The sequence below is a fragment of the Streptomyces sp. NPDC058646 genome (assembly GCF_042716875.1).
GTDB lineage: Bacteria > Actinomycetota > Actinomycetes > Streptomycetales > Streptomycetaceae > Streptomyces.
The window spans coordinates 1-54239 of the sequence record NZ_JBHXRK010000033.1 but is presented as its reverse complement, the minus strand read 5'-3'; the positions used below and the strand labels follow the sequence as shown (position 1 = coordinate 54239).

Sequence of the window (54239 nt, the reverse complement as noted above, 5' to 3'; positions counted from 1 at the left end):
GTTGGCGACCGCGCCGTGGTTCGTGCCGCGGAAGTCGATCCCACCGGACGATACGGGCCGGGGAGCGTGAGGAGCGGCGAGCGCCCCTTGACGCGCAGTGTCGGGGGCCGGATCGTCCATGGCGGGGAGCGGACCGTGGAGCCAGGCAGTGAGGGGGCCGTTCTTGCTCAGCACCGTGATGCGGTGGAACTCCTCGGCGGGGATGCCGGTGTGCTGGTGGCGCACGATGCCCGAGTGGACCGATTCCGAGACGCAGAGGGCGTAGTCGTTGCCGCGCTCGCGCAGCGCGGCCCGCAGCGCCTCGGCGTCCAGCAGCCGGCAGGCCTGGTTGAGGTCCGTACCCACCCAGCCGTCGTATTCGTCGACGGCCACGTACCCGGCCGCGAGGACGGCTCGCAGGCGGATCTGAGCGGAGCTGGCCGCCATCCGATTCACCGAGCGCAGCTCGGCGGGGACATCGATGAGGAGTGTGCGGAGCAGAGTCGTGAGGGGGACCGCGGGGTCGATCAGCTCCATGACCGCGTCGCCACGGTCGGCGCGCAACCTCAGGGTCTGGTCGATGCCGGCGGCGAGCAGGACACGGTCGACGATGCCGAAGAGCATGCGGCGCAGGTAAGCCTGCTGCACGTCGTCACGATCGCTGAAACGTTCGGTGTCGATGAGCAGCATGGTCCGAGGCAGGGGCTGTGTCGGGGTCATGGAAGGAGCGTGCACCGGAGCGGGCGGTCGCCGTGAGGGCTGATGACGCACCCGGAGTGTGACGGGATGCACTGAAGACCGGCTCCGGAATCAGTCGGCCGGTGGCTGTGACCTGGCGATCCGGCGCAGCACGTCCGGGCGTACGATCACCAGCTCCCGTCGGCCCGTATTGACGACTCCGCGGTCGCGGAGGTCCTTCAGGTGACGTTGAACCATTTCCCGGGATGCACCCACGGCTCCGGCAAGTTCCTGCTTGGTCAGGGCCACGGAGACCTCCACTCCCTCCGCCGTGCGGCGGCCGTGCAGCTGGGCCAGCTCCAGCAGGAGCACGGCGAGCCGCTCGCGCACGCTCAGCGCGGCGAACTCCAGGCGGCGGCGGTCCCCGGTGCGCTGTCGGTCGGCGGTGAGGGCGAGCAGTTGGAGCGCGACAGAGGGGCAGCGGGTCAGGAAGGTACGGAAGGCCTCGTGCTCGATGACCACCGCACGGACCTGTTCCAGAGCGGTGACGGACGCGGATCGGGGCCGACGGGTGAGGGCGGCGGACTCGCCGATGATGTCGCCCGGGCCCCGTAAGGCCAGCAACGCCTGGTAGCCGTTGGGATAGGCGGCCGTGACCTTGGTCCAGCCGGTGAGGATCAGCAGGACGTGCGCGGTGGGCTCGTCCTGATGGAGCAGCGGGGTGCGGGGCGGGTAGGTCAGCTCGCGTCCGAGGGCTCGTAATGCGGCGCCGTCGACATCCTCCAGACGGGCGAGGAAGGGCACGCGGTCGTCTAGCCCGCCGTCGCCGCCCGCCGACTGGTTCAAGATCATCTGCAGTCGCCCCCACCCCTGGTGATCAAGGCGTTCAAATCTACTGAACGCGGGGGTCGGGTGGCTCGGGAATGCAGGAACTACCTGCCGGGGCGGCCCCGGCGCCGGCCCGCCACCGTGACCGAGGCCAGGGCGAGGAGGGCCAGGGCCGCGCCCGCGAGCCCCGGGGCGAGGCCCTTGGGGGTGAAGGCGCAGGACACCTCCTCTGCGCCCGCGGGCAGGTCCACCGCAACCAGCCCGTGGAAGCTCCTGACCGGGGCCGAGCACTGCCAGCCGGGCACGTCCGTCATGGCCAGGACGGCCGTGCCGCGGGCACCCCGGGGCAGGGTGGCCGCGATGGCGTGGCCGCCCGTCTCGACCGAGGTGGCCCCGGTGACGGTCAGCTTCCGCACGGCCGCGTCGAGCGCGGCGCGGTCCAGGCAGCCGAGCGGGTGGCTGCCGGCGCCGGCGCCCCGGGTACGGGTCTGCACGGTGACGGCCACCGCGCCCGAGGCGGGGACCGGGCCCAGCGGAACCACACCCGTCCGCACGTCCTCCAGCCGCTGCGACGCGGCGCCGTGGCGCAGGGTGCCGTACAGCGCGGGGGAGTACCAGTAGGCCGCGGAGCCGGGGGTGCACCGGGCGGTGTAGGTCTGCGCCGTGGGGCTGCCCCCGCGGGTGATCGGCGGGACCCGGTAGACGGTGGCGCCCAGGACGTTCTCCTGGCGGGCGTAGACGCTGCCGGGTGGATTGGGCGAGGTGTAGGGCGCGGAGCGGACCGTGACCAGCGGGGGCGCGGGGAACCGCGAGGCCGTCCAGGTGCCGGGGCCGGCGCCCGGGCGCACGCGCGCGCCGATCGAGAAGACCGCGTCGAGCACCGGGTTGTCGGCGCCGAAGAAGGTGCGGCCGCCGTTCTTGTAGCCGTAGCCGAGCGGTGCCAGCGCCTCGAACGTGGCCTTCGGGAGGTAGCTGCTGTAGTACTGCGGGCCCTCCGCGCGCAGGGCGAGCGCGTCGTTGTACGAGGACTGCGGCGCGCCCGGGTCGGTCCGGTAGGCGGGCCAGCCGTCCACGTCCTGGACGGTGGCGAAGTGCCGGTCGATCGACGGGCCGGAGGTGACGGCGGGCCTGGCCCAGCGCTCGCGGGAGCGGCGGGCGTCCGCATTGGCCGCGGCGGCGGCGGACTCGGCGAGGACGACGGCTGCCATCAGTGCGGCTGCGAGGGGGACCAGGTGGCGGCGCTTTTCGCCGAGTGCCAGTAGGACCAGCGCCAGCAGCGACAGGGCGCCCCCGCCGAGGACGGCCGGCCAGGTCCAGCCTCCGAAGTCGTCGGTGCGGCGCAGCGCGAAGGCGGCCGTGACCAGCAGGGCGGTGGACAGGACCAGGTGCAGGGGGCGCGGCCGGTGGGCCAGGGCCAGCCAGGCGAGCACCACCAGCATGCCGCTGAGGACGAAGGTCTCGCGGTACGGATTGCCGTTCGGGACCGCGAGGCCGTGCCACACGAGCTGGGTGGGCGGGAACTGGAACGAGGCCGCCACGAGCACGGTCGCGCCGCCCCACACCAGACGGGTCCGCCGCGCGACGGCGGTGTTCAGGAAGAAGCTCCCGGCCAGGATCAGCCCGAGCGAAGCCACGTACAGCCGGGGCCGGCCGCCCCACAGGTGGGTGGCCGGCAGCAGACCGGTGAGGAAGACGTCGATCCGCACGGGGTCGAATGCGGCGGCCCCGGTGGGCTGCGCGGAGCCGCTGGACAGGAACGACGGCAGCAGCAGCGGCAGCGTGAGCAGGACGCCGGTGACGGTGGCCGTCGCGGCACGCCACACCGCGCCCAGCCGCTGACCGGGGGTGGTGCCGCGGGTGGCGAGGCGGACGGCCAGCAGCACGCAGGCGGCCAGCGTGGCCATCATCGCCGTGTAGAAGTTGCCGTACCAGGCGAGCGCGACCAGCAGGGCGGCGCCCGGCCAGCGGCGCTGCTCCAGGCACCATTCGACGGCGATGCCGAGCATCGGTAGGGCGACCAGGCCCCAGAGCCACATGGGGATGTACGAGGCGTCGCTGAGGGCCCAGCCGCACAGGCCGTAGCAGGCGCCGAGGGTGCCGCGCTGCCACCAGGGGCCCGGGTGCAGCTTGCCGAGGTACACCGTCATCAGGGCGGCGGCGGTGCCCATGGTGACCGGGGTGACGGTGAAGACGGCCAGGTCGACGTGGGCGCGCGGGACGAGGACGGCCAGCCAGGAGAAGGGGTTCCCCAGGTAGGTGGCGTAGTCGGACAGGAACTGCTGGCCGAAGCCGCCGCGCCAGGTGAACAGCAGGTCGCCGGCGGCCCGGCCGTGCACCAGGTCCCACAAGCCCTGGTGGAACGGCACGTACTGGTTGGCCTGGTCGTTGACGGCCCGGCCCGTGCTGCCGAAGGGGTAGGTGCCCCGGGCCGCCCAGGCCGCGCAGAAGGCGCCCGAGGTGAGGAGGAAGGCCAGCAGGGGCCCGTACAGGGCGGCCGGGCGCGGGCGCCGGGGGCGCGGCAGGACGCCGCGGCGGCTCGCGCGGGGCGGACTGGCGGTCGTCGTCGGGTCCGAAGTGGCCGTCCCCAATGTCCCGCTCCCTCATGGTCGTACCGTTTGGGCTGAAGCGCTCGGCAGTGTAGGGCCCCGGGACCGCCCGGATGACCCGCGAGACGGAGCGCGCGGGGGTGTTCGACCGGCCCGTACGGGACCCCGCACGGGGGCATCGCCGCAGCTCCATAGCACGTCCGTGCAGCTTGCGCGCGTCGGAGGGGCCGCACCCCGGTGTCGCCCGTGCGGCGCACGGGCCGGAGGGATCTTCACGCCCCCGCGGCCGGGCTTTTGTTTTGACCGGAGTGGATGCGATAGGTACGCTCAGACCTTGTGCCTGGGGTGTGCCTGGGCTCCCGTGCGTGTCCATCAACCGCATGCGAGCCGAAGCAGCCACCGCGATCCATGCGTCTCCGTGCTTGCGCGGAGGTCCGCCGGATCCGACACACCCGACCGCGTGGGTCGGCAAATGTTCCAGGTTAGCTTCACTACACGGCACACAGAAACCGGAGAAGTAGTGCCTACGATCCAGCAGCTGGTCCGGAAGGGCCGGCAGGACAAGGTCGAGAAGACAAAGACCCCCGCGCTCGAGGCTTCGCCCCAGCGTCGTGGCGTCTGCACGCGAGTGTTCACGACCACCCCGAAGAAGCCGAACTCGGCGCTCCGTAAGGTCGCGCGTGTGCGTCTGACCTCCGGCATCGAGGTCACCGCTTACATTCCGGGTGAGGGACACAACCTGCAGGAGCACTCGATCGTGCTCGTGCGTGGTGGCCGTGTGAAGGACCTGCCGGGTGTTCGTTACAAGATCATCCGCGGTGCGCTTGACACCCAGGCTGTCAAGAACCGCAAGCAGGCCCGCAGCCGCTACGGCGCCAAGAAGGAGAAGTAAGAATGCCTCGTAAGGGCCCCGCCCCGAAGCGCCCGGTCATCATCGACCCGGTCTACGCATCTCCTCTGGTGACGTCGCTCATCAACAAGATCCTCCTGAACGGCAAGCGCTCCACCGCCGAGCGCATCGTTTACGGCGCCATGGAAGGCCTCCGCGAGAAGACCGGCAACGACCCGGTCATCACGCTGAAGCGCGCGCTCGAGAACGTCAAGCCGTCCCTCGAGGTCAAGTCCCGCCGTGTCGGTGGCGCGACCTACCAGGTTCCCGTCGAGGTCAAGCCGGGTCGCCAGTCGACCCTGGCCCTCCGCTGGCTCGTGGGTTACTCCCGCGCCCGTCGTGAGAAGACCATGACCGAGCGCCTGATGAACGAGCTGCTCGACGCCTCCAACGGTCTTGGCGCTGCCGTCAAGAAGCGCGAGGACACCCACAAGATGGCCGAGTCCAACAAGGCCTTCGCGCACTACCGCTGGTAGTTCAAACCCACATCGAGACCGAGAGAAGACTGAGCCGGTATGGCTACCACTTCGCTTGACCTGGCCAAGGTCCGCAACATCGGGATCATGGCCCACATCGACGCGGGCAAGACGACCACCACCGAGCGCATCCTGTTCTACACCGGTGTGTCTTACAAGATCGGTGAAGTCCACGACGGCGCTGCCACGATGGACTGGATGGAGCAGGAGCAGGAGCGCGGCATCACGATCACGTCCGCCGCGACGACCTGCCACTGGCCGCTCGAGGACGTCGACCACACCATCAACATCATCGACACCCCGGGTCACGTGGACTTCACCGTCGAGGTGGAGCGTTCGCTCCGCGTCCTCGACGGTGCCGTCACCGTGTTCGACGGTGTCGCCGGTGTGGAGCCGCAGTCCGAGACCGTTTGGCGTCAGGCGGACCGCTACGGCGTCCCGCGCATCTGCTTCGTCAACAAGCTGGACCGCACCGGCGCCGAGTTCCACCGCTGTGTCGACATGATCAAGGACCGCCTCGGTGCGGTTCCGATCGTCATGCAGCTCCCCATCGGTGCCGAGATGGACTTCCAGGGCGTTGTCGACCTGGTCACCATGAAGGCGTTCGTCTGGTCCGCCGAGGCGACCAAGGGCGAGATGTACGACATCGTCGACATCCCGGCCACGCACACCGAGGCTGCTGAAGAGTGGCGCGGCAAGCTGGTCGAGACCGTCGCCGAGAACGACGACGAGATCATGGAGCTCTTCCTGAACGGCGACGAGCCGTCCGTGGAGCAGCTGCACGCCGCCGTGCGTCGCATCATCCTGAACTCCGGCAAGGGCAAGGGCGAGCCCACGATCACCGCGGTGTTCTGTGGCACGGCGTTCAAGAACAAGGGCGTTCAGCCCCTGCTCGACGCCGTCGTCCGCTACCTGCCGTCGCCGCTGGACATCGAGGCCATCGAGGGCCACGACGTCCGCGACGCCGAGGTCGTCGTGAAGCGCAAGCCTTCCGACGAGGAGCCGCTCGCGGCTCTGGCGTTCAAGATCATGAGCGACCCGCACCTGGGCAAGCTCACCTTCGTCCGGGTTTACTCGGGCCGCCTGGAGGCCGGCACTGCGGTGCTGAACTCCGTCAAGGGCAAGAAGGAGCGCATCGGCAAGATCTACCGCATGCACGCGAACAAGCGTGAGGAGATCGCGTCGGTGGGCGCCGGTGACATCGTCGCCGTCATGGGCCTGAAGCAGACCACCACCGGTGAGACGCTGTGTGACGACAAGGCACCCGTGATCCTGGAGTCCATGGACTTCCCGGCTCCGGTCATCCAGGTCGCCATCGAGCCCAAGTCCAAGGGTGACCAGGAGAAGCTGGGTGTCGCCATCCAGCGTCTCGCGGAGGAGGACCCCTCCTTCCACGTTCACTCGGACGAGGAGACGGGCCAGACCATCCTCGGCGGTATGGGCGAGCTGCACCTCGAGGTGCTGGTCGACCGTATGAAGCGCGAGTTCAAGGTCGAGGCCAACGTCGGCAAGCCGCAGGTCGCGTACCGCGAGACGATCCGCAAGGCCGTCGAGCGTCACGACTACACCCACAAGAAGCAGACCGGTGGTACCGGTCAGTTCGCCAAGGTGCAGATCGCGATCGAGCCCATCACCGAGACCGACGGTCCGGCGTACGAGTTCGTGAACAAGGTCACCGGCGGCCGCGTCCCGAAGGAGTACATCCCTTCGGTCGACGCCGGTGCGCAGGAGGCCATGCAGTTCGGCATCCTGGCGGGCTACGAGATGACGGGCGTCCGCGTCACGCTTCTCGACGGTGGCTACCACGAGGTCGACTCCTCCGAGCTCGCGTTCAAGATCGCCGGCTCGCAGGCCTTCAAGGAGGCCGCGCGCAAGGCGTCCCCCGTGCTCCTCGAGCCGATGATGGCCGTAGAGGTCACCACGCCCGAGGACTACATGGGTGACGTCATCGGTGACATCAACTCCCGCCGTGGCCAGATCCAGGCCATGGAGGAGCGTCACGGTGCTCGCGTCGTGAAGGGCCTCGTGCCCCTTTCGGAGATGTTCGGCTACGTCGGAGACCTCCGCAGCAAGACCTCGGGTCGCGCCAGCTACTCGATGCAGTTCGACTCCTACGCCGAGGTTCCCCGGAACGTCGCTGAGGAGATCATCGCGAAGGCCAAGGGCGAGTAACTCTTCCGAGTACACGCTTTAGGCTTGTCACCGGAGCCTCTGGGGCAGCAGGAGCAACACTTCTGTTGCCCCGGGGAAACCGGCTTTCCAGCAAAGATCACCTGGCGCCGATGAGCAAGGCGTACAGAACCACTCTCCAGGAGGACCCCGTGGCGAAGGCGAAGTTCGAGCGGACTAAGCCGCACGTCAACATCGGCACCATCGGTCACATTGACCACGGTAAGACGACCCTCACGGCCGCCATTACCAAGGTGCTGCACGACGCGTACCCGGACCTGAACGAGGCCTCGGCCTTCGACCAGATCGACAAGGCTCCTGAGGAGCGCCAGCGCGGTATCACCATCTCGATCGCGCACGTCGAGTACCAGACCGAGGCGCGTCACTACGCCCACGTCGACTGCCCGGGTCACGCCGACTACATCAAGAACATGATCACCGGTGCCGCGCAGATGGACGGCGCCATCCTCGTGGTCGCCGCCACCGACGGCCCGATGCCGCAGACCAAGGAGCACGTGCTCCTGGCCCGCCAGGTCGGCGTCCCCTACATCGTCGTCGCCCTGAACAAGGCCGACATGGTGGACGACGAGGAGATCCTGGAGCTCGTCGAGCTCGAGGTCCGTGAGCTGCTCTCCGAGTACGAGTTCCCGGGCGACGACCTGCCGGTCGTCCGCGTCTCCGCGCTGAAGGCGCTCGAGGGCGACAAGGAGTGGGGCGAGAAGCTTCTCGGCCTCATGTCCGCCGTCGACGAGGCCATCCCGACCCCGCCGCGTGACACCGAGAAGCCGTTCCTCATGCCCGTCGAGGACGTCTTCACGATCACCGGTCGCGGTACGGTCGTCACCGGCCGTATCGAGCGTGGTGTCCTGAAGGTCAACGAGACCGTCGACATCATCGGTATCAAGGAAGAGAAGACCACCACCACGGTCACCGGTATCGAGATGTTCCGCAAGCTGCTCGACGAGGGCCAGGCGGGCGAGAACGTCGGTCTGCTCCTCCGTGGCATCAAGCGCGAGGACGTCGAGCGCGGCCAGGTCATCATCAAGCCCGGTTCGGTCACGCCGCACACCGAGTTCGAGGCCCAGGCCTACATCCTGTCGAAGGACGAGGGTGGCCGTCACACCCCGTTCTTCAACAACTACCGCCCGCAGTTCTACTTCCGTACCACGGACGTCACGGGTGTCGTCACCCTGCCGGCCGGCACGGAGATGGTCATGCCGGGCGACAACACCGAGATGACGGTCGCGCTGATCCAGCCGGTCGCCATGGAGGAGGGCCTGAAGTTCGCCATCCGTGAGGGTGGTCGTACCGTGGGCGCCGGCCAGGTCACCAAGATCTCGAAGTAGTTCGAGTTCTGACCTGGTAGCTCGTCAGCGAGCACCAAGTTGCACTGGAGGGCCCCGTCCCACCGCTCCGGCGGAGGGACGGGGCCCTTCGGCGTGCCGTGGCCTTGGTCACCACCACCGCCGGACGGCCCGGCCGGCGCCGCGGTCCGGGGGCGGATCCGAGTCGGCGGGACGGCCAACGGCCGGACTCCGCCGACCTGCTGGGATGCGTCCCCGGCGCCCGGGCCGGGCCGGGCCGGACGCCGGGGACGGCCACGTCACCGGGCGGTGCTCGGAGCCGTCCTCCACCGGCCTGACGCTGTCATCCGGTGCCATATGCTTGTCCCACAAAGACTTTGGCCCCTTCGCGCGAAAGGCGCCGCCCGCTGTGCGACTCTCCGTCCTGACCTCCATCTCCGGTCTTCTGGTGCTGGGGTACATCCTCGAACTGCTGCGCCGTCAGCAATTGCGGGAGAAGTACGCCGCGATATGGCTCGGCATCGGACTGCTGGTCGCGCCGATCGGGTTCGTGCCCGACCTCCTGGACCCGCTCGCCAAAACCCTCGGCGTCGCCTCCGGTGCGAGCCTGGTCCTGTTCAGCGGCTTCGTGCTGGTCCTGCTGGTCAGCCTGCACCTGAGCTGGGAGACCAGCCGCCTGGAGGCGGAGACCCGCACGCTCGCGGAGGACGTCGCGCTGATCCGCGCGCATCTCGTCCAGCAGGGCGGTTACCCCAGCACGTCGCCGCGCACGGAGGACTCCGGCGCCACCGAGGCACAGGTGAACTCGTGAACGACGGTCGTCGCGTTCTGATCATTCTTCCCGCCTGGAACGAGGAGGAGGGCCTGCCCTCCGTCCTGCGTGAGATCCAGGAGCAACTGCCCTACGTCGACACCCTCGTGGTCGACGACGGCTCGGCCGACAACACCGCCGAGGTCGCGCGCGCGGCCGGTTCGGCCGTCGCCCAGCTGCCGTTCAACCTCGGTGTCGGCGGCGCGATGCGGCTCGGCTACCGCTACGCACAGCAGCACGACTACGACGTCGCGATCCAGGTGGACGCCGACGGCCAGCACGACCCGGCGTACGTCCCGGCCCTCCTCGAGCGGCTCGCCGTCGGCGACGCCGACCTCGTCATAGGCGCCCGGTTCGCCGGAGACGGCGACTACCAGGTCGGCGGGCCCCGCAAGTGGGCCATGAAGCTGCTGTCCGTGGTGCTCTCGCGTATCACCCGCACCAAGCTCACCGACACCACCTCGGGCTTCCGGGCCTGCAACCGCCCGCTCATAGAGTTCTTCGCGCGCTGGTACCCCGTGGAGTACCTCGGCGACACCATCGAGTCCATGGTGGGCGCGGCCCGATCCGGCTACACCGTGCGCCAGATCCCCGTCGCGATGCGGGAACGGACCACCGGCCGCCCGTCCGCCTCGCCGTTCCGGGCGATGGTCTACCTCACCCGCGCCGGTCTGGTGCTGCTGCTCGCGATGATCCGCCGCATGCCCAAGGAGCTCAAGGCGTTCACGCCCGGCTCGCCGGCGTACGTCGCCCACCAGCGGCGCACCGCCGAGCTGCTCGGCCACGAGCTGACCAAGGCGTAGTCCCGGGCGGATGTCCCGCACCGGCGCTCCGCCGGGCGGGCCGCCGACCGCAGGCGTCCCCGCCGCGGGCACCCGTACCGCCGCCCGGTGCCCGACGGACATCTCACGGAAGTGTGATCTGCAGTGACGAGGACGCCCCCCACGTCCCCCGCGTTCCCCGCGTCCCCCGAGGACCCGGGGCCCGCCCGTACCGCCGGGGATCCCCCGGCGGCGGGGTGGTGGCACGCCAGGTGGGTCGTGCCGTCGGCGCTGGCCGTGGGCTACGTGCTCAACGTGCTGTTCCGGATCTCGCTGGTCACGAAGCAGGACCATCCGGCGGTCAGCCCGGACGAGCAGATGTACCTGGTGATGGCCCGGGTCATGGCCGGTCTGCCGACCACCGAGATACCCCGCAACCAGGTCATCCCCGGCGGCTACTCGCTGCTGGTCTCGCCCGCCCTGCGCATCACGCAGGACCCGGTGCACGCCTACCACCTGATCCTGGGCATCAACGCCCTGATCAGCTGCCTGGTGCTGCTGGTGGCGTACTGGGGGATGCGCCGGCTGGACGTCTCCCGGCCGGTCTCGTACGTCGTCGCCTGCGCCGTGGTGCTGGTGCCGCCGGTGGTCTTCTACTCCCAGTTCGCGATGGCGGACACCCCGCTGCCGGTCCTGGTGCTGTCCTGGCTGATCGGCCTGCACGGCCTGCTCTCCGAGGGCACCCGCAGGAGCCGCCTCCGGTTCGGCCTGCTGGCGGCCTTCGCCGCCGGGTACTGCCTGCTCACGCACGACCGCGGCGGTGTGATCGTCATGCTGACCGGGCTGGTGCTGCTCGCGGCCCTGGCCCTGCGGTGGGCGCCCCGGAGCGCCGCCCTGGCGGCGCTGGGCCTGCTCGCCGCGATGTTCGCCGTCAAGCAGCTGATGGCCGCCTGGCTGATCTCCCGGATCGACGGCGCCGAGCCGAGCGCGGTAGGCAACATCGTCCTGAAGACCCTCGTGGACACCGGCCTGATGCGCCGCACCCTGATGCGGACCGTCGGTCACCTCTGGTACTTCATGACCAGCACCTGGGGCCTGGGCGCCCTCGCCCTGGTGGTCTGCGTGTACGCGGTTCTGCGCCCGCGCTTCGCCCGGGCCGACCGCGTGGTGGCCTTCGTGATGGTCGCGCTGCTCGGCGGCATCGCCCTCGCGGCCGCCGCAGGCCTGCCCGCCGACCGGCGGATCGACACCCTCGTCTACGCCCGCTACCTGTCCCTGCTGGTCCCCGCGTACCTCCTGGTCGCCGCGGCGACCCTGTACCGCCTCCGCAGCCGGAAGAAGCTCCTCGCCCTCGGCGCTGCCGCCGCCGGCGTGACGCTGGCGCTCACGGCGGTACTGCTCCACATGGCCGGCAAGGAGTTCGGCAGGTCCTGGTTCATCCTGTGGGGCCTGCCCGACGCGACCTTCCTCTCCAGCCTCTGGGCGCAGGACTGGGGCAGCTTCCACCCGGCGCGCACCACGGCCGTGGCCCTGATCGTGCTCACCGCCCTGCTCCTGGTGCGGCTGCTCGGCGGTGTCCGCCGGACCGCGCTCGCCACGGGGGCCGCCGGGGTGGCGACGGCGCTGTTCGCGGTCTGGGGGACCGTGGCCATCACCGACAACGTCACGAAGCCCTTCACGCAGGAGCGCCGCGGCGATGCCACCGGCTTCATCGAGGAGGCGGGCATCCGCCCGGGCGACCGCCTGGTCATGGACGCGGACGTGAACTGGCAGAACCGGGCGGCGATGGCCTACCAGGTGCTCGACGGCCGGGTGTGGACCCGCTCCCTGACCGAGGACCAGAGCCCTCCGGCGGAGGCAGACGTCGCCCTCCTGGTCCTGTCCGACCCCGGGGCCGCCCCCACCGAGAGCTGGCGCAACGCTCCGGCCGGCTGGCACGTCGACCGGACCGTGCGGGAGCGGCAGTACGTGATCTGGCGCCGGGGCTGACCGGCCGGCCCGGTGGCGGGGTCCTGGAGGGCCCGTCTGCCGAGCGCGCGGGGTTTGACGTGATCGCTGCGACGGGTATTGTCTTGGGCCCGATTGGCGCAGTACGCGTCTTGTATGGCAGACTACTCAAGTTGCTCGGTTGAGTGCCGATGCTGCGCGCCTCCCGCCGGGAGGACCGGAAGCGAGTCCCACAGTACTCGTCGCCTTTATCTGCCCCTCGGGGCAGCAATGGGGCGGACGTACGGGAATCTTCCGGGAAGCGTCAGCGAGGTGCCGGCCAGGCGCTCGGTGGGTGTTTCTCCCCCGAACCGCGGTCCTGGGACCGCACCCCCTTGGCAGGGAATTTCCTTATGGAGATTTCTTTGGAGGGAGTGCGACACGCCCGACCGCGGGGGTCGGAGGAGGAGCCGCGGGTCACCCCGCAGCCGACCGAGAGTCAGAGCGTTTTCACACGAGACAAAGGACTACGAAGTAGCCATGGCGGGACAGAAGATCCGCATCCGGCTCAAGGCCTACGACCACGAGGTCATCGACTCCTCGGCGAAGAAGATCGTCGAGACGGTGACCCGCACTGGTGCGTCGGTCGCAGGCCCGGTGCCGCTGCCCACTGAGAAGAACGTGTACTGCGTCATCAAGTCGCCGCACAAGTACAAGGACTCGCGCGAGCACTTCGAGATGCGCACGCACAAGCGCCTGATCGACATCCTCGACCCGACGCCCAAGACCGTTGACTCGCTGATGCGCCTGGACCTTCCGGCCGGCGTTGACATCGAGATCAAGCTCTGAGAGGCGTCGAGAAGATGGCAAAGCAGATCAAGGGCGTCCTGGGCGAGAAGCTCGGCATGACCCAGGTCTGGGACGAGAACAACCGTGTCGTCCCGGTGACCGTCGTCAAGGCCGGGCCCTGTGTCGTTACCCAGGTCCGTACGAACGACATCGACGGCTACGAGTCGGTCCAGATCGCCTTCGGCGAGATCGACCCGCGCAAGGTGAACAAGCCCCTCAAGGGCCACTTCGCCAAGGCCGACGTGACCCCCCGCCGCCACCTGGTGGAGCTCCGCACCTCCGACGCCAGCGAGTACACGCTCGGCCAGGAGATCACTGCTGAGGTGTTCGAGTCCGGCGTCAAGGTTGACGTCACGGGCAACAGCAAGGGCAAGGGCTTCGCCGGTGTCATGAAGCGGCACAACTTCCGGGGCCTCGGCGCCGGTCACGGTGTGCAGCGCAAGCACCGCTCCCCCGGTTCGATCGGTGGCTGCGCCACCCCTGGGCGTGTCTTCAAGGGCATGCGCATGGCTGGTCGCATGGGCAACGAGCGCGTCACCACCCAGAACCTGACCATCCACGCGGTTGACGCGGAGAAGGGTCTGCTCCTCATCAAGGGCGCAGTCCCCGGTCCGAACGGCGGCCTCGTCCTGGTCCGTACCGCGGCCAAGGGGGCTTGAGGTAATGAGCACCATTGACATCCTTTCGCCGGCAGGCGACAAGGCCGGTACCGTCGATCTCCCCGCGGAGATCTTCGACGCGAAGACCAGCGTTCCGCTGATCCACCAGGTCGTTGTCGCCCAGCTGGCAGCTGCCCGTCAGGGCACGCACAAGACCAAGACCCGTGGCGAAGTCCGTGGTGGTGGCCGCAAGCCGTACCGCCAGAAGGGCACCGGCCGCGCCCGTCAGGGTTCGACCCGCGCTCCGCAGTTCGCAGGCGGTGGCGTCGTCCACGGCCCGCAGCCGCGTGACTACTCGCAGCGGACCCCCAAGAAGATGAAGGTCGCCGCCCTCCGCGGTGCCCTCTCGGACCGCGCGCGTCACTCCCGCATCCACGTCGTCACCGGCGTGGTCGAGGGTGCCGCCTCCACGAAGGCCGCCAAGACGCTGTTCGGCAAGATCTCGGAGCGCAAGAACCTGCTCCTGGTCGTCGAGCGTGCCGACGAGGCCGCGTGGCTGTCCGCCCGCAACCTGCCCCAGGTTCACATCCTGGAGCCGGGCCAGCTGAACACGTACGACGTGATCGTCTCTGACGACGTGGTCTTCACCCAGGCCGCGCTCGAGTCCTTCGTGTCTGGCCCCAAGGCCGACGAGACCGAAGGGAGCGACGCCTGATGTCTGAGGCGACCGTTACCAGCAAGACCTTCACTGACCCGCGCGACCTGCTGATCAAGCCGGTTGTCTCGGAGAAGAGCTACGCGCTGCTGGACGAGAACAAGTACACGTTCATCGTCGCGCCCGGCGCCAACAAGACCCAGATCAAGCAGGCCGTGGAAGCGGTCTTCTCGGTCAAGGTCACCGGGGTCAACACGATCAACCGTCAGGGTAAGCGCAAGCGCACCAAGACCGGTTTCGGCAAGCGCGCCAACACCAAGCGCGCCATCGTGACCCTTGCCGAGGGCAACCGTATCGACATCTTCGGCGGCCAGGCCTCCTAACGGAGGTCTAGTCGTCCGGAATCGGACGAGGACTGAGAAATGGGTATCCGCAAGTACAAGCCGACGACCCCGGGCCGTCGTGGCTCCAGCGTCGCCGACTTTGTCGAGATCACGCGGTCCACGCCGGAGAAGTCGCTGGTCCGCCCGCTGCACAGCAAGGGCGGCCGTAACAACACCGGTCGTGTGACCGTTCGCCACCAGGGTGGTGGCCACAAGCGCGCCTACCGCGTGATCGACTTCCGTCGTCACGACAAGGACGGCGTGCCGGCCAAGGTCGCGCACATCGAGTACGACCCCAACCGCACCGCGCGCATCGCGCTGCTGCACTACGCCGACGGCGAGAAGCGCTACATCATCGCGCCGCGCGGTCTGCAGCAGGGTGACCGGATTGAGAACGGCCCGACGGCCGACATCAAGCCCGGCAACAACCTCGCGCTCCGCAACATCCCGGTCGGTACCACGATCCACGCGATCGAGCTCCGTCCCGGTGGCGGCGCCAAGTTCGCGCGTTCGGCTGGTGCCTCCGTACAGCTGCTGGCGAAGGAGGGCGTCATGGCCCACCTGCGCATGCCGTCCGGTGAGATCCGTCTCGTCGACGCGCGCTGCCGCGCCACGGTCGGCGAGGTCGGCAACGCCGAGCAGTCGAACATCAACTGGGGCAAGGCCGGCCGCATGCGCTGGAAGGGCGTTCGCCCGTCCGTCCGCGGTGTCGCGATGAACCCGGTTGACCACCCGCACGGTGGTGGTGAGGGCAAGACCAGTGGTGGTCGCCACCCGGTCTCCCCGTGGGGTCAGAAGGAGGGTCGTACTCGCTCGCCGAAGAAGGCTTCGAGCAAGTACATCGTCCGCCGCCGCAAGACGAACAAGAAGCGCTAGGAGCGGGTTTAGATGCCGCGCAGTCTCAAGAAGGGGCCCTTCGTCGACGACCACCTCGTAAAGAAGGTGGACGTCCAGAACGAAGCCGGCACCAAGAACGTCATCAAGACCTGGTCCCGTCGCTCGATGATCATCCCCAGCATGCTGGGTCACACCATCGCGGTGCACAACGGCAAGACCCACGTCCCGGTGTTCGTCACCGAGTCGATGGTCGGCCACAAGCTCGGCGAGTTCTCGCCGACTCGCACCTTCCGCGGCCACGTCAAGGACGACCGGAAGTCGAAGCGCCGCTAAAGGCGGGGTGGTTACGACTATGACTTACACCGAAGGGACAACCATGGAAGCCAGGGCCCAGGCGCGGTACATCCGCGTCACGCCCATGAAGGCCCGCCGAGTGGTGGACCTTATCCGTGGCATGGATGCCACGGAGGCTCAGGCGGTCCTGCGTTTCGCCCCGCAGGCCGCGAGCGTGCCGGTCGGCAAGGTGCTGGACAGCGCCATTGCCAACGCCGCACACAACTACAACCACCCGGACGCTTCTTCGCTGTTCATCAGCGAGGCGTTCGTGGACGAGGGCCCGACCCTGAAGCGGTTCCGTCCGCGTGCGCAGGGCCGTGCCTACCGGATCCGCAAGCGGACCAGCCACATCACCGTGGTCGTCAGCAGCAAGGAAGGTTCCCGGTAATGGGCCAGAAGGTAAACCCGCACGGGTTCCGGCTCGGCATCACCACCGACTTCAAGTCGCGTTGGTACGCCGACAAGCTGTACAAGGACTACGTCAAGGAAGACGTCGCCATCCGTCGGATGATGACGTCCGGCATGGAGCGCGCCGGCATCTCGAAGGTTGAGATCGAGCGCACCCGTGACCGCGTGCGTGTGGACATCCACACCGCTCGTCCGGGCATCGTCATCGGCCGCCGTGGCGCCGAGGCCGACCGCATCCGCGGTGACCTCGAGAAGCTCACGGGCAAGCAGGTCCAGCTGAACATCCTCGAGGTCAAGAACCCCGAGCTCGACGCTCAGCTGGTTGCCCAGGCCGTTGCCGAGCAGCTCTCCTCCCGCGTCTCCTTCCGTCGCGCCATGCGTAAGAGCATGCAGGGCACGATGAAGGCCGGCGCCAAGGGCATCAAGATCCAGTGCGGCGGCCGCCTCGGCGGCGCCGAGATGTCCCGCTCCGAGTTCTACCGCGAGGGTCGTGTGCCGCTGCACACGCTGCGCGCGAACGTGGACTACGGCTTCTTCGAGGCCAAGACCACCTTCGGCCGTATCGGTGTGAAGGTCTGGATCTACAAGGGCGACGTCAAGAACATCGCCGAGGTTCGCGCCGAGAACGCTGCGGCCCGTGCGGGTAACCGCCCGGCCCGTGGCGCCGGCGCTGGCGACCGTCCCGCCGGCCGTGGTGGCCGTGGTGGCGAGCGCGGCGGCCGTGGTGGCCGCAAGCCGCAGCAGGCTGCTGGTGCCGAGGCCCCCAAGGCCGACGCTCCCGCCGCCGCTCCGGCTGAGAGCACCGGAACGGAGGCCTGACCGACATGCTGATCCCTCGTAGGGTCAAGCACCGCAAGCAGCACCACCCGAAGCGCCGCGGTATGGCCAAGGGCGGTACTGAGGTCTCGTTCGGCGAGTACGGCATCCAGGCGCTGACCCCGGCGTACGTGACGAACCGCCAGATCGAGGCGGCTCGTATCGCGATGACCCGCCACATCAAGCGTGGCGGCAAGGTCTGGATCAACATCTACCCGGACCGTCCGCTGACGAAGAAGCCCGCCGAGACCCGCATGGGTTCCGGTAAGGGTTCTCCCGAGTGGTGGATCGCGAACGTGCACCCGGGCCGGGTCATGTTCGAGCTGTCCTACCCGAACGAGAAGATTGCTCGTGAGGCGCTCACCCGCGCTGCTCACAAGCTTCCGATGAAGTGCCGGATTGTTCGGCGCGAGGCAGGTGAGTCGTGATGGCGACGGGAACCAAGGCGTCCGAGCTGCGTGAGCTCGGCAACGAGGAGCTCGTTGGCAAGCTGCGCGAGGCCAAGGAAGAGCTGTTCAAGCTGCGCTTCCAGGCGGCCACGGGTCAGCTGGAGAACAACGGCCGGCTCAAGTCCGTCCGTAAGGACATCGCTCGCATCTACACCCTGATGCACGAGCGTGAGCTCGGTATCGAGACGGTGGAGAGCGCCTGATGAGCGAGAACAACGTGACTGAGAAGACCGAGCGCGGTTTCCGCAAGACCCGTGAGGGTCTGGTCGTCAGCGACAAGATGGACAAGACCGTCGTCGTCGCCGTCGAGGACCGCGTGAAGCACGCCCTGTACGGCAAGGTCATCCGCCGTACGAACAAGCTCAAGGCGCACGACGAGCAGAACGCTGCCGGCGTCGGCGACCGCGTCCTCATCATGGAGACGCGTCCGCTGTCGGCGAGCAAGCGCTGGCGCATCGTCGAGATCCTCGAGAAGGCCAAGTAATTATCTGAGGGGTTTCCCTCAGATTCGTTCCGCCAGGCTCGGTGGGGGCGAAGCTCTCCGGAGTGGAGCCCCCGCCGGGAACCGGCAGACAAACAGGAGATAGACGTGATCCAGCAGGAGTCGCGACTGCGTGTCGCCGACAACACTGGTGCCAAGGAGATCCTTTGCATCCGTGTTCTCGGTGGCTCCGGTCGCCGCTACGCGGGCATCGGTGACGTCATCGTCGCCACCGTCAAGGACGCGATCCCCGGTGGCAACGTGAAGAAGGGTGACGTCGTCAAGGCGGTCATCGTTCGCACCGTCAAGGAGCGCCGCCGCCAGGACGGCTCGTACATCCGCTTCGACGAGAACGCCGCCGTCATTCTGAAGAACGACGGCGACCCTCGCGGCACCCGTATCTTCGGCCCCGTCGGCCGTGAGCTGCGCGAGAAGAAGTTCATGAAGATCATCTCGCTCGCGCCGGAGGTGCTGTAAGCATGAAGATCAAGAAGGGCGACCTGGTCCAGGTCATCACCGGTAAGGACAAGGGCAAGCAGGGCAAGGTCATCGTTGCCTTCCCCGCTGAGAACCGTGTCCTCGTCGAGGGTGTCAACCGGGTCAAGAAGCACACCAAGGCCGGCCAGACCGCTGGTGGCTCGCAGACCGGTGGCATCGTGATCACCGAGGCGCCGATCCACGTCAGCAACGTTCAGCTGGTTGTGGAGAAGGACGGCCAGAAGGTCGTTACCCGCGTCGGTTTCCGCTTCGACGACGAGGGCAACAAGATCCGCGTTGCCAAGCGGACGGGTGAGGACATCTGATGGCTACCACTCCGCGTCTCAAGACGAAGTACCGCGAGGACATCGCGGGCAAGCTGCGTGAGGAGTTCTCCTACGAGAACGTCATGCAGGTCCCCGGTCTCGTGAAGATCGTGGTCAACATGGGTGTGGGCGACGCCGCCCGCGACTCCAAGCTGATCGACGGCGCCATCAAGGACCTGACGACGATCACCGGTCAGAAGCCGGCCGTCACGAAGGCCCGCAAGTCCATCGCGCAGTTCAAGCTGCGCGAGGGTCAGCCGATCGGCTGCCACGTCACCCTCCGTGGTGACCGCATGTGGGAGTTCCTGGACCGTACGCTGTCGCTCGCGCTTCCGCGTATCCGTGACTTCCGTGGTCTGTCGCCGAAGCAGTTCGACGGCCGTGGCAACTACACCTTCGGTCTCACGGAGCAGGTCATGTTCCACGAGATCGACCAGGACAAGATCGACCGTACCCGGGGTATGGACATCACCGTGGTCACCACGGCGACCAACGACGCTGAGGGCCGCGCGCTCCTTCGTCACCTCGGCTTCCCCTTCAAGGAGGCGTAAGCGAGATGGCGAAGAAGGCTCTCATCGCGAAGGCTGCCCGCAAGCCCAAGTTCGGTGTGCGTGCGTACACCCGCTGCCAGCGCTGCGGTCGCCCCCACTCCGTGTACCGCAAGTTCGGCCTGTGCCGCGTCTGCCTTCGTGAGATGGCTCACCGTGGCGAGCTGCCGGGCGTGACCAAGAGCTCCTGGTAAATCACCCTCGTCCGCAAGGACTTGGGCGTTACCAGGCACTCTCGGTAAGCATCTGGACGGTGGGTGCCCGGCCGCGCATGCCTTAGGCTTGTGTGGTTGGGCGTCCGCCGCCCATAACGACTTACTACGCCGTAGGTCCCCGCACCGCACCCGTCCCGCCACTGAGTGGGGAGAGGGATGGCGCATACAGGAAACCCCGGCGAGAGAGGCCGAAGGCCACTTCATGACCATGACTGACCCGATCGCAGACATGCTCACGCGTCTGCGTAACGCTAACTCGGCGTACCACGACACCGTCGTGATGCCGCATAGCAAGATCAAGTCGCACATCGCAGAGATCCTCAAGCAGGAGGGTTTCATCACCGGCTGGAAGGTCGAGGACGCCGAGGTCGGCAAGAACCTCGTCCTCGAGCTGAAGTTCGGGCCGAACCGCGAGCGCTCCATTGCGGGCATCAAGCGGATCTCGAAGCCCGGTCTGCGCGTGTACGCGAAGTCCACCAACCTGCCGAAGGTGCTCGGCGGCCTGGGCGTGGCGATCATCTCCACGTCCCACGGTCTCCTCACCGGCCAGCAGGCAGGCAAGAAGGGCGTAGGTGGGGAAGTCCTCGCCTACGTCTGGTAGTCGGGAACGGAGGAAAAGCAATGTCGCGAATCGGCAAGCTCCCCATCCAGGTTCCCGCCGGTGTGGACGTCACCATCGATGGCCAGACGGTTGCTGTGAAGGGCCCCAAGGGTTCCCTCGCGCACACCGTTAAGGCGCCCATCGCAGTCGTCAAGGACGAGGACGGCGTTCTGAACGTCACCCGCCCGAACGACGAGCGTCAGAACAAGGCCCTGCACGGCCTGTCCCGCACGCTGGTGGCGAACATGATCACCGGTGTGACCACGGGGTACGTCAAGGCTCTCGAGATCAGCGGTGTCGGTTACCGCGTGGCCGCGAAGGGCTCCAACCTGGAGTTCCAGCTCGGCTACAGCCACCCGATCCTGGTGGAGGCGCCCGAGGGCATCTCCTTCAAGGTCGAGTCGCCGACCAAGTTCTCGGTCGAGGGCATCGACAAGCAGAAGGTCGGCGAGGTCGCCGCCAACATCCGCAAGCTGCGGAAGCCCGACCCGTACAAGGCCAAGGGTGTCAAGTACGCCGGCGAAGTCATCCGCCGCAAGGTCGGAAAGGCTGGTAAGTAGCCATGGCATACGGTGTGAAGATCGCCAAGGGCGACGCGTACAAGCGCGCTGCCAAGGCTCGCCGCCACATCCGCATCCGCAAGAACGTCTCGGGTACGGCGGAGCGTCCGCGCCTCGTCGTGACGCGTTCCAACCGCAACATCGTTGCTCAGGTCATCGACGACCTCCAGGGTCACACCCTGGCGTCGGCGTCGACCCTGGACGCTTCGATCCGCGGTGGCGAAGGCGACAAGAGCTCGCAGGCCCAGGCTGTCGGCGCGCTCGTCGCCGAGCGTGCCAAGGCCGCGGGTGTCGAGACCGTCGTGTTCGACCGCGGTGGCAACCGATACGCCGGGCGCATTGCCGCTCTGGCTGACGCCGCCCGCGAAGCCGGGCTGAAGTTCTAAGCCCCGGTTCCGGGACTCACGGACGTAACAGAGAGAGGTAATCCAATGGCTGGACCCCAGCGCCGCGGAAGCGGTGCCGGTGGCGGCGAGCGGCGGGACCGGAAGGGTCGCGACGGTGGCCCTGCCGCCGAGAAGACCGCTTACGTTGAGCGCGTTGTCGCGATCAACCGCGTCGCCAAGGTTGTCAAGGGTGGTCGCCGCTTCAGCTTCACCGCGCTGGTCGTGGTGGGCGACGGTGACGGCACGGTAGGTGTCGGTTACGGCAAGGCCAAGGAAGTTCCCGCGGCCATCGCCAAGGGTGTCGAGGAAGCCAAGAAGAACTTCTTCAAGGTTCCGCGCATCCAGGGCACCATCCCTCACCCGATCACGGGCGAGCGTGCCGCGGGCGTCGTGCTCCTGAAGCCGGCTTCCCCCGGTACCGGTGTTATCGCCGGTGGCCCGGTGCGCGCCGTTCTGGAGTGCGCCGGCGTTCACGACATCCTGTCGAAGTCGCTCGGCTCGTCGAACGCGATCAACATCGTGCACGCGACCGTTGCTGCGCTCAAGGGCCTGCAGCGTCCCGAGGAGATCGCGGCTCGCCGTGGTCTGCCCCTCGAGGACGTCGCTCCCGCGGCTCTGCTGCGTGCGCGTGCCGGGGCGGGGGCTGCGTAATGGCTCGCCTCAAGATCACGCAGACCAAGTCGTACATCGGCAGCAAGCAGAACCACCGCGACACTCTGCGTTCGCTCGGGCTCAAGCGCCTGAACGACGTGGTCGTCAAGGAGGACCGCCCCGAGTTCCGCGGAATGGTGCAGACCGTCCGCCACCTCGTGACGGTTGAGGAGGTTGACTAACATGGCTGAGAACAGCCCGCTGAAGGCCCACAACCTCCGTCCCGCCCCCGGTGCCAAGACCGCGAAGACCCGTGTCGGTCGTGGTGAGGCGTCGAAGGGTAAGACGGCCGGTCGTGGTACGAAGGGCCAGAAGGCCCGTTACCAGATCCCGCAGCGCTTCGAGGGTGGGCAGATGCCCCTCCACATGCGCCTGCCGAAGCTCAAGGGCTTCAAGAACCCGTTCCGCACCGAGTTCCAGGTGGTCAACCTGGACAAGCTCGGCGCTCTCTACCCCGAGGGTGGAGAGGTCACGGTGGCCGACCTGGTCGCCAAGGGCGCGGTGCGCAAGAACAGCCTCGTCAAGGTCCTGGGCCAGGGCGAGATCTCCGTGGCGCTGCAGGTTTCGGTTGACGCCGTCTCCGCCTCCGCCAAGGAGAAGATTGCCGCTGCCGGCGGCACTGTCACCGAGCTCGTCTAAGACGAATCCAGTGGCTAAATAGTTCGAAACCCGACCGGGGATGCCTCACATATGGGGCATCCCCGGTTGGTCGTTCCACGGGAGGCACACTCGCCGGTAAGGTGGCGTGCACCTTTGCTTTGTCGTATACGTCGATCCCTCAGACCGTCACCTCTGACGCAGTAGCGCGGGGGTCGCAGGAGGCACCGTGCTCACCGCGTTCGCCCGGGCGTTCAAGACGCCCGACCTGCGCAAGAAGCTGCTCTTCACGCTCGGCATCATCGTGCTGTTCCGGCTCGGGTCCCACATCCCGGTACCCGGCGTGAGCTACAAGAACGTTCAGATCTGTGTGGACCAGATGGGGAGTGGCAACAACAGCCTCTTCGGTCTCGTCAACATGTTCAGCGGCGGTGCGCTGCTGCAGATCACGATCTTCGCGCTCGGCATCATGCCGTACATCACGGCGAGCATCATCCTGCAGCTGCTGACCGTGGTCATCCCGAAGCTGGAGACCCTCAAGAAAGAGGGCCAGTCCGGCACGGCGAAGATCACCCAGTACACGCGCTATCTGACGGTCGCACTCGCGATCCTGCAGGGCACCGGCCTCGTCGCCACTGCCCGCACTGGTGCCCTGTTCCAGGGCTGCCAGGTCGCCAGCCAGATCGTCCCGAACCGGTCGATCTTCACCACCGTCGTCATGGTCGTGACCATGACCGCCGGTACCTGTGTCGTCATGTGGCTCGGTGAGCTCATCACCGACCGCGGCATCGGCAACGGCATGTCGATCCTGATGTTCATCTCGATCGCCGCCGGCTTCATCAGCGCTCTGTGGGCGATCAAGGTCCAGGGCAAGATCGCCGACGGCTGGGTCGAGTTCGGTGTCGTGATGCTCGTCGGCCTCGCGATGGTGGGCCTGGTGGTCTTCGTCGAGCAGGCGCAGCGCCGGATCCCCGTCCAGTACGCGAAGCGCATGATCGGACGCCGTGCCTACGGCGGTACCTCGACCTACATCCCGCTCAAGGTGAACCAGGCGGGCATCATCCCCGTCATCTTCGCCTCGTCGCTGCTCTACATCCCGGCGCTGGTCGTACAGTTCAGCGGTTCCACCGCGGGCTGGGCCACCTGGATCAACAAGCACTTCGTCAAGGGCGACCACCCGTACTACATCGCGGTCTACTTCCTCCTGATCGTCTTCTTCGCGTTCTTCTACGTGGCGATTTCCTTCAACCCCGAGGAAGTTGCAGACAACATGAAGAAGTATGGTGGGTTCATCCCGGGTATCCGCGCCGGTCGACCTACCGCCGAGTACCTGAGCTACGTACTCAACCGGATCACCTGGCCGGGGTCGCTGTACCTGGGTCTCATCGCTCTTGTGCCGACGATGGCGTTGGCGGGCTTCGGAGCGAACCAGAACTTCCCGTTCGGCGGGACGAGCATCCTCATCATCGTGGGTGTCGGTCTGGAAACCGTGAAGCAGATCGAGAGCCAGCTCCAGCAGCGTAATTACGAAGGGTTCCTCCGCTGATGCGTATCGTCCTCGTCGGACCGCCCGGTGCGGGCAAGGGAACGCAGGCCGCGTTCCTTGCAAAGAACCTGTCGATCCCGCACATCTCCACGGGCGACCTGTTCCGGGCCAACATCAGCCAGGGCACCGAGCTCGGCAAGAGCGCGAAGTCGTACATGGACGCCGGTGAGCTGGTGCCGGACTCGGTCACCATCGGCATGGCCAAGGACCGGATGGAGCAGCCCGACGCCGCGAACGGCTTCCTGCTCGACGGCTTCCCCCGGAACCTCTCGCAGGCCGAGGCGCTCGACGAGATCCTCAAGGCGGCCGCCCTGAGCCTGGACGCCGTCCTCGACCTGGAGGTCGAGGAGGACGAGGTCGTCAAGCGCATCGCGGGCCGCCGGACCTGCCGCAAGGACTCCGCGCACGTCTTCCACGTGACGTACGCGCCGCCGAAGGCGGAGGGCGTCTGCGACCACTGCGGCGGCGAGCTGTACCAGCGCGGTGACGACTCCGAGGACACGGTCCGCAACCGGCTGTCGGTCTACCACGCGGAGACCGAGCCGATCATCGACTACTACAAGGCCCAGGGCCTCGTGTCCACGATCCCCGCCCTCGGTGAGGTCGCGGAGATCACGAGGCGCGCCATGGACGCCCTCAAGAAGTAGTCACCCCCTTGCTGTGCACGTACGGCCGCGGTGTCCCCAGGACATCGCGGCCGTACTGTTGAGAAGACCCGTTCCGAAGCTGGAAGGCCCTTTCCCATGGTCCAGATCAAGACCCCCGAGCAGATCGCGAAGATGCGTGAGGCAGGGCTGGTCGTCGCCGCGATCCACGCGGCGACCCGGGAGGCGGCCGTCCCGGGTGCCACGACACGGGATCTGGACATGGTGGCCCGCAAGGTGATCGCGGACGCCGGGGCGAAGTCGAACTTCCTCGGGTACGGCGGCTTCCCCGCGACCATCTGCACCTCGGTGAACGAGGTCGTCGTCCACGGCATCCCGGACGACAAGACGGTCCTCAAGGACGGCGACGTCATCTCGATCGACGCGGGTGCGATCGTGGACGGCTGGCACGGCGACGCCGCCTACACGGCCTTCGTGGGCTCTGGGCACGCCCCTGAGCTCCTGGAGCTCTCCCGGGTGACCGAGGAGTCCATGTGGGCGGGCATCGCCGCCATGAAGCTCGGCAACCGCCTCGTGGACATCTCCAAGGCGATCGAGCAGTACATCCGCCGCCAGCCGCGGCCGGCCACCGGCAAGTACGGGATCATCGAGGACTACGGCGGCCACGGCATCGGGTCCGAGATGCACATGGACCCCCACCTCCTGAACTACGTCTCGCGCAAGCGCGGCAAGGGGATCAAGCTGGTCCCGGGCGTCTGCCTGGCGATCGAGCCGATGGTCTCGCTGGGCACCGCCCAGACGGAGGTCCTCGCGGACGACTGGACGGTCATCACCACGGACGGCACCTGGTCCTCGCACTGGGAGCACTCCATCGCCCTGACGGAGGCCGGCCCCATCGTGCTGACCAGCCCGGACTGCGGCAAGGCGAAGCTGGCGGAGTACGGGGTCACCACGGCCCCGGACCCCCTCGGTTAATGATCTAGACTCTGGGGCAAACTTTCCGGATTCGTCTTTCGGGATGCCCTGACGTAGACTGACTCGTCGGCTCTGTTGCACCCCCATGCCTGCATGGGGCACACGGAGCCGATCAAGGTAGCCGATTCGAAGGGCGAAGCGTGGCCAAGAAGCAAGGTGCCATCGAGATCGAGGGCACCGTGATCGAGTCCCTCCCGAACGCGATGTTCAAGGTGGAACTGCAGAACGGTCACAAGGTCCTCGCGCACATCAGCGGAAAGATGCGCATGCACTACATCCGCATCCTCCCGGATGACCGGGTCGTCGTGGAGCTGTCTCCGTACGACCTGACGCGTGGCCGGATCGTCTACCGATACAAGTAGATCTTGTCCTCACTCCCGCTTGGGCGTCTTGTCCCTGCGCGGGTGGTGGCACTGACCCGGAGAACCTCACCAACATGAAGGTCAAGCCGAGCGTCAAGAAGATCTGCGACAAGTGCAAGGTGATCCGCCGTCACGGCCGGGTCATGGTCATCTGCGACAACCTGCGCCACAAGCAGCGCCAGGGCTGACGCACGCCGACCGACCTGCCTTCCGCAGTTCTTCGCGCGACGTAAGAAAACGTACATACGCAGAACCCGCCCAGCCCTGTGAAGGGCCGGCGGTACCTCCGGCGGGGGCCGGGGACCCGGACGTACCACTCACCCACTTTCGGGTGGTCGGCGGTCGGGGTCGGTTCTGCGGAAGACCCCCGAACACACAGGAGCCATTGAATGGCACGCGTTTCCGGTGTTGACATCCCGCGCGAAAAGCGCGTGGAGATCGCACTCACCTACGTCTTCGGTATCGGGCGCACCCGGTCCAAGGAGATCCTCGCCTCCACCGGCGTGAACCCGAACACCCGCGTTCGTGACCTGGCCGAAGAGGACCTGGTCAAGATCCGCGAGTACGTGGACGCCAACCTCCGTACCGAGGGTGACCTCCGCCGCGAGATCCAGGCCGACATCCGTCGCAAGGTCGAGATCCAGTGCTACCAGGGCATCCGCCACCGTCGTGGCCTGCCGGTGCACGGTCAGCGCACCAGCACGAACGCGCGTACCCGCAAGGGCCCGCGTCGCGCGATCGCCGGTAAGAAGAAGCCGGGCAAGAAGTAGTCCTGTTCAGCGGTCTTGCGCTGTAGGACCGACCACCTCCCGTAGGAGATTTAGATGCCCCCCAAGGGTCGTCAGGGCGCTGCCAAGAAGGTGCGCCGCAAGGAAAAGAAGAACGTCGCTCACGGGCACGCCCACATCAAGAGCACGTTCAACAACACCATCGTCTCGATCACGGACCCCTCGGGCAACGTGATCTCCTGGGCCTCCGCCGGCCACGTCGGCTTCAAGGGCTCGCGCAAGTCCACCCCCTTCGCCGCGCAGATGGCCGCCGAGTCGGCCGCCCGCCGCGCGCAGGAGCACGGCATGCGCAAGGTCGACGTCTTCGTCAAGGGTCCGGGCTCCGGCCGCGAGACCGCGATCCGCTCCCTCCAGGCCACCGGCCTCGAGGTCGGTTCGATCCAGGACGTCACCCCCACCCCGCACAACGGCTGCCGTCCGCCGAAGCGCCGCCGCGTCTGACGCAGCGGACGCACCTGTGCGTCTTTGAGTGTCCGGGCGGTACGAACTCCTTCGGGGGGACGTACCGCCCGTACCCTTGCTGTATGCAGTGACCGTCGGACGTCAAATAGTGGGCGTCCACGAAAGAAGGAACACAGACATGCTTATCGCTCAGCGTCCTTCGCTGACCGAAGAGGTCGTCGACGAGTACCGCTCGCGGTTCGTGATCGAGCCGCTGGAGCCGGGCTTCGGTTACACCCTCGGCAACTCCCTGCGCCGCACCCTGCTGTCCTCGATCCCGGGTGCCGCTGTCACCAGCATCCGCGTGGACGGCGTCCTGCACGAGTTCACCACCGTGCCGGGCGTCAAGGAAGACGTCACCGACATCATCCTCAACATCAAGCAGCTGGTCGTCTCCTCGGAGCACGACGAGCCGGTCGTGATGTACCTGCGCAAGCAGGGTCCCGGCCTGGTCACCGCTGCCGACATCGCGCCCCCGGCCGGTGTCGAGGTGCACAACCCGGACCTCGTCCTCGCCACGCTCAACGGCAAGGGCAAGCTGGAGATGGAGCTGACCGTCGAGCGCGGTCGCGGCTACGTCTCCGCCGTCCAGAACAAGCAGCTGGGCCAGGAGATCGGCCGCATCCCGGTCGACTCCATCTACAGCCCGGTCCTCAAGGTCACCTACAAGGTCGAGGCGACCCGAGTCGAGCAGCGCACCGACTTCGACAAGCTGATCGTCGACGTCGAGACCAAGCAGGCCATGCGCCCGCGCGACGCCATGGCGTCCGCCGGCAAGACCCTGGTCGAGCTGTTCGGTCTGGCCCGCGAGCTCAACATCGACGCCGAGGGCATCGACATGGGCCCGTCCCCGACGGACGCCGCCCTGGCCGCCGACCTGGCGCTGCCGATCGAGGAGCTGGAGCTCACGGTCCGCTCGTACAACTGCCTCAAGCGCGAGGGCATCCACTCCGTGGGTGAGCTCGTCGCCCGCTCCGAGGCCGACCTGCTCGACATCCGCAACTTCGGTGCGAAGTCGATCGACGAGGTCAAGGCGAAGCTGGCCGGCATGGGCCTGGCGCTCAAGGACAGCCCGCCCGGATTCGACCCGACCGCCGCCGCCGACGCCTTCGGTGCCGACGACGACGCGGACGCCGGTTTCGTCGAGACCGAGCAGTACTGAGCCCCGGCTCGCACAGCAAGACTTTCCCGGGGCGTCCGCCACGGGGGAACTGACACCGGTACCTGACACGGCCGGTGCAGATATGAAGGAGTAACACCATGCCGCGTCCCGCAAAGGGTGCCCGTCTGGGCGGCAGCGCCGCGCACGAGAAGCACCTCCTCGCGAACCTCGCGAAGGCGCTCTTCGAGCACGGCCGCATCACCACCACCGAGGCCAAGGCCCGCCGCCTGCGTCCCTACGCCGAGCGTCTGGTCACCAAGGCCAAGAAGGGCGACATCCACAACCGTCGCCTGGTGCTGCAGACGATCACGGACAAGAGCATCGTGCACACGCTGTTCACCGAGATCGCCCCGCGCTACGAGAACCGCCCCGGTGGTTACACGCGCATCACCAAGATCGGCAACCGTCGTGGCGACAACGCCCCGATGGCCGTCATCGAGCTGGTCGAGGCCCTGACGGTCGCCCAGCAGGCCACCGGTGAGGCCGAGGCCGCCACCAAGCGCGCGGTCAAGGAGGCGGAGGCCAAGGCCGAGGCCACCGAGACCGAGGCCGGCGAGGAGACCAAGGAGGCCTGATCCCGCTCCGGGATCGAGCTTGCTTGATCGGCTCTGAACGGGCCCGCCCCTTCCGGGGCGGGCCCGTTCTGCATGTGCGGTGCATTTCGGTGTTCTTGAGAGGATCGCTCACGTGAGTGACGAGGTGGAGCCCGGTCACGTCCGGGTGCGGCTGGACCTGAGCTACGACGGCAAGGACTTCTCCGGCTGGGCGAAGCAGCGCGTGCTGCGGACCGTGCAGGGCGAACTGGAGTCGGCCCTGCAGACCGTGATGCGGCTGTCCGAGCCGGTCGAGCTGACCGTCGCCGGGCGCACCGACGCCGGGGTGCACGCCCGCGGCCAGGTCGCCCAGTTCGACCTGGCCGAGGAGGTGTGGGCCGAACACCACGGCAAGCTGCTGCGCCGCCTCGCCGGGCGGCTGCCGCACGACGTACGGGTCTGGAAGGCCGCCGAGGCCCCCCAGGGCTTCAACGCGCGGTTCTCGGCCGTCTGGCGTCGGTACGCGTACCGGGTGGGGGACCACCAGGGCGGCGTCGACCCGCTGCGCCGCGGGCACGTGCTGTGGCACCAGTGGCCGCTGGACGTGGACGCCATGAACGAGGCCTCCGCCGCACTGCTCGGCGAGCACGACTTCGCCGCGTACTGCAAGAAGCGCGAGGGCGCCACGACCATCCGTACGCTCCAGCAGCTGAGCTGGGAGCGGGCCGAGGACGGGATCGTCACCGCGACCGTCCGGGCCGACGCCTTCTGCCACAACATGGTCCGTTCGCTGGTGGGCGCGCTGCTGCACGTCGGGGACGGGCACCGGCCCACCGACTGGCCGGGCACGGTGCTGGCCGCCGGCGTACGGGACTCCTCCGTGCACGTGGTCAAGCCGCACGGGCTGACCCTGGAGGAGGTCGGCTACCCCGCCGACGAGCTGCTGGCCGCGCGCAGCAAGGAAGCGCGCAACCTGCGGACCCTGCCGGGGGCGGGCTGCTGCTGACCGGTTTGGGCGGACCGGGGCCCGGCCTGGACAATGCGCGGCATGGGACATCTCGAAGCCAGCCACCTGGAGTACTACCTTCCCGACGGGCGGGTCCTGCTCCCCGACGTCTCCTTCCGGGTGGGGGAGGGGGCGGTCGTCGCGCTCGTGGGAGCGAACGGGGCCGGCAAGACCACCCTGCTGAAGCTCATCTCCGGTGAGCTCCAGCCGCACGGCGGCGCGGTCACCCTCAGCGGCGGGCTCGGCGTGATGTCGCAGTTCGTGGGCTCCGTACGGGACGGGACGACCGTGCGGGACCTGCTGGTCTCGGTGGCCCCGCCGCGGCTCCGGGAGGCCGCGAAGGCCGTGGACCGCGCCGAGCAGCTGATCCTCACGGTCGACGACGAGGCCGCGCAGATGGCGTACGCGCAGGCCCTCAGCGACTGGGCGGACGTCCAGGGCTACGAGGCGGAGACCCTGTGGGACGTGTGCACCATGGCCGCCCTGGCCGTCCCGTACGACACCGCGCAGTTCCGCGAGGTGCGGACGCTGTCCGGGGGTGAGCAGAAGCGGCTGGTCCTGGAGGCGCTGCTGCGCGGTCCGGACGAGGTGCTGCTGCTCGACGAGCCGGACAACTACCTCGACGTCCCGGGCAAGCGGTGGCTGGAGGACCAGCTCAAGGCCACCCGCAAGACCGTCCTGTTCGTCTCGCACGACCGCGAGCTGCTGTCCCGCGCCGCCGAGAAGATCATCAGTCTGGAGCCGAGCGCCACGGGGACGGACGTGTGGGTGCACGGCGCCGGCTTCGGGACGTACCACGACGCCCGCAAGGAGCGCTTCGCGCGCTTCGAGGAGCTCAAGCGGCGCTGGGACGAGGAACACGCCCGGCTGAAGGCCCTGGTGCTGCGGCTGCGCAACCAGGCCGCGTCCAGCCCCGACATGGCCTCGCGCTACCGGGCGATGCAGACCCGCTTCCAGAAGTTCGAGGACGCCGGACCGCCGCCCGAGCCGCCGCGCGAGCAGGACATCCGGATGCGGCTCAAGGGCGGCCGTACGGGCGTGCGCGCGCTCACCGTCGAGAACCTCGAACTGACCGGCCTGATGAAGCCCTTCTCCCTGGAGGTCTTCTACGGGGAGCGGGTCGCCGTGCTCGGCTCGAACGGCTCCGGCAAGTCGCACTTCCTGCGGCTGCTGGCGGGCGAGGACGTCAAGCACAGCGGCACCTGGAAGCTGGGTGCCCGGGTGGTTCCCGGCCATTTCGCGCAGACCCACGCGCACCCGGAGCTGTTCGGCCGGACCCTCGTCGACATCCTGTGGACGGAGGCGGCCAAGCCGCTCGGCGCGGCGATGGGCGTGCTGCGCCGGTACGAGCTGGAGCGGCAGGGCGAGCAGCCCTTCGAGAAGCTCTCCGGCGGCCAGCAGGCACGCTTCCAGATCCTGCTGCTGGAACTGGCCGGGACCACGGCCCTGCTGCTGGACGAGCCGACGGACAACCTGGACCTGGAGTCGGCGGAGGCGCTCCAGGACGGCCTGGAGGCGTACGAGGGCACTGTGCTGTGCGTCACGCACGACCGGTGGTTCGCGCGGACATTTGACCGTTACCTGGTCTTCGGTTCCGACGGCGTTGTGCGGGAGACTCAGGAGCCCGTGTGGGACGAACGTAGGGTCGATCGGAAGCGCTAGAGGGGTGTGAGCCCCTCGGCAGAGGCGAGGGAGAGGCGTTGTGGGCCTGCGGCCTAGCATCTGGCTCATGAAGTGGGACGGCCCGGACGCGGGCGCCCGGCCGACCGAGTGGCTGCTGCGGCCCGCCTCACGGTCGTGGCGGGTGCTCTCCCTCGTGGTGCTCCTCGGCATCGCCGTCTCCACCAGCCTGCGGGCGAACTGGGGCTCCGACAACGCCTTCGTGGTGAAGGCGGCCGAGACCCTGCTGGCCGGCGGGTCGCCGTACGAGGACAAGCGCTTCCTCTACCTCCCCAGCGCCGTGCTCATGGCGGTCCCGGAGGCGCTGCTGCCGCAGACCGTGCTGCGCTGGGTGCTGCCGCTCGGGATGACCGCACTGCTGGCGACGGGCTGGTGGGCGGCGCTGAAGCTGTTCTCCGTGCCGCTGCGCTCGCGCCTGGCGGTCGGCGGGTTCGCCCTGTTCGCCCTCGCCTACAAGCCGTACGAAAACCTCGTGCTGATCGGCAACTGGACGGCCATCTCGGCGGCGGCCCTGCCGGTGGCGCTGCTGCTGGCCAGCCGGCGGTCCTGGGTGGCGGCCGGCCTGGTGATCGGGCTGGCGATCGCCTGCAAGCCGATGCTGGTGCCGATCGGGGTGCTCTTCCTGTTCGCCCGGCAGTGGCGGGGGCTGGCGGTGGCGGTGCTGGTCCCGCTGGGCGTGTCGCTGGCCGGGGCACTGATGATGCCCAGCCCGTCGCTGTTCTTCACCAAGACGCTGCCCTTCCTGCTCCAGGGGCAGGACGCGTACGCGCTGCCGTGGGACGCGTCGCCGATCGCGGTCCTGCCGCGGCTGGGGGTGCCCGCGCTGGTGGCGGTGCCGCTGGCGTTCGCCGGGGCCGGGGCCGGGCTGTGGGCGGCCTGGACGCGGTGGCGGCGCACGGAGGATGAGGCGGACGGGGGAGAGCTGCGGCTCGTGGAGACGGCCTGCATGGTGATGCTCGCCGCATTCCTGGTCTCACGGCCGTCCTTCGACCACTACCTGCTGGTGGTGCTGCCGCTGCTGCTGGCCTCGGGGGTGCGGCCGGGCTCGATGCCCCGCTCGCCCTGGTTCTGGCTGGTCCTGACGCCCCAGCTGGCGCTGGTGCCGTGGCCCTCAGAGCTGGCCCAGAAACGGCGTGCCTTCAAGGACTGCGCCACCCTCTGCGGGCTCGCGATCCTGCTGGCGCGTCGTGCGCTGGGCTCGGGTGGGGTTATTCTGAACCCCGTAACAACTGCGGGGTCCCCACCCAGGACCGAACCGGAGTGCGCCGCGAAGCCAGCAGAACCGGCATCGCGGACCGCGTTTTGACCCGTACGGGTCTGCTTGGGTATCCTGCTGGTTTGTTATGCGTATTGGCTTTCTCATTCTCACGTGAAAGGGCCTTGCGCCGGTCCACCGGACCGATGACCAGCGGTTCACACGGGTTGCGTCCCCGATGTGGACGAGGGCTGTCGTGATCGTCCGTGGTGACCCTGTCAGGACCTTCCCACCGGGCTTGCGCCCCATGGGATACCACCACTGAAGAAGCGAAGGCATACGCGTGCGTACGTTCAGCCCCAAGCCCGGCGACATCTCGCGCCAGTGGCTCGTCATCGACGCCCAGGACGTTGTCCTCGGCCGTCTGGCGACCCAGGCCGCTGCCCTCCTGCGGGGCAAGCACAAGCCGACTTACGCCCCCCACATGGACATGGGCGACTTCGTCATCATCGTCAACGCCGACAAGGTGCACCTGTCCGGCAACAAGGCGTCGCAGAAGATGGCCTACCGCCACTCCGGCTACCCGGGCGGTCTCCGCTCGGTGCGCTACGACGACCTCCTGGCGAACAACCCGGAGAAGGCCGTCGAGAAGGCCATCAAGGGCATGCTCCCCAAGAACACCCTGGGCCGTCAGATGCTCTCGAAGCTGAAGGTCTACTCGGGCGACCAGCACCCCCACGCTGCCCAGCAGCCGGTGCCGTTCGAGATCACCCAGGTCGCGCAGTAGTTCCGGCCACCCCCTAAGACGTAGAAAATTCTGAGGAGCATCGTGGCCGAGACCACCGCCGAGACGACCCCCGTCGACGAGTTCGAGGGCAACGTCGAGGAGTACACCAGCGAGTCTGAGGTCGCCGTCGAGGGCGACTACACCTCCGAGTCCCTTGCCGGCCGCTTCGGCGACCCCCAGCCGGCCGCCGGCCTGGGCCGTCGCAAGAACGCCATCGCCCGCGTCCGGATCGTTCCGGGCACCGGCAAGTGGAAGATCAACGGTCGCACCCTCGAGGACTACTTCCCCAACAAGGTGCACCAGCAGGAAGTCAACGAGCCGTTCAAGCTCCTCGAGCTGGACAACCGCTACGACATCATCGCCCGCATCGCGGGTGGCGGCGTCTCCGGTCAGGCCGGCGCCCTGCGCCTCGGCGTGGCCCGTGCGCTGAACGAGGCGGACGTCGAGAACAACCGCCCGGCGCTGAAGAAGGCCGGCTTCCTTTCCCGCGACGACCGTGCGGTCGAGCGCAAGAAGGCCGGTCTCAAGAAGGCCCGTAAGGCTCCGCAGTACAGCAAGCGTTAATCTGCGCCTGCTGTTCTGCAACGAAACCGCCCCGGCAGCACTCTCTGTGCTGCCGGGGCGGTTCGTTTACCGCCACAAGCGGCACATACATGTCACACGCGGTTACAAGCTGTCACAAGCTGTCACAAGCCAAGCGGAAACTCGGGAGGACAACAGTGGGACGACTCTTCGGGACGGACGGTGTACGCGGCGTCGCCAACGCGGATCTGACGGCTGAGCTGGCGCTCGGCCTGTCCGTGGCGGCTGCCCACGTACTGGCCGAGGCGGGCACCTTCGCGGGCCACCGGGCGACGGCCGTGGTGGGCCGCGACCCCCGGGCCTCCGGCGAATTCCTGGAGGCCGCGGTCGTCGCGGGCCTCGCGAGCGCGGGCGTGGACGTCCTGCGCGTCGGTGTGCTGCCCACCCCGGCGGTGGCGTATCTCACCGGTGCGCTGGGCGCCGACCTCGGCGTCATGCTCTCCGCCAGCCACAACGCCATGCCGGACAACGGCATCAAGTTCTTCGCGCGCGGCGGCCACAAGCTCGCCGACGAGCTGGAGGACCGCATCGAGTCGGTCTACGAGGAGCACCGCACCGGCGCTCCCTGGGACCGGCCCACGGGTGCCGGAGTGGGCAGGGTCTCCGACTACATGGAGGGCTTCGAGAAGTACGTCGCCCACCTCATCGGTGTCCTGCCGAACCGCCTCGACGGCCTGAAGATCGTCCTGGACGAGGCCCACGGCGCGGCCGCGTACGTCTCGCCCGAGGCCTTCGCCCGGGCCGGCGCGGAGATCGTCACGATCGGCGCCGAGCCGGACGGCCTCAACATCAACGACGGCTGCGGCTCCACCCACCTGGGCCTGCTGAAGGCGGCCGTCGTCGAGCACGGCGCCGACTTCGGCATCGCGCACGACGGTGACGCCGACCGCTGCCTGGCCGTGGACGGCACGGGCGCCGAGGTCGACGGGGACCAGATCCTCGCCGTGCTGGCGCTCGCCATGCGCGAGGCGGGGCAGCTGCGCGAGAACACCGTGGTCGGCACCGTGATGTCCAACCTGGGCTTCAAGCTGGCCATGGAGGGCGAGGGCATCCAGGTCGTGCAGACCGGGGTCGGCGACCGGTACGTGCTGGAGTCGATGAAGGAGAACGGCTACGCGCTGGGCGGCGAGCAGTCCGGCCACGTGATCATCCTCGACCACGCGACGACCGGCGACGGCACCCTCACCGGCCTGCTGCTCGCCGCGCGCGTGGCGGCCACCGGCCGGTCCCTCGCGGATCTCGCCGGCGTCATGCAGCGGCTGCCGCAGGTGCTGATCAACGTGCCCGACGTGGACAAGTCCCGCGTCACGACCTCCGGCGAGCTGGCGGCGGCCGTCGCCGACGCCGAGCGCGAACTGGGCACCACCGGCCGTGTGCTGCTCCGTCCGTCCGGTACCGAGCCGCTCGTACGGGTGATGGTCGAAGCCGCCGACATCGAGCAGGCCCGCGCGGTCGCCGGACGCCTCGCGGACGTCGTGAAGTCGGCGCTCGGCTAGCAGCGAAGCCCTTCAACGGCCGGGGGCGGAGCTCTTGGCCCGGCGGACCCAGCGATCCTGCTGGGTCCGCCACAGTGCTTTCTGCCCGCACAGGGTCACGATGCCGGCCAGCATGATCCCGCCCAGGTTCAGCAGCAGCTGCTCCGCCGAACCCCACATCTGGGCGAACTCCCCGTAGCTGAGGGCCACGGCGGCGTTCGCGGCGGCCGGGACGGTGGTCACCGAGATCGCCACGCCGACCAGCGCCCCCGACTTCGCGGAGGTCAGGGACAGCACCCCGGCCACACCCGCCAGCAGCGAGACCACGAAGGAGAAGGGGTCCGGCTGCCAGATGAAGCCGGTGTTCGGACGCGGCCTGTCGAGCATGCCGGGCTGGAACTGCCCGATCGCGTCCATGCCGAGGCTGAAGGCGGTGGTGGCGGCCATCGCCGCGGCGAAGCCGGCCAGCAGCGCCCCCAGGGACCGCAGGGCGAGCCGCGGCTCCCGCTGCACGACCCCGACGCAGACCCCCGCGAGCGGGCCGAACTCCGGGCCGACGGCCATCGCACCCACGATCAGGATCGCGTTGTCGAGCACCACGCCGCAGGCCGCGATCATCGTCGCGAGGATCATGAACGCGCAGTAGGTGATGGTGAGCGTGGACTCCTCGTGCGTGGCGTCGGTCAGCTGCTCCCACAGCACGGCGTCGGCGGCCTCGCCCGGAGCCTCCGCCTCGGCCTCCTCGGCCCGCTTCGACAGCGACAGCTCGATGTTCTCGACGGCGATGGAACCGACCTCGTCGAGGCCCAGCCCCTGGAGCTCCTGGATGAGCTCGTCCCCGGCCTCCCGGGCCACGTCGCACAGGACGAGGTCGCCCGCGGGTACGCGCGCCGCGTCCTTCAGTACGACCAGATGGGTGGTACCGACCGTCCTCTCGACGACCGCCACCACCGCCTCCGTCCGGTCGGACGGGGTGATCATCCGCAGATGCAGCATGCCTGCACCCTAGCGGGGCGCGGTCAGAGCTTGCGCAGGCTCAGCTTCTGCACCTTGTGGTCCGGGCCCTTGCGGACGACGAGGGTGGCCCGGCCGCGCGTGGGCGCCACGTTCTCCAGCAGGTTGGGCCGGTTGATGGTCCGCCACATGGTCTGCGCGTACTCCAGGGCCTCCTCCTCCGACACCTGGGTGTACTTGCGGAAGTAGGAGAAGGGGTTCTGGAAGGCCGTCTCGCGCAGCTTCCGGAAGCGGTTGAGGTACCAGCGCTCGATGTCCTCGGGGCGCGCGTCCACGTACACGCTGAAGTCGAAGTAGTCGGCGAGGCCGACCCGGGTCCGGCCGTCCTTGCCCGGGAGGGCCGGCTGGAGCACGTTGAGGCCCTCGACGATCAGGATGTCCGGGCGGCGTACGACGAGCTCCTCGCCCGGGACGATGTCGTAGATCAGGTGCGAGTAGACCGGGGCCCGCACCTCGTCCTTGCCGGCCTTGATGTCGGCGACGAAACGGGTCAGCGCCCGCCGGTCGTACGACTCCGGGAAGCCCTTGCGGGAGGTGAGCCCGCGCCGCTGGAGCTCCTTCATCGGGTACAGGAAGCCGTCGGTGGTGACCAGCTCCACGCGCGGGTGCTCGGGCCAGCGGGCGAGGAGGGCCTGGAGCAGACGGGCCACGGTGGACTTGCCGACGGCCACGGAACCGGCGACCCCTATGACGAAGGGCGTGCCCTGCTGGGAGCCGTGGCCGTTGCCCGCGTCGCCGAGGAAGGTGTTCAGCGTGCCGCGGAGGTTGCTGGTGGCGCCGACGTACAGGTTGAGGAGGCGGGAGAGCGGGAGGTAGACGTCGCGGACCTCGTCGAGGTCGATGACGTCACCGAGGCCGCGCAGCCGCTCGACCTCGTCGGCCGTCAGGGGGAGGGGGGTGCGCTCGCGCAGGGCGCTCCACTCGGCGCGGGTGAGGTCGAGGTAGGGGGAGGCGTCGGGGGTCCGGCGGTGGGCCGGACGTGCGGAAGGCCCGTCCGGGCCGGTGCGCTCCGTTGCGCTGTCCGGCGTGTTGCTTCGTGGCGGCGAAGTGATCACACCGCCATTGTCGGGGCTCGGCGGCGGTTGTGGGTGGTGTGGTCGGTCACGTGCGCAGGGCCGGGGCCCGCCGGGAGCACGGGGCGGCCGGGTGGTGGGGGCGCCGGTCTCGATTGGGGGCAGTGCGGATCTCGCCCCGGTCACGATCGGCGCCGACGGCGGAAAATGTTGATCGGGTGATCGATCCGAGTCGTACATTGTGGATCACCGCGGCCCGGAACTGCTTCCTTCGGGCTGCTCTGACTGATTCCTGTGCACCGTCTGTGCGCTTTCTGTGTTCCTGGGGGAGATCCTTCGTGCGTTCCGCTCTTGTCCGCCGTTCCGTCCTGACCGCCTCCGCGGTGTCCCTGGCCCTGCTGGCCACCGCCTGCGGCGCCGACAAGGCCGAGGACAAGAACGCGGACGCCAAGCCGTCCGCCGCCCCGGCGACCTCCGCCGCGCCCGCCGCCAAGGCGAAGACGGACGCCGAGCTCGGCGGCCTGATCGTGACCAAGGCCGACCTGGCCGCCTACCAGTTCGCCGCCGTCCCGGAGACCGAGGTGAAGGCCGGCGCCGCCGCCTCCAGCGACAAGGCCGAGTGCCTGCCCGTGGTCAAGACGCAGGGCTACGCCCCGGTCGGCACGGCGGCCGGTGTCGCGCGCACCAAGGCCATCGCCGTCCCCAAGACGGACGAGAACGCCACCCCCGACGAGAAGGCCGCGGCCGGTCTGAAGATGCTGGCGGGCACCCGCACCGCCGTCACCCTGGCCTCGTACGAGGGCAAGGGCGCGGAAGAGGCCTTCGCGGCCGTCAAGACCGCCGCCACGGCCTGCGCGGCCGGCTTCACCCTGACCATGGAGGGCGAGAACACCAAGATCGACAAGGTGGCGTCCGGTACCGCGACGGGTGGCGACGAGGCCCTCAGCGTCGCGCTGACGGCAAACGTCGAGGGCGTCCAGGTGACGACCGAGACCGTCGTCGTGCGCAAGGGCAACACCGTCGCGACGCACACCGCGTCGAGCTTCTCGGGACCCGCGGACAAGCCGCAGGCCATCGTCGACGCGCAGGTGAAGAAGCTCGGCTGAGTCCGTTCGAACTGAACGTCAACCCCGCTCCGGCGCTGTCGCCGGGGCGGGGTTTTCGTCTTGTTCGGGTACGGGGCAAGAGCCCGACTCAGGCGTACCCTGCCGCCTATGTGCGGAATTGTGGGTTACGTGGGAGCGCAGTCGGCGCTCGATGTGGTCATCGCCGGACTCAAGCGGCTGGAGTACCGCGGCTACGACTCGGCGGGCGTCGCCGTCCTCGCCGACGGGGACCTCGTCTCCGTCAAGAAGGCCGGCAAGCTCGTCAACCTGGAGAAGGAACTCGTCGGGCGGCCGCTGCCGGCCGGCTCCACGGGCCTCGGACACACCCGGTGGGCGACCCACGGCGGACCCACCGACGCCAACGCCCACCCCCACCTGGACAACGCGGGCCGGGTGGCCGTCGTCCACAACGGCATCATCGAGAACTTCGCCGCGCTGCGCGCCGAACTCGCCGAGCGCGGCCACCGGCTGGAGTCCGAGACCGACACCGAGGTCGTGGCCCACCTGCTGGCGGAGCGCTTCACCGCCACCGCGGACCTCGCGGAGGCCATGCGGCAGGTGTGCCGGCGGCTGCAGGGCGCCTTCACCCTGGTCGCCGTGCACGCCGGCCAGCCCGACGTGGTGGTCGGCGCCCGCCGGAACTCGCCCCTGGTCGTGGGCGTGGGCGAGGGCGAGAACTTCCTCGCCTCGGACGTCGCCGCCTTCATCGCCCACACCCGGTCCGCGATCGAGCTCGGGCAGGACCAGGTCGTCGAACTGCGCCGCGAAGGCGTCACGGTGACCGACTTCGACGGCGCACCCGCACCCGTGCGGGCGTACCACGTGGACTGGGACGCCTCGGCGGCCGAGAAGGGGGGGTACGACTACTTCATGCTCAAGGAGATCGCCGAGCAGCCGAAGGCCGTCGCCGACACCCTCCTCGGCCGGATCGACGCGAACGGCTCGCTGACCCTGGACGAGGTGCGCATCCCCGACTCGGTCCTCCGGGAGGTCGACAAGGTCGTCATCGTGGCCTGCGGCACCGCCTACCACGCCGCCATGATCGCGAAGCTGGCCATCGAGCACTGGACCCGCATCCCCTGCGAGACGGAGCTGGCGAGCGAGTTCCGCTACCGCGACCCGATCCTGGACCAGCGGACGCTGGTGGTCGCGATCTCGCAGTCCGGCGAGACCATGGACACCCTGATGGCGCTCCGGCACGCCCGCGAGCAGGGAGCCAAGGTGCTGGCCATCTGCAATACCAACGGCTCGACGATTCCCCGCGAATCCGACGCCGTGCTGTACACGCACGCCGGACCCGAGGTGGCCGTCGCCTCGACCAAGGCCTTCCTGACGCAGCTGGTGGCCTGCTACCTGGTCGCCCTCTACCTCGGACAGGTCCGGGGCACCAAATGGGGCGACGAGATCGAGGTGGTCATCCGGGAGCTGTCCGACATCGCCGCCGCCGTCGACACCGTCCTGGAGACCATGGAGCCCGTACGGGCCCTCGCGCGGTCCCTGGCCGACAAGGACACCGTGCTGTTCCTCGGCCGCCACGTCGGCTACCCGGTGGCCCTGGAGGGCGCCCTCAAGCTCAAGGAGCTGGCGTACATGCACGCCGAGGGCTTCGCGGCGGGCGAGCTCAAGCACGGCCCGATCGCACTGATCGAGGAGGACCTGCCGGTCGTCGTCGTCGTGCCCTCGCCGCGGGGGCGGTCGGTGCTCCACGCCAAGATCGTGTCGAACATCCAGGAGATCCGGGCGCGCGGGGCCCGCACCATCGTCATCGCGGAGGAGGGCGACGAGGCCGTCCTCCCGTACGCCGACCACCTGATCCGGATCCCGGCGACACCGACCCTGCTCCAGCCGCTGGTGGCGACGGTGCCGCTGCAGGTGTTCGCCTGCGAGCTGGCGACGGCACGCGGCAACGAGGTCGACCAGCCGCGTAATCTCGCCAAGTCGGTGACGGTGGAGTAGCAGGCGGGGCAGGGATTGTGATTATCGGCGTAGGAATCGATGTCGCGGAGATCGAACGCTTCGGCGCGGCGCTGGAACGCACGCCGCAGCTGGCGCAACGGCTCTTCCTCGATTCCGAGTTGATGCTGCCGAGCGGCGAGCGGCGCGGGACCGCCTCGCTCGCCGCCCGGTTCGCCGCGAAGGAGGCGCTCGCCAAGGCCCTCGGCGCGCCCGCCGGGATGCTGTGGACCGACGCCGAGGTCTACGTCGAACAGTCCGGGCAGCCGCGGCTGCGGGTGTCCGGGACGGTCGAGGCCCGGGCGCTGGCGCTGGGCGTGAAGTCCTGGCACATCTCGCTGAGCCACGACGCCGGCATCGCCTCCGCCGTGGTGATCGCCGAGGGATGACCCCCGCCGTGCGGCAGGCTGGTCCCATGCGTACTGCTTACAGCGTGGAGACCGTACGGGCCGCCGAGCGGGAGCTGATGGCCCGGCTGCCCGAAGGCGCCCTGATGCAGCGGGCTGCGGCCGGACTGGCCGCCGTCTGCGCCGGGCTGCTGACCCGGCGCCGGGGCCGCGTGTACGGGGCACGGGTAGCCCTGCTGGCCGGGCCCGGGGACAACGGCGGCGACGCCCTGTACGCGGGCGCGCGCCTCGCCCGGCGCGGGGCCGGGGTCACGGCGGTACCGATGGATCCGGAGCGCCTGCACCCGGGCGGGCTGGCCGCGCTGCGGGCCGCCGGCGGGCGGCTGGCGGCGGCCGTCCCGGACCGGGCGGACCTGGTGGTGGACGGGCTCCTCGGGATCGGCGGCCGCGGCGGGCTGCGGCCCGCGGCCGCGGCCCTGGCCGGGCAGGTCCCGCCCGGGGTGCCGGTGGTCGCGGTGGACCTGCCGAGCGGGGTCGACGCCGACACCGGCGAAGTGGCCGGGCCCGCCGTGGCCGCCGACGTGACGGTGACCTTCGGCGCGTACAAGCCCGGGCTGCTAGTCGACCCCGGCGCCTCGCGGGCGGGGGCGGTGCACCTGGTGGACATCGGGCTGGAGCTGCCGGACGCGGAGATGGAGGCCCTCCAGCACGCCGACGTGGCGCGGCTGCTGCCGTTGCCCACCGCGTCGAGCGACAAGTACCGGCGCGGGGTCGTCGGCATCCTCGCCGGGTCCCGGCAGTACCCGGGCGCGGCGGTCCTGACCGTCGCCGGAGCCCTGCGGGGCGGTGCGGGCGCGGTGCGCTACGCGGGACCGGCGGCCGAGGCCGTCCTCGCCGGGTACCCCGAGACGCTGATCGGGCGCGGCCGGGTGCAGGCGTGGGTGGCCGGGCCCGGGCTGGGGGAGGGGCGCGCCGGGGAGGTCGCGGAGGTGCTGGCCCAGGACGTTCCGGTGCTGGTCGACGCGGACGGGCTGCGCGGGCTGGACCCCGCGGTGCTGCGGGCCCGGACGGCCCCGACCCTGCTGACCCCGCACGCCGGGGAGGCGGCCGCGCTGCTGGGGGTGGCGCGGGAGGAGGTCGAGGCGGGACGGCTGTCCGCGGCGCGGGCCCTGGCGGAGCGGTACGGGGCGGCCGTGCTGCTGAAGGGCTCGACGACGCTCGTGGCCGGCGGCGGCCGCCCCGTCCGGGTGAACCCGACCGGGACCGCGTGGCTGGCGACCGCCGGGAGCGGGGACGTGCTGTCCGGGCTGGCCGGGTCCCTGCTGGCGGCGGGGCTGTCCGGGGCGGACGCCGGGGCGGTGGGCGCGTACCTGCACGGGCTGGCGGGGCGCCGGGCCGCCGGTGGCGGCGCGCCGGTGCTGGCCCATGAGGTCGCCGAAGCCCTGCCCGGCGCCTGGCGGGACACCCGCCACCCTTGACCGCCGGGCCGGGCCCCGGGGCTCCGCCCCCGACTCCGCGCCTCAAACGCCGGCGGGGCTGGATTTGCCGGGGCCCGGCTACGTCCGCCGCCCCCGCTGCTTCTGCCGGGGCCGGGACTGCCGGGGGGTTGAGCGGGGTCTGAGAGACTGTGGGCGATGAACGAGACACCCATGCGCGTGTACGCCGAGATCGACCTCGAGGCCGTACGGGAGAACGTGCGCGCGCTGCGCGAGCGGGCGCCCCGGTCCGCCCTGATGGCCGTGGTCAAGTCGAACGCCTACGGGCACGGGGCCCTGGCCTGCGCCAGGGCAGCCCAGGAGGCAGGCGCCTCCTGGCTCGGGACGGCCACGCCCGAGGAGGCGCTCGCGCTGCGCGCCGCCGGGATCGAGGGCCGGATCATGTGCTGGCTGTGGACCCCCGGAGGGCCCTGGCGGGAAGCCGTCGAGGCCGATCTGGACGTCTCCGTCAGCGGGATGTGGGCCCTGGACGAGGTCCGGGCCGCCGCGCGCGCCGCGGGCCGCCCCGCGCGCGTCCAGCTCAAGGCCGACACCGGGCTCGGCCGCAACGGCTGCCAGCCCGCCGACTGGGCGGACCTGGTCGGCGCGGCCGTCGCCGCCCAGGCCGAGGGCACCGTCCAGGTCACCGGCGTCTGGTCGCACTTCGCCTGCGCCGACGAGCCCGGGCACCCGTCCATCCAGCTCCAGCTCGCCGCCTTCCGCGACATGCTGGCGTACGCCGAGAAGGAGGGCGTCGAGCCCGAGGTCCGGCACATCGCCAATTCGCCCGCCACGCTCACCCTCCCCGAGTCGCACTTCGACCTGGTCCGCTGCGGAATCGCGGTCTACGGGGTGTCACCCGCCCCGGAACTCGGCACCCCGGCCCAGCTGGGCCTGCGCCCCGCGATGGCCCTCAAGGCCTCCCTCGCCCTGGTCAAGACCGTCCCGGCCGGGCACGGGGTGAGCTACGGGCACCACCACGTCACCGAGGCCGAGACGCACCTCGCGCTGGTCCCGGCCGGGTACGCCGACGGGATTCCGCGGCACGCCTCCGGGCGCGGGCCCGTCCTCGTCGGCGGCAAGGTCCACCACGTCGCCGGGCGGGTCGCCATGGACCAGTTCGTGGTCGACCTGGGTGACGACCTCGCCCGGGCCGGGGACCAGGTCGTGATCTTCGGCGACGCCGAGCGCGGTGAACCCACCGCCGAGGACTGGGCCGGGGCGTCGGGCACGATCGCGTATGAGATCGTCACCCGTATCGGAGGGCGCGTGCCCCGGGTGTACCTGGGCGGCTGAGGTGGAGTGAGGGCGGCGGCGTGAGCGAGAACTGGCGCAAGGCCGGCTGGGCCGGTGCCGCCATCGGCGTGCTGGCCGCGGGTGCCGCGGCCGGGGTCGCGGTCGAGCGGATCACCGTGGGACGCGGCATGCGCAGGGAGGCGCGCCTGGCCCTGGACGTCGCCGGGGACTACGGCTCCCTGCGCGGGACCGAGGGGATCTGCCGCGCCGAGGACGCCACCGAGCTCTATTACGAGATCGACGAACTGCCCGGAGACGCCGCGGCCAAGCGGCGCCTGAGGCGCAAGGCCGAGCCCCCGGCCACCGTCGTCTTCTGCCACGGCTACTGCCTCGGCCAGGACTCCTGGCACTTCCAGCGCGCCGCCCTGCGCGGAGTGGTCCGCGCCGTGTACTGGGACCAGCGCAGCCACGGCCGCAGCGCGCGCGGCATGGCCCAGGCGGACGGCGAGCCCGTCACCATCGAGCAGCTCGGCCGGGACCTGAAGGCCGTCATCGACGCGGCCGCCCCCGAGGGCCCGCTGATCCTCGTGGGTCACTCGATGGGCGGTATGACCATCATGGGATGTGCCGAGCAGTTCCCGGACCTCGTGCGCGAACGCGTCGTCGGCGTGGCCCTGGTCGGCACGTCCAGCGGAGACCTCGGCGGGGTGACGTACGGGCTGCCGTCCGTCGGCGTGGGCGCCGTACGCCGGCTGCTGCCGGGCGTCCTCAAGGCGCTGGGCTCGCAGGTGGAACTGGTGGAGAAGGGGCGCCGGGCCACCGCCGACCTCTTCGCCGGCATGATCAAGATGTACTCGTTCGGCTCCCGCGACGTGGACCCGGCCATCGCGCGCTTCGCGGAGCGGCTCATCGAGGCCACCCCGATCGACGTGGTCGCCGAGTTCTACCCGGCCTTCCAGACCCACGACAAGACGGCCGCGCTCCAGCGGTTCGCGGACATCCCCGTCACCGTCATCGCCGGGGCCCGGGACATGATCACCCCGCTCGCGCACAGCGAGGCCATCAAGGAGGTGCTGCCCGGCGCCGAACTGGCCGTCCTGGAGAGCGCCGGGCACCTGATGATGCTGGAGCAGCCGGAGACCGTGACCGGGCTGCTGACCGAGCTGCTGGCGCGCACCGGAGCGGTTCCCGCAGCGACTAACGTTGGCGGGCATGGAAGAAGTACCGCTGGAAGCGCGGCGCGGCCCGGCACCGGAGCCTGAGACCGGGGTCGCGACCGAGACCGTCATCACCATCGACTCCCCCGACGCGATGCGGGAGCTGGGCCGCAGGATCGCCGGCCTGCTGCGTCCGGGCGACCTCGTGCTGCTGACCGGGGAGCTGGGAGCCGGCAAGACCACCCTGACCCGCGGCCTCGGCGAGGGCCTGGGCGTGCGGGGGGCCGTGACCTCGCCGACCTTCGTCATCGCCCGCGTCCACCCCTCGCTGGGGGAGGGGCCGCCCCTGGTGCACGTGGACGCGTACCGCCTGGGCGGCGGGCTCGACGAGATGGAGGACCTGGACCTCGACGTCTCGCTGCCCGAGTCCGTGGTCGTCGTGGAGTGGGGCGACGGCAAGGTGGAGGAACTCTCCGACGACCGGCTGCACGTGGTGATCGCGCGGGCGGTCGGCCACGAGGAGGTGCTGGACGACGTACGGCAGGTCTCGCTGCGCGGGGTCGGCGCGCGCTGGGGTGCCGGAGCGGGGCTGGAAGCCCTGGCCGGGGTCCTCTCGGAATAAACATGCCGACAACAGGTCGGCAAGATATTGCGCTGGTGGCAGCGCACGTGGTGACATGGTACCGAGAGTTTCTTAGGTATGCCTAAGTTCGGCGTCCCCGGGTTCAGGAGGCACCATGTCGGCACCAGCAGGAGCACACCGCGAGCCCCGGCCGTCTGCCGTGTCCATGCGGACGCTGCTCGCCGCGGGCCTGGCCGCCACCGCCGTCTCCACGCCTCCCGCGCGCCACGAGGCGCCGCCCGGAAACGGGACCGGCGGGACCGGCGGGGTGGCCGCGGCGGTCAGGGCCGGCGCAGCTGCGGAGCAGGGTGTTCCGGAGTCCGAAGCGGCCTGAGCCGGGCCGGGGCGCTGCGCGGCCCGCAGGCGGACCGGCGGGGCAGGGCGCGTACGGCAGAGCATGCGCCGGAGCCGCGTACGGCCGCGCCCGGCGAGTGAAGGCGAGGCCGGGGACGGCGTGACGGCGTGTACCGCGTTCGGGTGAACGGGGAGACGTCAGGGAACGACGGGGAGACGTCAGGGAACGACGGGGAGACGTCAGGGAACGACGGGGAGACGTCAGGGAACGACGACGACCTTCGCGTTGATCGTCGCGAACGCCCAGATCGCGTCACCGTCCGCGCGCGACATGCGGATGCCGCCCGTCTTCTTGTTCGGGTCCGGCTCCGGCGTCGCACCGTCCACGCGCGCGCTGAACCCCACCACCACGCCGTCGGCGTTGGCGAACCGCACGACGTGCTCGACCGGCACCCCGTCCGAACCGGTCACCGTGTTCGAGCGCGAGCTGACCGCGTAGCTCCCCGGCTTCGGGTGCACCGTGCTCGGCACCACCGGGAAGGACTTCGGCTCCTGTCCCGCCTCTCCCACCAGCCACACCCGCTTCTGACCCACGGAGTACACGACGCGCACCCCGCTGCCCGAGTCGGCCGGCAGGGGCACCGGCTTGGCCGGGTCGAGCTTGGCAGGGACCTGGTTCTCGACGGGAGCCGGAACCGGCTGGGCCGCCTTCGGAGGAGCGGCGGGAGCCGTCGCCGACGCCTGGTAGCCGAGGAAGCCCACGACGGCGATTGCCGCGGCGGTGAGCCCGGCCACGATTCCCGAGCTGCTGCGTGCCACCTTGCTCCACCCTCCGCGCCGACCGGCTGACTAGTCCACCTCGATCGAAAGGTAGCAGCCGGGCCGCCCGGTGCCCGGCCGCAAGGCCCCCGCTGCCGGGAGTCGTAGGCTGTTCGCGTGCTCCTGCTCGCTGTAGATACCGCCACGCCCGCCGTCACCGTCGCCCTGCACGACGGCGAGTCCGTCCTCGCCGAGTCGAACCAGGTCGACGCCCGCCGCCACGGGGAGCTGCTGCTGCCCTCCGTCGACAAGGTCCTCGCCGAGGCCGGGCTCACGCTCGACGCCCTCACCGGCATCGTCGTCGGAGTCGGCCCCGGCCCCTACACCGGGCTGCGCGTCGGCCTCGTCACCGCCTCCACCTTCGCCGCCGTCCTCGGCGTGCCCGTGCACGGCCTGTGCACCCTCGACGGCCTCGCCTACGCGGCCGGGACCGCCGGGATCGAGGGCCCCTTCACCGTGGCCACCGACGCCCGGCGCAAGGAGGTGTACTGGGCCCGGTACGAGGACCCGTGCACGCGCGTCGGCGAGCCCGCCGTGGACCGCCCGGCCGACATCGCCGAACGGGTCGCGGGGCTGCCCGCGGCCGGCCAGGGCGCGCTCCTGTACCCCGAGGTCTTCCCCGACGCCCGGGGCCCCGAGCACCAGTCGGCCGCCGCCCTGGCCGCCCTGGCCGCGCAGCGGCTGGCCGCAGGCGAGGACTTCCTGCCCCCCGTCCCGCTCTACCTGCGCCGCCCCGACGCGCAGGTGCCCAAGAACTACAAGGTGGTCACCCCCCAATGACCGCGGCGAGCACGGTGCTCCGCGAGATGCGCTGGTGGGACATCGAGCCGGTGCTGGAACTGGAGCACGAGCTGTTCCCCGAGGACGCCTGGTCCGCGGGGATGTTCTGGTCCGAGCTGGCCCACGCCCGCGGCCCGCACGCCACCCGCCGCTACGTCGTCGCAGAGGACGCCTCCGGACGGCTGGTGGGCTACGCCGGGCTCGCGGCCGCAGGCGACCTGGCCGACGTACAGACCATCGCGGCCGCCCGAGACCAGTGGGGGACCGGGCTCGGCGCCCGGCTCCTGACCGACCTGCTGCGCGCCGCCACCGCCTTCGAGTGCGCGGAGGTGCTGCTGGAGGTACGGGTGGACAACACCCGCGCCCAGAAGCTCTACCAGCGCTTCGGCTTCGAGCCCATCGGCTTCCGCCGCGGCTACTACCAGCCCGGCAACGTCGACGCGCTCGTCATGCGACTGACCGACCCCGCACAAGCACGAACTGAGAGCAGTGAGAGCAATGGCTGACGAACCGCTCGTCCTCGGCATCGAGACGTCCTGCGACGAGACCGGCGTCGGCGTCGTCCGGGGCACCACCCTGCTCGCGGACGCGATCGCCTCCAGCGTCGACGAACACGCCCGCTTCGGCGGTGTCGTGCCCGAGGTCGCCTCGCGCGCCCACCTGGAGGCGATGGTCCCGACCATCGAGCGTGCCCTGAAGGAGGCCGGGGTCAGCGCCCGCGACCTCGATGGCATCGCCGTCACGGCCGGACCCGGACTCGCCGGGGCGCTGCTGGTGGGCGTCTCGGCGGCCAAGGCGTACGCGTACGCACTGGGCAAGCCGCTGTACGGGGTGAACCACCTCGCCTCGCACATCTGCGTGGACCAGCTGGAGCACGGGCCGCTGCCCGAGCCGACCATGGCGCTGCTGGTGTCCGGCGGGCACTCCTCCCTGCTGCTGGCCCCCGACATCACCTCCGACGTACGGCCGCTCGGCGCGACCATCGACGACGCGGCGGGCGAGGCCTTCGACAAGATCGCGCGCGTGCTCCAGCTGGGCTTCCCCGGCGGACCCGTCATCGACCGGCTCGCGCGCGAGGGCGACCCGAAGGCGATCAACTTCCCGCGCGGGCTGACCGGGCCCCGCGACGCGGCGTACGACTTCTCCTTCTCCGGGCTGAAGACGGCCGTGGCCCGCTGGATCGAGGCGAAGCGGAACGCGGGCGAGGACGTGCCCGTACGCGATGTGGCCGCTTCCTTCCAGGAAGCCGTCGTGGACGTGCTGACGCGCAAGGCGATCCGTGCCTGCAAGGACGAGGGCGTCGACCACCTGATGATCGGTGGCGGCGTCGCGGCCAACTCGCGGCTGCGCTCGCTCGCACAGGAGCGGTGCGACGCCGCGGGGATCGTCCTGCGGGTGCCGCGGCCCAAGCTGTGCACCGACAACGGTGCGATGGTCGCGGCCCTGGGCGCGGAGATGGTCAAGCGGAACCGGCCGGCTTCGGACTGGGACCTGTCCGCCGACTCCTCGCTGCCGGTGACGGACCCGCACGTGCCGGGCACCGGCGCCGGCGAGCACGGCCACGCGCACGGGTCCGACCACGCGCACGGCCACAGCCACGGACACGGCCACGATCACGACCACGTGCACGAGCTGAGCAAGGACAACCTGTACTCGTGAGCACCGTCGCGCTGATGTGGGAGGCCCGGGCCGCCGACGGCCGGGGCACCGAACTGCTGGAGTGGGCCCGGGCGCAGGTCCTCGCCCGGGAGCCGGTGCGCCGCGAGGTGTTCCGGGCCCCGCAGGACCGCGTGCTCGTCATCACCTGGTGGGAGACGGCCGAGGGCGTGGCGGCGGACCTCCCCGAACTGCCGGAGCCCGCGCCCGACTTGATCACGCGGGCGGTGCACCGCTGGCGGTTCGAGTCGATGGGGGTCGACGGGGACTGACGGCCGGGCCACCCCGGTGGGGGCCCGGCCGTGCCCGGCCGCGGTCCAGATATGGTCATGAGCATGCCTCGCAGTCAACTGCCGCCCCCACCGCCTCCCGCACACGTGCGCGCCCGGCTGGACGACACGGCCGTGCGGGCCGACCGTGCGCGGTTCCTGGAGGACCTCGGCCGGCGCAGCCTGGGCCTGGGACAGCTGCTGCTGCTCTGGTCCGTCGCGGCGGTCTGCGCGCTCGGCTGGTCCTTCTTCGGCATGGGCCTCATGGCCTTCGAGGGGGGCGATCTCGTCTCCGTCCCCCTCGGCGTCGTCTTCATCCTGCTCGGCGCGGGCGTCCTGGTCCCCGCCGGCTTCTGGTTCGCCAGGGGCGCCCGCCACGACCTCCAGGTGCGCAGGCTGCTGTCCGCGTGGGCCGCGGCGGACCGGGACCCCGTCACCGACCGCCGACTGCGCGCGCCCGCCCGGAGCCTGACCTGGCTGCTGGCCTCCTTCCTGCTGGCCGCGGCCGGGCTGTGGGTGGCCTTCGGCGTCGCCGCGACCGCCCGCCCGGGCGAGGACACGTACGGCGAGGTCGCCTACTGCATGGGCCTCGGCATGATCCTGTGGATCACCGGGCTCCTGGGCATGGGCAAGGCGGGGGTGCACTACCGCTGGGCGGTGCGCGCCTTCCGCGAGGCGCCTACGGCCTGGCCGCGGGAGCAGAACCGGGAGGGGAACCGGGAGCGGTAGTGGGTGCCGCCGCGGGCGGCGCCGGGGCCGGCGCCGGGGCGCCGATGAGCATCGACGGGGCCCCCGCCACCCTGGTCAGGAAGACGGTCGCCGAGTTCGGCCCCTGCGGCTTCACCTTCCGGCGCAGCTCCTCCGGCTCGATCGCGGAGCCCCGCTTCTTCACGGTCAGGATGCCGACCCCGCGCTCGCGCAGCAGCGCCTTCAGCTTCTTCAGGCCGAACGGCAGCACGTCGGTGATCTCGTACGAAGTCGCGTACGGCGTCGCGCGTAGCTCGTCGGCGGTGACGTAGGCGATGGTCGGGTCGATCAGCCGGCCGTCCAGCTGCTCGGCGACCTCCGCGACGAGGTGGGCCCGGATGACCGCACCGTCGGGCTCGTAGAGGTAGCGGCCGACCGGCCCGGCCCCGGGATCGGGCAGGGGCGCGGCGGTGTGCAGGGCCCGCGGCCCGGGCAGCAGCGTGGCGCGCACGGTGCCGGGCGCGGTGCCGAACCAGAGCACGGCCTCCTTGACGTCCCCCTGGTCGGAGATCCACTCGGCCTCCGCCTCCGCGGGCACGGCCTCGTGCGGGATCCCCGGGGCGATCTTGATGGCCGCGTACTTCGCCGCGCGCGCGGTGGCGACCGCCCAGGACAGCGGCGGCGAGTAGGACTCCGGGTCGAAGATCCGCCCGCGGCCCCCGCGCCGGGCCGGGTCGATGAAGACGGCGTCGTACGAGGACACGTCCACGTCCGTCACGTCCGCCTCCCGGACCTCGATCAGCTCCGCGAGCCCCAGTGCCTCGGCATTGGCCCGCGCGACGGCGACCGTCAGCGGGTCGTGGTCCACGGCCAGTACGCGGATGCCGAGCCGGGCCAGGGCCAGGGCGTCCCCGCCGATGCCGCAGCACAGGTCCGCGAGGCTGCGTACGCCGAGGGCCGCGAGCCGATCGGCGCGGTACGCGGCCACGGAGGCACGGGTGGCCATCTCACCGCCGCCGGACGTGAAGTACATCCGGAAGGCGTCCTCCGCACCGAACTTCGCCACCGCCCGCTGCCGCAGCCGGGCCTGCCCGAGCGCGGCGGAGACCAGCCCGGCAGGGTGCTCGCGGCGCAGCCGGGTGGCGACGGCCAGCTCCTGGGCGGGGTCGTAGTCGCGGAGCGAGTCGAGGAGGGAGCGCCCCTCCGGGGTGAGGAGGGCGGCGAAGTCTTCGGGGGTCACGGCTCCATTGTCGGCGACGGGTCGGCGGGGCCGGGCCGGTGTGGGCCAGCCGGAGGAAGGTGGGGCGACCGCTCGCGGTGTCTTCCGGGGAGTCGGCCCGCGCGGTGCCAGGATGCGCTGCTATGCAGCTAGTCCGACAAAAAGAACATAAGAAGCAACTGGGTCACCGGTACGCGGCGCGTCCGCGCGGCCGGTTCGGGGTGGCGCTGGCCGCGGTGCTGGTCGCCGCCCTCGGCACGGCGTGCGGCTCCGCGGATTCCGGAGGACCGGACAAGACCAAGGCGGGCAAGGGCGCCGAAGCCGCGGGCGCGGGCGGGGCGCAGGTCAGCCAGGCCGAGCGGATGAAGGCGGCCCAGCAGGCGCGCATCGCCGCCGCGAAGAAGTGGGGCCTGGCCAAGCTCCCGCTCGCCGCCCCGGCGGCGCCCAAGGAGAAGCCCGAGATCACCACCCGCGACGGGTTCGAGGTGGACGACCACGAAGAGGAAGAACTTCCTCCGGTCTTCACCACCGTCCCGACGGAGGACAAGGTCGTCTTCCTCACGATCGACGACGGGGCCGAGAAGGACCCCGAGTTCGTGAAGATGATGCAGGAGCTGAAGATCCCGTACACGGCGTTCCTCAGCGACTACCTGGTACGCGACAACTACCCGTACTTCAAGCAGATGCAGGCCGCGGGCGTCGTCCTGAACAACCACACGCTCAACCACCGGTACATGCCGGCGCTGTCGTACGAGAAGCAGCGCCAGGAGATCTGCGGCCAGCAGGACATGATCCAGAAGCAGTTCGGCAAGCGGCCCACGCTCTTCCGCCCGCCGTTCGGCAACTACAACCAGGACACGCTGCTCGCGGCCAAGTCCTGCGGGATCAAGGCGGTGCCGCTGTGGAACGCCGAGGCGTTCACGAACCGGATGGACTACCGCGAGTGGGACCGCGACCTGCACCCCGGTGACATCATCCTCACGCACTTCCGGGGACGGGAGGACTGGAAGGGCACCATGCCTGACATGATCCGTCATGTCATGAAGACCGTCACGGAGAAGGGGTACGCCGTGGCTCGCCTGGAGGACTATCTGTGAACCACACGCGCCGGTTGGTAGCCGGAACGCTGGCCGCCGGCGCGCTCGCGCTGTCCCTGACGGGGTGCGGGGACAGCGTGGAACCCATCGAACGGCTGGGCCGCAAGACCACGCAGGAAACGCCGGACACGGCCTCCGCCACCCCGTCGCCGGCCGCGCCGTCGGCGGCGGGGAGCCCGGCGGCGGGAGGCGCCTCGGACGAGGCGTACAAGAAGTGGGGCCTGACGGCCCCCGTCCAGTACGCGCCCAAGCCCGCGCAGAAGCCGTCCCTGCCGCAGGCCGAGGCGGGCAGGGCCCGGGTCGTGGACCGAATACCCGTCCCGGCCGGGGAGAAGACCGTCTTCCTGACCTTCGACGACGGCGCGGAGAAGGACCCCGAGTTCCTGAAGATGGCGGCCGATCTCAAGCTGCCGATCAGCATGTTCCTGACGGACAGCGTGGCCTCGGCGGACTACGGGCACTTCGAGGAGCTCCGCGACAACGGCTCGGCGAGCACGATAAACAACCACACGCTGACCCACCCGAACCTGAAGACCCTGCCGTTCGCGGCACAGAAGCACCAGATATGCGGCCAACAGGACCGCCTGGAGAAGCGCTTCGGCCAGCGCCCGCCGCTCTTCCGCCCGCCGTTCGGCAACTACAACGACGACACCCTCCGGGCCGCCTCGGAGTGCGGGGTCTCGTCCGTGGTCCTGTGGCGCGTGTCGATGCAGATCAGCAACTTCCAGTACGCCGAGGGCTCCGCCCTCAAGCCGGGCGACATCATCCTGGCCCACTTCCGGGGCCCGTCCGAACTCAAGGGCTCGACGGAGACCCAGATGACGACGCGCATGCTGCAACGCATCCAGGAACAGGGCTACCGCATAGGGCGGCTGGAGGATTACTTGTAGGGGGGTGGGGGCCGGTGCCCGGGGGCCGGTACCACGGGGCGGCATCGGGGGGTCGGGGGTTGGGCTTCGGGGGCCTGTTACCCCTTCTCGGGATCAGGGAGGGTTTGGGGGTTTCCCGCCAGTCCTATCGTCTCTCCGTGGCGGGGCGGGCCCTCAAGGGCGCTCCTTCGTCGCGTCGCTTCGCGATGGCCTTCGGCCCCCCTTGACCGCCCGCCCCGCCACGGAAAGACAGGACCGACGGGAACCCCCCAAAAAGACGCTCACCGGGGACGGGTGCATGTTCGGGGTGGTCAGCGTGGCAAGGCCTGGCCTCCAGGGCCCTTGCCGGAGCGAGACCTCGACCAGATCACCGGCAGGATCGGGGAGCGCATCCACTCCCCGCCCTCTACCTCATTGCTCGGCGTCTGCGACCCGTCTGCGGCTGGACATAGGCCGCCAACGCTCCGGTGGGCGGGGCGCGTCGCCAGGCGTCTGCGACACGGCTGTGTACGCGTATGCGCGTATGCATGTGTGTGGGCGGGGGCCCACTGCGACCGTCAGGGCGCGGGAAGGGGGCTGACGGAGTCTGATGCTGGATCTTTCGGTCCCTCACTCCGGCAAGACGCCACATCTCTCCCAGCCCGCGTCCACACGGTGAATCAACCCGCTGGTGCGTGAGAGGCAAGCTCCCAGGACCTACCGGTCACGGCCCACGTCCAACCCCGGACGGGTCGCTGACGCCAAGCAACGTGCGGTGCCCACCGGACCGGTGGCGGCTTATGTTCAGCTCCGGACGGGTCGCTGACGCCAAGCAACGTGCGGTGCCACCGGACCGGTGGCGGCGGCTTATGTTCAGCTCCAGGCGGGTCGCAGACGCTGAGGCGAGAAGGGTGTGTGCGGCGTTGATGCGCTGCCCGATCCTGCTGATGGTCTGGTCGAGGTCTGGCT

At 69.8% G+C, this 54239-nt stretch carries 65 protein-coding genes (1 of these 65 running past the window's edge); 58 read left to right on the top strand and 7 right to left on the bottom strand.

The features are described 5' to 3' along the window. From ACFWUZ_RS31145 to ACFWUZ_RS31135, 3 genes are all read right to left on the bottom strand, one after another. Positions 1-699: the 5' portion of a hypothetical protein gene (locus tag ACFWUZ_RS31145; protein WP_384380336.1), read on the bottom strand. The gene continues 48 nt to the left of window position 1, outside the view; the window shows 699 of its 747 coding nt (coding positions 1-699); it begins with the start codon at positions 697-699; the stop codon falls past the left edge of the window. A 90-nt stretch (positions 700-789) separates the two neighbouring features. Next, the gene (locus ACFWUZ_RS31140; protein ID WP_384380333.1) at positions 790-1509 is read right to left on the bottom strand and encodes a Crp/Fnr family transcriptional regulator; all 720 of its coding nucleotides are present in this window, start codon (positions 1507-1509) and stop codon (positions 790-792) included. An 80-nt stretch (positions 1510-1589) separates the two neighbouring features. After that, positions 1590-4073, bottom strand: a complete 2484-nt coding sequence (locus ACFWUZ_RS31135) for a YfhO family protein (RefSeq protein WP_384380330.1) — start codon at positions 4071-4073, stop codon at positions 1590-1592. 478 nt (positions 4074-4551) lie between these two features. Between ACFWUZ_RS31135 and rpsL the strand changes: the two genes are divergently transcribed. From rpsL to glmM, 43 genes are all read left to right on the top strand, one after another. Beyond that, entirely contained in the window at positions 4552-4923 is a 372-nt protein-coding gene (gene rpsL / locus ACFWUZ_RS31130) for a 30S ribosomal protein S12 (protein WP_007265893.1), read from the top strand. A gap of 2 nt (positions 4924-4925) precedes the next feature. After that, positions 4926-5396, top strand: coding sequence for a 30S ribosomal protein S7 (gene rpsG, locus ACFWUZ_RS31125; RefSeq protein ID WP_007265894.1), 471 nt, complete (start codon positions 4926-4928; stop codon positions 5394-5396). A gap of 39 nt (positions 5397-5435) precedes the next feature. Continuing rightward, a complete protein-coding gene (gene fusA, locus ACFWUZ_RS31120; RefSeq protein WP_384380327.1) occupies positions 5436-7568 on the top strand; it encodes an elongation factor G in 2133 nt (710 codons plus the stop codon). A gap of 149 nt (positions 7569-7717) precedes the next feature. Then, complete coding sequence (tuf, locus tag ACFWUZ_RS31115) at positions 7718-8911, top strand: elongation factor Tu (protein WP_136229671.1); 1194 nt, start codon at positions 7718-7720, stop codon at positions 8909-8911. A 367-nt stretch (positions 8912-9278) separates the two neighbouring features. Next, complete coding sequence (locus tag ACFWUZ_RS31110) at positions 9279-9680, top strand: DUF2304 family protein (protein WP_384380323.1); 402 nt, start codon at positions 9279-9281, stop codon at positions 9678-9680. Beyond that, positions 9677-10483: a glycosyltransferase family 2 protein gene (locus ACFWUZ_RS31105; protein ID WP_384380320.1), complete on the top strand. Its 807-nt coding sequence runs from the start codon at positions 9677-9679 to the stop codon at positions 10481-10483. The genes ACFWUZ_RS31110 and ACFWUZ_RS31105 overlap by 4 nt, the downstream gene beginning before the upstream one ends. A 237-nt stretch (positions 10484-10720) precedes the next feature. Then, a complete protein-coding gene (locus ACFWUZ_RS31100) occupies positions 10721-12430 on the top strand; it encodes a hypothetical protein (RefSeq protein WP_384380317.1) in 1710 nt (569 codons plus the stop codon). Positions 12431-12907: 477 nt separating this feature from the next. Further along, positions 12908-13216, top strand: coding sequence for a 30S ribosomal protein S10 (rpsJ, locus tag ACFWUZ_RS31095; RefSeq protein WP_003948644.1), 309 nt, complete (start codon positions 12908-12910; stop codon positions 13214-13216). Positions 13217-13230: 14 nt separating this feature from the next. After that, on the top strand, positions 13231-13875 hold the full coding sequence (gene rplC / locus ACFWUZ_RS31090) for a 50S ribosomal protein L3 (RefSeq protein WP_007265899.1): 645 nt from the start codon (positions 13231-13233) through the stop codon (positions 13873-13875). Positions 13876-13879: 4 nt separating this feature from the next. Continuing rightward, on the top strand, positions 13880-14530 hold the full coding sequence (gene rplD / locus ACFWUZ_RS31085; RefSeq protein ID WP_384380314.1) for a 50S ribosomal protein L4: 651 nt from the start codon (positions 13880-13882) through the stop codon (positions 14528-14530). Continuing rightward, a complete protein-coding gene (gene rplW / locus ACFWUZ_RS31080; protein WP_007265901.1) occupies positions 14530-14853 on the top strand; it encodes a 50S ribosomal protein L23 in 324 nt (107 codons plus the stop codon). The genes rplD and rplW overlap by 1 nt, the downstream gene beginning before the upstream one ends. 39 nt (positions 14854-14892) lie before the next feature. Continuing rightward, the gene (rplB, locus tag ACFWUZ_RS31075) at positions 14893-15729 is read left to right on the top strand and encodes a 50S ribosomal protein L2 (RefSeq protein WP_362583027.1); all 837 of its coding nucleotides are present in this window, start codon (positions 14893-14895) and stop codon (positions 15727-15729) included. Between the two features lie 12 nt (positions 15730-15741). Beyond that, positions 15742-16023 carry a 30S ribosomal protein S19 gene (gene rpsS, locus ACFWUZ_RS31070; protein WP_008739713.1) on the top strand — a complete coding sequence of 94 codons (282 nt, stop codon included), beginning with the start codon at positions 15742-15744 and terminating at the stop codon, positions 16021-16023. 43 nt (positions 16024-16066) lie between these two features. Next, entirely contained in the window at positions 16067-16414 is a 348-nt protein-coding gene (gene rplV / locus ACFWUZ_RS31065) for a 50S ribosomal protein L22 (RefSeq protein WP_136213228.1), read from the top strand. Beyond that, the gene (gene rpsC / locus ACFWUZ_RS31060) at positions 16414-17253 is read left to right on the top strand and encodes a 30S ribosomal protein S3 (RefSeq protein ID WP_007265905.1); all 840 of its coding nucleotides are present in this window, start codon (positions 16414-16416) and stop codon (positions 17251-17253) included. The genes rplV and rpsC overlap by 1 nt, the downstream gene beginning before the upstream one ends. Positions 17254-17258: 5 nt before the next feature. Continuing rightward, positions 17259-17678: a 50S ribosomal protein L16 gene (gene rplP / locus ACFWUZ_RS31055; protein ID WP_030026326.1), complete on the top strand. Its 420-nt coding sequence runs from the start codon at positions 17259-17261 to the stop codon at positions 17676-17678. Next, positions 17678-17902, top strand: coding sequence for a 50S ribosomal protein L29 (gene rpmC, locus ACFWUZ_RS31050; protein ID WP_008739703.1), 225 nt, complete (start codon positions 17678-17680; stop codon positions 17900-17902). The genes rplP and rpmC overlap by 1 nt, the downstream gene beginning before the upstream one ends. Continuing rightward, a complete protein-coding gene (gene rpsQ / locus ACFWUZ_RS31045) occupies positions 17902-18183 on the top strand; it encodes a 30S ribosomal protein S17 (RefSeq protein ID WP_030008467.1) in 282 nt (93 codons plus the stop codon). Before rpmC ends, rpsQ begins: the two co-directional genes overlap by 1 nt. A 105-nt stretch (positions 18184-18288) precedes the next feature. Beyond that, complete coding sequence (gene rplN, locus ACFWUZ_RS31040; RefSeq protein WP_003956455.1) at positions 18289-18657, top strand: 50S ribosomal protein L14; 369 nt, start codon at positions 18289-18291, stop codon at positions 18655-18657. 2 nt (positions 18658-18659) lie between these two features. Further along, a complete protein-coding gene (gene rplX, locus ACFWUZ_RS31035; protein ID WP_073912889.1) occupies positions 18660-18983 on the top strand; it encodes a 50S ribosomal protein L24 in 324 nt (107 codons plus the stop codon). Beyond that, the gene (gene rplE, locus ACFWUZ_RS31030) at positions 18983-19534 is read left to right on the top strand and encodes a 50S ribosomal protein L5 (RefSeq protein WP_384380308.1); all 552 of its coding nucleotides are present in this window, start codon (positions 18983-18985) and stop codon (positions 19532-19534) included. The genes rplX and rplE overlap by 1 nt, the downstream gene beginning before the upstream one ends. 5 nt (positions 19535-19539) lie before the next feature. After that, complete coding sequence (locus ACFWUZ_RS31025) at positions 19540-19725, top strand: type Z 30S ribosomal protein S14 (RefSeq protein WP_003956452.1); 186 nt, start codon at positions 19540-19542, stop codon at positions 19723-19725. Between the two features lie 223 nt (positions 19726-19948). Beyond that, positions 19949-20347, top strand: a complete 399-nt coding sequence (gene rpsH / locus ACFWUZ_RS31020) for a 30S ribosomal protein S8 (protein WP_007265911.1) — start codon at positions 19949-19951, stop codon at positions 20345-20347. A gap of 20 nt (positions 20348-20367) precedes the next feature. Next, positions 20368-20907 carry a 50S ribosomal protein L6 gene (rplF, locus tag ACFWUZ_RS31015; RefSeq protein ID WP_362395173.1) on the top strand — a complete coding sequence of 180 codons (540 nt, stop codon included), beginning with the start codon at positions 20368-20370 and terminating at the stop codon, positions 20905-20907. 2 nt (positions 20908-20909) lie between these two features. Beyond that, positions 20910-21293, top strand: a complete 384-nt coding sequence (gene rplR, locus ACFWUZ_RS31010) for a 50S ribosomal protein L18 (protein ID WP_030008471.1) — start codon at positions 20910-20912, stop codon at positions 21291-21293. Between the two features lie 45 nt (positions 21294-21338). Next, positions 21339-21944 carry a 30S ribosomal protein S5 gene (rpsE, locus tag ACFWUZ_RS31005; protein WP_030298218.1) on the top strand — a complete coding sequence of 202 codons (606 nt, stop codon included), beginning with the start codon at positions 21339-21341 and terminating at the stop codon, positions 21942-21944. Next, complete coding sequence (rpmD, locus tag ACFWUZ_RS31000; RefSeq protein WP_053682614.1) at positions 21944-22126, top strand: 50S ribosomal protein L30; 183 nt, start codon at positions 21944-21946, stop codon at positions 22124-22126. Before rpsE ends, rpmD begins: the two co-directional genes overlap by 1 nt. Before the next feature lies 1 nt (position 22127). Further along, complete coding sequence (gene rplO / locus ACFWUZ_RS30995; protein WP_030008473.1) at positions 22128-22583, top strand: 50S ribosomal protein L15; 456 nt, start codon at positions 22128-22130, stop codon at positions 22581-22583. 187 nt (positions 22584-22770) lie between these two features. Beyond that, positions 22771-24087 carry a preprotein translocase subunit SecY gene (gene secY / locus ACFWUZ_RS30990; protein ID WP_384380303.1) on the top strand — a complete coding sequence of 439 codons (1317 nt, stop codon included), beginning with the start codon at positions 22771-22773 and terminating at the stop codon, positions 24085-24087. Next, on the top strand, positions 24087-24734 hold the full coding sequence (locus tag ACFWUZ_RS30985) for an adenylate kinase (protein ID WP_384380300.1): 648 nt from the start codon (positions 24087-24089) through the stop codon (positions 24732-24734). The genes secY and ACFWUZ_RS30985 overlap by 1 nt, the downstream gene beginning before the upstream one ends. Positions 24735-24830: 96 nt before the next feature. Then, on the top strand, positions 24831-25667 hold the full coding sequence (gene map / locus ACFWUZ_RS30980) for a type I methionyl aminopeptidase (protein WP_384380296.1): 837 nt from the start codon (positions 24831-24833) through the stop codon (positions 25665-25667). A gap of 140 nt (positions 25668-25807) precedes the next feature. After that, entirely contained in the window at positions 25808-26029 is a 222-nt protein-coding gene (infA, locus tag ACFWUZ_RS30975) for a translation initiation factor IF-1 (RefSeq protein WP_003956442.1), read from the top strand. A 74-nt stretch (positions 26030-26103) separates the two neighbouring features. After that, a complete protein-coding gene (gene rpmJ, locus ACFWUZ_RS30970) occupies positions 26104-26217 on the top strand; it encodes a 50S ribosomal protein L36 (protein WP_003956441.1) in 114 nt (37 codons plus the stop codon). A 201-nt stretch (positions 26218-26418) separates the two neighbouring features. Beyond that, on the top strand, positions 26419-26799 hold the full coding sequence (gene rpsM, locus ACFWUZ_RS30965; RefSeq protein WP_030710357.1) for a 30S ribosomal protein S13: 381 nt from the start codon (positions 26419-26421) through the stop codon (positions 26797-26799). Positions 26800-26853: 54 nt separating this feature from the next. Then, a complete protein-coding gene (gene rpsK, locus ACFWUZ_RS30960) occupies positions 26854-27258 on the top strand; it encodes a 30S ribosomal protein S11 (RefSeq protein WP_003956432.1) in 405 nt (134 codons plus the stop codon). Between the two features lie 139 nt (positions 27259-27397). After that, a complete protein-coding gene (locus ACFWUZ_RS30955; protein ID WP_007265920.1) occupies positions 27398-28420 on the top strand; it encodes a DNA-directed RNA polymerase subunit alpha in 1023 nt (340 codons plus the stop codon). Between the two features lie 98 nt (positions 28421-28518). Beyond that, the gene (rplQ, locus tag ACFWUZ_RS30950; RefSeq protein ID WP_384380293.1) at positions 28519-28995 is read left to right on the top strand and encodes a 50S ribosomal protein L17; all 477 of its coding nucleotides are present in this window, start codon (positions 28519-28521) and stop codon (positions 28993-28995) included. Positions 28996-29107: 112 nt separating this feature from the next. Next, on the top strand, positions 29108-29959 hold the full coding sequence (gene truA, locus ACFWUZ_RS30945) for a tRNA pseudouridine(38-40) synthase TruA (RefSeq protein ID WP_384380290.1): 852 nt from the start codon (positions 29108-29110) through the stop codon (positions 29957-29959). Positions 29960-29992: 33 nt separating this feature from the next. Next, entirely contained in the window at positions 29993-31621 is a 1629-nt protein-coding gene (locus ACFWUZ_RS30940; protein ID WP_384380287.1) for an ABC-F family ATP-binding cassette domain-containing protein, read from the top strand. Between the two features lie 67 nt (positions 31622-31688). Continuing rightward, positions 31689-32945, top strand: coding sequence for a glycosyltransferase family 87 protein (locus ACFWUZ_RS30935; RefSeq protein WP_384380284.1), 1257 nt, complete (start codon positions 31689-31691; stop codon positions 32943-32945). A gap of 232 nt (positions 32946-33177) precedes the next feature. Then, the gene (rplM, locus tag ACFWUZ_RS30930) at positions 33178-33621 is read left to right on the top strand and encodes a 50S ribosomal protein L13 (protein ID WP_008739660.1); all 444 of its coding nucleotides are present in this window, start codon (positions 33178-33180) and stop codon (positions 33619-33621) included. Positions 33622-33663: 42 nt separating this feature from the next. After that, complete coding sequence (gene rpsI / locus ACFWUZ_RS30925; RefSeq protein WP_384380280.1) at positions 33664-34185, top strand: 30S ribosomal protein S9; 522 nt, start codon at positions 33664-33666, stop codon at positions 34183-34185. A 155-nt stretch (positions 34186-34340) separates the two neighbouring features. After that, entirely contained in the window at positions 34341-35699 is a 1359-nt protein-coding gene (gene glmM, locus ACFWUZ_RS30920; RefSeq protein WP_384380276.1) for a phosphoglucosamine mutase, read from the top strand. Positions 35700-35711: 12 nt separating this feature from the next. Here the strand turns inward: glmM and ACFWUZ_RS30915 are convergent, their stop codons facing one another. After that, on the bottom strand, positions 35712-36674 hold the full coding sequence (locus ACFWUZ_RS30915) for a DUF389 domain-containing protein (RefSeq protein ID WP_384380274.1): 963 nt from the start codon (positions 36672-36674) through the stop codon (positions 35712-35714). 23 nt (positions 36675-36697) lie between these two features. Continuing rightward, on the bottom strand, positions 36698-37747 hold the full coding sequence (gene coaA / locus ACFWUZ_RS30910) for a type I pantothenate kinase (protein ID WP_384380271.1): 1050 nt from the start codon (positions 37745-37747) through the stop codon (positions 36698-36700). Between the two features lie 296 nt (positions 37748-38043). Here coaA and ACFWUZ_RS30905 point away from each other — a divergent pair, with 296 nt between their 5' ends. From ACFWUZ_RS30905 to ACFWUZ_RS30870, 8 genes are all read left to right on the top strand, one after another. Beyond that, the gene (locus ACFWUZ_RS30905) at positions 38044-38811 is read left to right on the top strand and encodes a hypothetical protein (RefSeq protein ID WP_384380268.1); all 768 of its coding nucleotides are present in this window, start codon (positions 38044-38046) and stop codon (positions 38809-38811) included. 108 nt (positions 38812-38919) lie between these two features. Next, entirely contained in the window at positions 38920-40767 is a 1848-nt protein-coding gene (gene glmS / locus ACFWUZ_RS30900; RefSeq protein ID WP_384380265.1) for a glutamine--fructose-6-phosphate transaminase (isomerizing), read from the top strand. A gap of 14 nt (positions 40768-40781) precedes the next feature. Further along, entirely contained in the window at positions 40782-41153 is a 372-nt protein-coding gene (locus ACFWUZ_RS30895) for a holo-ACP synthase (protein ID WP_384380371.1), read from the top strand. Positions 41154-41179: 26 nt separating this feature from the next. Further along, entirely contained in the window at positions 41180-42589 is a 1410-nt protein-coding gene (locus ACFWUZ_RS30890) for an NAD(P)H-hydrate dehydratase (protein WP_384380262.1), read from the top strand. Between the two features lie 156 nt (positions 42590-42745). Then, positions 42746-43882 (top strand): alanine racemase, encoded by a 1137-nt coding sequence (alr, locus tag ACFWUZ_RS30885; protein WP_384380259.1) that lies wholly within the window; start codon positions 42746-42748, stop codon positions 43880-43882. 20 nt (positions 43883-43902) lie between these two features. Beyond that, positions 43903-45084: an alpha/beta fold hydrolase gene (locus tag ACFWUZ_RS30880; protein ID WP_384380256.1), complete on the top strand. Its 1182-nt coding sequence runs from the start codon at positions 43903-43905 to the stop codon at positions 45082-45084. Next, entirely contained in the window at positions 45035-45601 is a 567-nt protein-coding gene (gene tsaE, locus ACFWUZ_RS30875; protein WP_384380253.1) for a tRNA (adenosine(37)-N6)-threonylcarbamoyltransferase complex ATPase subunit type 1 TsaE, read from the top strand. Before ACFWUZ_RS30880 ends, tsaE begins: the two co-directional genes overlap by 50 nt. Positions 45602-45716: 115 nt before the next feature. After that, complete coding sequence (locus tag ACFWUZ_RS30870; protein WP_384380250.1) at positions 45717-45935, top strand: hypothetical protein; 219 nt, start codon at positions 45717-45719, stop codon at positions 45933-45935. 221 nt (positions 45936-46156) lie between these two features. On the opposite strand, the gene ACFWUZ_RS30865 is transcribed toward ACFWUZ_RS30870, so the two are convergent. Next, entirely contained in the window at positions 46157-46714 is a 558-nt protein-coding gene (locus ACFWUZ_RS30865) for a hypothetical protein (RefSeq protein ID WP_384380247.1), read from the bottom strand. Between the two features lie 117 nt (positions 46715-46831). Here ACFWUZ_RS30865 and tsaB point away from each other — a divergent pair, with 117 nt between their 5' ends. From tsaB to ACFWUZ_RS30840, 5 genes are all read left to right on the top strand, one after another. After that, entirely contained in the window at positions 46832-47494 is a 663-nt protein-coding gene (gene tsaB, locus ACFWUZ_RS30860) for a tRNA (adenosine(37)-N6)-threonylcarbamoyltransferase complex dimerization subunit type 1 TsaB (RefSeq protein WP_384380244.1), read from the top strand. After that, positions 47491-48000 carry a ribosomal protein S18-alanine N-acetyltransferase gene (gene rimI / locus ACFWUZ_RS30855; RefSeq protein ID WP_384380241.1) on the top strand — a complete coding sequence of 170 codons (510 nt, stop codon included), beginning with the start codon at positions 47491-47493 and terminating at the stop codon, positions 47998-48000. Before tsaB ends, rimI begins: the two co-directional genes overlap by 4 nt. Further along, entirely contained in the window at positions 47993-49153 is a 1161-nt protein-coding gene (gene tsaD / locus ACFWUZ_RS30850) for a tRNA (adenosine(37)-N6)-threonylcarbamoyltransferase complex transferase subunit TsaD (RefSeq protein ID WP_384380238.1), read from the top strand. Before rimI ends, tsaD begins: the two co-directional genes overlap by 8 nt. Then, positions 49150-49422, top strand: coding sequence for a hypothetical protein (locus tag ACFWUZ_RS30845; protein ID WP_384380235.1), 273 nt, complete (start codon positions 49150-49152; stop codon positions 49420-49422). The genes tsaD and ACFWUZ_RS30845 overlap by 4 nt, the downstream gene beginning before the upstream one ends. Before the next feature lie 63 nt (positions 49423-49485). Next, positions 49486-50148, top strand: a complete 663-nt coding sequence (locus ACFWUZ_RS30840) for a hypothetical protein (protein ID WP_384380232.1) — start codon at positions 49486-49488, stop codon at positions 50146-50148. On the opposite strand, the gene ACFWUZ_RS30835 is transcribed toward ACFWUZ_RS30840, so the two are convergent. Then, entirely contained in the window at positions 50099-51346 is a 1248-nt protein-coding gene (locus ACFWUZ_RS30835; protein WP_384380229.1) for a methyltransferase domain-containing protein, read from the bottom strand. The two genes, ACFWUZ_RS30840 and ACFWUZ_RS30835, sit on opposite strands and share 50 nt — an antisense overlap. Positions 51347-51468: 122 nt before the next feature. Here ACFWUZ_RS30835 and ACFWUZ_RS30830 point away from each other — a divergent pair, with 122 nt between their 5' ends. Together ACFWUZ_RS30830 and ACFWUZ_RS30825 are read left to right on the top strand one after the other, a co-directional pair. After that, entirely contained in the window at positions 51469-52422 is a 954-nt protein-coding gene (locus tag ACFWUZ_RS30830; protein ID WP_384380226.1) for a polysaccharide deacetylase family protein, read from the top strand. Further along, a complete protein-coding gene (locus ACFWUZ_RS30825) occupies positions 52419-53312 on the top strand; it encodes a polysaccharide deacetylase family protein (RefSeq protein ID WP_384380224.1) in 894 nt (297 codons plus the stop codon). The genes ACFWUZ_RS30830 and ACFWUZ_RS30825 overlap by 4 nt, the downstream gene beginning before the upstream one ends. Positions 53313-54239 lie beyond the last annotated feature (927 nt).

Coding starts and splice junctions, on each gene's coding strand:
- ACFWUZ_RS31140 (WP_384380333.1), bottom strand. CDS start 1,509: ATGATCTTGAACCAGTCGGCGGGCGGCGACGGCGGGCTAGACGACCGC.
- rpsG (WP_007265894.1), top strand. CDS start 4,926: ATGCCTCGTAAGGGCCCCGCCCCGAAGCGCCCGGTCATCATCGACCCG.
- fusA (WP_384380327.1), top strand. CDS start 5,436: ATGGCTACCACTTCGCTTGACCTGGCCAAGGTCCGCAACATCGGGATC.
- rpsJ (WP_003948644.1), top strand. CDS start 12,908: ATGGCGGGACAGAAGATCCGCATCCGGCTCAAGGCCTACGACCACGAG.
- rplC (WP_007265899.1), top strand. CDS start 13,231: ATGGCAAAGCAGATCAAGGGCGTCCTGGGCGAGAAGCTCGGCATGACC.
- rplD (WP_384380314.1), top strand. CDS start 13,880: ATGAGCACCATTGACATCCTTTCGCCGGCAGGCGACAAGGCCGGTACC.
- rplW (WP_007265901.1), top strand. CDS start 14,530: ATGTCTGAGGCGACCGTTACCAGCAAGACCTTCACTGACCCGCGCGAC.
- rplB (WP_362583027.1), top strand. CDS start 14,893: ATGGGTATCCGCAAGTACAAGCCGACGACCCCGGGCCGTCGTGGCTCC.
- rpsS (WP_008739713.1), top strand. CDS start 15,742: ATGCCGCGCAGTCTCAAGAAGGGGCCCTTCGTCGACGACCACCTCGTA.
- rplV (WP_136213228.1), top strand. CDS start 16,067: ATGGAAGCCAGGGCCCAGGCGCGGTACATCCGCGTCACGCCCATGAAG.
- rpsC (WP_007265905.1), top strand. CDS start 16,414: ATGGGCCAGAAGGTAAACCCGCACGGGTTCCGGCTCGGCATCACCACC.
- rplP (WP_030026326.1), top strand. CDS start 17,259: ATGCTGATCCCTCGTAGGGTCAAGCACCGCAAGCAGCACCACCCGAAG.
- rpmC (WP_008739703.1), top strand. CDS start 17,678: ATGGCGACGGGAACCAAGGCGTCCGAGCTGCGTGAGCTCGGCAACGAG.
- rpsQ (WP_030008467.1), top strand. CDS start 17,902: ATGAGCGAGAACAACGTGACTGAGAAGACCGAGCGCGGTTTCCGCAAG.
- rplX (WP_073912889.1), top strand. CDS start 18,660: ATGAAGATCAAGAAGGGCGACCTGGTCCAGGTCATCACCGGTAAGGAC.
- rplE (WP_384380308.1), top strand. CDS start 18,983: ATGGCTACCACTCCGCGTCTCAAGACGAAGTACCGCGAGGACATCGCG.
- ACFWUZ_RS31025 (WP_003956452.1), top strand. CDS start 19,540: ATGGCGAAGAAGGCTCTCATCGCGAAGGCTGCCCGCAAGCCCAAGTTC.
- rpsH (WP_007265911.1), top strand. CDS start 19,949: ATGACCATGACTGACCCGATCGCAGACATGCTCACGCGTCTGCGTAAC.
- rplF (WP_362395173.1), top strand. CDS start 20,368: ATGTCGCGAATCGGCAAGCTCCCCATCCAGGTTCCCGCCGGTGTGGAC.
- rplR (WP_030008471.1), top strand. CDS start 20,910: ATGGCATACGGTGTGAAGATCGCCAAGGGCGACGCGTACAAGCGCGCT.
- rpsE (WP_030298218.1), top strand. CDS start 21,339: ATGGCTGGACCCCAGCGCCGCGGAAGCGGTGCCGGTGGCGGCGAGCGG.
- rpmD (WP_053682614.1), top strand. CDS start 21,944: ATGGCTCGCCTCAAGATCACGCAGACCAAGTCGTACATCGGCAGCAAG.
- rplO (WP_030008473.1), top strand. CDS start 22,128: ATGGCTGAGAACAGCCCGCTGAAGGCCCACAACCTCCGTCCCGCCCCC.
- ACFWUZ_RS30985 (WP_384380300.1), top strand. CDS start 24,087: ATGCGTATCGTCCTCGTCGGACCGCCCGGTGCGGGCAAGGGAACGCAG.
- map (WP_384380296.1), top strand. CDS start 24,831: ATGGTCCAGATCAAGACCCCCGAGCAGATCGCGAAGATGCGTGAGGCA.
- rpmJ (WP_003956441.1), top strand. CDS start 26,104: ATGAAGGTCAAGCCGAGCGTCAAGAAGATCTGCGACAAGTGCAAGGTG.
- rpsM (WP_030710357.1), top strand. CDS start 26,419: ATGGCACGCGTTTCCGGTGTTGACATCCCGCGCGAAAAGCGCGTGGAG.
- rpsK (WP_003956432.1), top strand. CDS start 26,854: ATGCCCCCCAAGGGTCGTCAGGGCGCTGCCAAGAAGGTGCGCCGCAAG.
- ACFWUZ_RS30955 (WP_007265920.1), top strand. CDS start 27,398: ATGCTTATCGCTCAGCGTCCTTCGCTGACCGAAGAGGTCGTCGACGAG.
- rplQ (WP_384380293.1), top strand. CDS start 28,519: ATGCCGCGTCCCGCAAAGGGTGCCCGTCTGGGCGGCAGCGCCGCGCAC.
- ACFWUZ_RS30940 (WP_384380287.1), top strand. CDS start 29,993: ATGCGCGGCATGGGACATCTCGAAGCCAGCCACCTGGAGTACTACCTT.
- ACFWUZ_RS30935 (WP_384380284.1), top strand. CDS start 31,689: ATGAAGTGGGACGGCCCGGACGCGGGCGCCCGGCCGACCGAGTGGCTG.
- ACFWUZ_RS30915 (WP_384380274.1), bottom strand. CDS start 36,674: ATGCTGCATCTGCGGATGATCACCCCGTCCGACCGGACGGAGGCGGTG.
- glmS (WP_384380265.1), top strand. CDS start 38,920: ATGTGCGGAATTGTGGGTTACGTGGGAGCGCAGTCGGCGCTCGATGTG.
- ACFWUZ_RS30890 (WP_384380262.1), top strand. CDS start 41,180: ATGCGTACTGCTTACAGCGTGGAGACCGTACGGGCCGCCGAGCGGGAG.
- alr (WP_384380259.1), top strand. CDS start 42,746: ATGAACGAGACACCCATGCGCGTGTACGCCGAGATCGACCTCGAGGCC.
- tsaE (WP_384380253.1), top strand. CDS start 45,035: ATGGAAGAAGTACCGCTGGAAGCGCGGCGCGGCCCGGCACCGGAGCCT.
- ACFWUZ_RS30870 (WP_384380250.1), top strand. CDS start 45,717: ATGTCGGCACCAGCAGGAGCACACCGCGAGCCCCGGCCGTCTGCCGTG.
- rimI (WP_384380241.1), top strand. CDS start 47,491: ATGACCGCGGCGAGCACGGTGCTCCGCGAGATGCGCTGGTGGGACATC.
- tsaD (WP_384380238.1), top strand. CDS start 47,993: ATGGCTGACGAACCGCTCGTCCTCGGCATCGAGACGTCCTGCGACGAG.
- ACFWUZ_RS30840 (WP_384380232.1), top strand. CDS start 49,486: ATGCCTCGCAGTCAACTGCCGCCCCCACCGCCTCCCGCACACGTGCGC.
- ACFWUZ_RS30830 (WP_384380226.1), top strand. CDS start 51,469: ATGCAGCTAGTCCGACAAAAAGAACATAAGAAGCAACTGGGTCACCGG.